General features: G+C 34.3%; 54 protein-coding genes (2 of these 54 cut by a window edge). 28 read left to right on the forward strand and 26 right to left on the reverse strand.

Annotation, left to right across the window (positions count from 1 at the left end; all coding sequences use genetic code 11):
• The 8 genes from recG to porX form a co-directional block, all read right to left on the reverse strand.
• Positions 1–1,445 carry the 5' portion of an ATP-dependent DNA helicase RecG gene (recG, locus tag GJV77_RS04145; RefSeq protein WP_155035090.1) on the reverse strand. The gene continues 658 nt to the left of window position 1, outside the view, so 1,445 of the gene's 2,103 nt are visible here — the first part of the coding sequence; the start codon lies at positions 1,443–1,445; its stop codon lies beyond the left edge, outside the window.
• Between the two features lie 240 nt (positions 1,446–1,685).
• Complete coding sequence (locus GJV77_RS04150; RefSeq protein ID WP_155035091.1) at positions 1,686–2,408, reverse strand: VIT1/CCC1 transporter family protein; 723 nt, start codon at positions 2,406–2,408, stop codon at positions 1,686–1,688.
• A gap of 203 nt (positions 2,409–2,611) precedes the next feature.
• Positions 2,612–3,571, reverse strand: coding sequence for an IS3 family transposase (locus GJV77_RS04155; protein ID WP_317162545.1), 960 nt, complete (start codon positions 3,569–3,571; stop codon positions 2,612–2,614).
• Positions 3,484–3,783, reverse strand: coding sequence for a transposase (locus GJV77_RS14890; RefSeq protein ID WP_240142815.1), 300 nt, complete (start codon positions 3,781–3,783; stop codon positions 3,484–3,486). Before GJV77_RS14890 ends, GJV77_RS04155 begins: the two co-directional genes overlap by 88 nt.
• Positions 3,784–4,162: 379 nt before the next feature.
• Positions 4,163–4,543, reverse strand: coding sequence for a DUF4258 domain-containing protein (locus tag GJV77_RS04160; protein WP_155035092.1), 381 nt, complete (start codon positions 4,541–4,543; stop codon positions 4,163–4,165).
• 62 nt (positions 4,544–4,605) lie between these two features.
• The gene (locus GJV77_RS04165; protein ID WP_155035093.1) at positions 4,606–5,802 is read right to left on the reverse strand and encodes an alanine dehydrogenase; all 1,197 of its coding nucleotides are present in this window, start codon (positions 5,800–5,802) and stop codon (positions 4,606–4,608) included.
• 17 nt (positions 5,803–5,819) lie between these two features.
• Entirely contained in the window at positions 5,820–6,236 is a 417-nt protein-coding gene (gene tsaE / locus GJV77_RS04170; protein ID WP_155035094.1) for a tRNA (adenosine(37)-N6)-threonylcarbamoyltransferase complex ATPase subunit type 1 TsaE, read from the reverse strand.
• A gap of 2 nt (positions 6,237–6,238) precedes the next feature.
• On the reverse strand, positions 6,239–7,792 hold the full coding sequence (porX, locus tag GJV77_RS04175) for a T9SS response regulator signal transducer PorX (protein WP_155035095.1): 1,554 nt from the start codon (positions 7,790–7,792) through the stop codon (positions 6,239–6,241).
• A 137-nt stretch (positions 7,793–7,929) separates the two neighbouring features.
• Here porX and GJV77_RS04180 point away from each other — a divergent pair, with 137 nt between their 5' ends.
• The 4 genes from GJV77_RS04180 (at position 7,930) to GJV77_RS04195 (ending at position 11,910) form a co-directional block, all read left to right on the forward strand.
• On the forward strand, positions 7,930–8,925 hold the full coding sequence (locus GJV77_RS04180; RefSeq protein ID WP_155035096.1) for a glycosyltransferase: 996 nt from the start codon (positions 7,930–7,932) through the stop codon (positions 8,923–8,925).
• Positions 8,926–8,936: 11 nt separating this feature from the next.
• Positions 8,937–9,530, forward strand: coding sequence for a dephospho-CoA kinase (coaE, locus tag GJV77_RS04185; protein ID WP_155035097.1), 594 nt, complete (start codon positions 8,937–8,939; stop codon positions 9,528–9,530).
• Positions 9,531–9,592: 62 nt separating this feature from the next.
• Positions 9,593–11,176 carry a sensor histidine kinase gene (locus GJV77_RS04190; RefSeq protein WP_155035098.1) on the forward strand — a complete coding sequence of 528 codons (1,584 nt, stop codon included), beginning with the start codon at positions 9,593–9,595 and terminating at the stop codon, positions 11,174–11,176.
• An 11-nt stretch (positions 11,177–11,187) separates the two neighbouring features.
• Positions 11,188–11,910, forward strand: coding sequence for a response regulator transcription factor (locus tag GJV77_RS04195; protein ID WP_155035099.1), 723 nt, complete (start codon positions 11,188–11,190; stop codon positions 11,908–11,910).
• An 83-nt stretch (positions 11,911–11,993) separates the two neighbouring features.
• Here the strand turns inward: GJV77_RS04195 and GJV77_RS04200 are convergent, their stop codons facing one another.
• From GJV77_RS04200 to GJV77_RS04255, 12 genes are all read right to left on the reverse strand, one after another.
• The gene (locus GJV77_RS04200) at positions 11,994–12,935 is read right to left on the reverse strand and encodes a LysR family transcriptional regulator (protein WP_155035100.1); all 942 of its coding nucleotides are present in this window, start codon (positions 12,933–12,935) and stop codon (positions 11,994–11,996) included.
• A gap of 50 nt (positions 12,936–12,985) precedes the next feature.
• A complete protein-coding gene (locus GJV77_RS04205) occupies positions 12,986–13,597 on the reverse strand; it encodes a hypothetical protein (RefSeq protein WP_155035101.1) in 612 nt (203 codons plus the stop codon).
• Positions 13,598–13,613: 16 nt separating this feature from the next.
• Positions 13,614–14,108, reverse strand: coding sequence for an RNA polymerase sigma factor (locus GJV77_RS04210; protein WP_155035102.1), 495 nt, complete (start codon positions 14,106–14,108; stop codon positions 13,614–13,616).
• Positions 14,109–14,313: 205 nt separating this feature from the next.
• Positions 14,314–15,438, reverse strand: a complete 1,125-nt coding sequence (locus tag GJV77_RS04215) for a redoxin domain-containing protein (protein WP_155035103.1) — start codon at positions 15,436–15,438, stop codon at positions 14,314–14,316.
• A gap of 111 nt (positions 15,439–15,549) precedes the next feature.
• Entirely contained in the window at positions 15,550–16,665 is a 1,116-nt protein-coding gene (locus GJV77_RS04220) for a TlpA disulfide reductase family protein (RefSeq protein WP_155035104.1), read from the reverse strand.
• Positions 16,666–16,779: 114 nt separating this feature from the next.
• Positions 16,780–17,160, reverse strand: coding sequence for a DUF423 domain-containing protein (locus GJV77_RS04225; protein ID WP_155035105.1), 381 nt, complete (start codon positions 17,158–17,160; stop codon positions 16,780–16,782).
• A 7-nt stretch (positions 17,161–17,167) separates the two neighbouring features.
• Positions 17,168–18,097, reverse strand: a complete 930-nt coding sequence (locus GJV77_RS04230; protein ID WP_155035106.1) for a transglutaminase — start codon at positions 18,095–18,097, stop codon at positions 17,168–17,170.
• Between the two features lie 26 nt (positions 18,098–18,123).
• Positions 18,124–18,969: a substrate-binding domain-containing protein gene (locus GJV77_RS04235; protein WP_155035107.1), complete on the reverse strand. Its 846-nt coding sequence runs from the start codon at positions 18,967–18,969 to the stop codon at positions 18,124–18,126.
• 120 nt (positions 18,970–19,089) lie between these two features.
• The gene (locus tag GJV77_RS04240; RefSeq protein ID WP_155035108.1) at positions 19,090–20,604 is read right to left on the reverse strand and encodes a succinate CoA transferase; all 1,515 of its coding nucleotides are present in this window, start codon (positions 20,602–20,604) and stop codon (positions 19,090–19,092) included.
• A 389-nt stretch (positions 20,605–20,993) separates the two neighbouring features.
• Positions 20,994–21,866: a nucleoside phosphorylase gene (locus GJV77_RS04245; RefSeq protein ID WP_155035109.1), complete on the reverse strand. Its 873-nt coding sequence runs from the start codon at positions 21,864–21,866 to the stop codon at positions 20,994–20,996.
• 16 nt (positions 21,867–21,882) lie between these two features.
• Entirely contained in the window at positions 21,883–22,230 is a 348-nt protein-coding gene (locus GJV77_RS04250) for a translation initiation factor (RefSeq protein WP_155035110.1), read from the reverse strand.
• A gap of 677 nt (positions 22,231–22,907) precedes the next feature.
• On the reverse strand, positions 22,908–23,855 hold the full coding sequence (locus GJV77_RS04255; RefSeq protein WP_155035111.1) for an isopenicillin N synthase family dioxygenase: 948 nt from the start codon (positions 23,853–23,855) through the stop codon (positions 22,908–22,910).
• Positions 23,856–24,142: 287 nt separating this feature from the next.
• Between GJV77_RS04255 and GJV77_RS04260 the strand changes: the two genes are divergently transcribed.
• The 5 genes from GJV77_RS04260 to GJV77_RS04280 all read left to right on the forward strand — a co-directional run bounded on the left by GJV77_RS04260 (position 24,143) and on the right by GJV77_RS04280 (position 28,411).
• Positions 24,143–24,379 carry a hypothetical protein gene (locus GJV77_RS04260; RefSeq protein ID WP_155035112.1) on the forward strand — a complete coding sequence of 79 codons (237 nt, stop codon included), beginning with the start codon at positions 24,143–24,145 and terminating at the stop codon, positions 24,377–24,379.
• 22 nt (positions 24,380–24,401) lie between these two features.
• Positions 24,402–24,893: a Cys-tRNA(Pro) deacylase gene (gene ybaK / locus GJV77_RS04265; RefSeq protein ID WP_155035113.1), complete on the forward strand. Its 492-nt coding sequence runs from the start codon at positions 24,402–24,404 to the stop codon at positions 24,891–24,893.
• 421 nt (positions 24,894–25,314) lie between these two features.
• Positions 25,315–27,129 carry a hypothetical protein gene (locus GJV77_RS04270; protein ID WP_155035114.1) on the forward strand — a complete coding sequence of 605 codons (1,815 nt, stop codon included), beginning with the start codon at positions 25,315–25,317 and terminating at the stop codon, positions 27,127–27,129.
• Positions 27,130–27,154: 25 nt separating this feature from the next.
• Positions 27,155–27,751 carry a hypothetical protein gene (locus GJV77_RS04275; protein WP_155035115.1) on the forward strand — a complete coding sequence of 199 codons (597 nt, stop codon included), beginning with the start codon at positions 27,155–27,157 and terminating at the stop codon, positions 27,749–27,751.
• Positions 27,752–27,817: 66 nt separating this feature from the next.
• Complete coding sequence (locus GJV77_RS04280; protein WP_155035116.1) at positions 27,818–28,411, forward strand: hypothetical protein; 594 nt, start codon at positions 27,818–27,820, stop codon at positions 28,409–28,411.
• Between the two features lie 852 nt (positions 28,412–29,263).
• Here GJV77_RS04280 and GJV77_RS04285 read toward each other — a convergent pair.
• Together GJV77_RS04285 and holA are read right to left on the reverse strand one after the other, a co-directional pair.
• On the reverse strand, positions 29,264–29,452 hold the full coding sequence (locus tag GJV77_RS04285) for a CAL67264 family membrane protein (RefSeq protein WP_155035117.1): 189 nt from the start codon (positions 29,450–29,452) through the stop codon (positions 29,264–29,266).
• A gap of 11 nt (positions 29,453–29,463) precedes the next feature.
• A complete protein-coding gene (holA, locus tag GJV77_RS04290; RefSeq protein WP_155035118.1) occupies positions 29,464–30,468 on the reverse strand; it encodes a DNA polymerase III subunit delta in 1,005 nt (334 codons plus the stop codon).
• 54 nt (positions 30,469–30,522) lie between these two features.
• Between holA and GJV77_RS04295 the strand changes: the two genes are divergently transcribed.
• The 7 genes from GJV77_RS04295 (at position 30,523) to GJV77_RS04325 (ending at position 37,576) form a co-directional block, all read left to right on the forward strand.
• The gene (locus GJV77_RS04295) at positions 30,523–30,978 is read left to right on the forward strand and encodes a type I restriction enzyme HsdR N-terminal domain-containing protein (RefSeq protein WP_155035119.1); all 456 of its coding nucleotides are present in this window, start codon (positions 30,523–30,525) and stop codon (positions 30,976–30,978) included.
• A gap of 1 nt (position 30,979) precedes the next feature.
• A complete protein-coding gene (locus GJV77_RS04300) occupies positions 30,980–31,969 on the forward strand; it encodes a glycosyltransferase family 2 protein (protein WP_155035120.1) in 990 nt (329 codons plus the stop codon).
• An 85-nt stretch (positions 31,970–32,054) separates the two neighbouring features.
• Complete coding sequence (locus tag GJV77_RS04305) at positions 32,055–32,891, forward strand: OmpA/MotB family protein (protein WP_155035121.1); 837 nt, start codon at positions 32,055–32,057, stop codon at positions 32,889–32,891.
• Between the two features lie 124 nt (positions 32,892–33,015).
• The gene (locus GJV77_RS04310; protein WP_155035122.1) at positions 33,016–33,963 is read left to right on the forward strand and encodes a metallophosphoesterase; all 948 of its coding nucleotides are present in this window, start codon (positions 33,016–33,018) and stop codon (positions 33,961–33,963) included.
• Positions 33,964–34,045: 82 nt separating this feature from the next.
• Positions 34,046–34,822 (forward strand): YoaK family protein, encoded by a 777-nt coding sequence (locus tag GJV77_RS04315; RefSeq protein WP_155035123.1) that lies wholly within the window; start codon positions 34,046–34,048, stop codon positions 34,820–34,822.
• Between the two features lie 182 nt (positions 34,823–35,004).
• The gene (gene ettA, locus GJV77_RS04320; RefSeq protein ID WP_155035124.1) at positions 35,005–36,693 is read left to right on the forward strand and encodes an energy-dependent translational throttle protein EttA; all 1,689 of its coding nucleotides are present in this window, start codon (positions 35,005–35,007) and stop codon (positions 36,691–36,693) included.
• A gap of 136 nt (positions 36,694–36,829) precedes the next feature.
• Positions 36,830–37,576, forward strand: a complete 747-nt coding sequence (locus GJV77_RS04325) for an MBL fold metallo-hydrolase (protein WP_155035125.1) — start codon at positions 36,830–36,832, stop codon at positions 37,574–37,576.
• A 59-nt stretch (positions 37,577–37,635) separates the two neighbouring features.
• On the opposite strand, the gene gltS is transcribed toward GJV77_RS04325, so the two are convergent.
• On the reverse strand, positions 37,636–38,841 hold the full coding sequence (gene gltS, locus GJV77_RS04330; RefSeq protein WP_155035126.1) for a sodium/glutamate symporter: 1,206 nt from the start codon (positions 38,839–38,841) through the stop codon (positions 37,636–37,638).
• Positions 38,842–39,088: 247 nt separating this feature from the next.
• On the opposite strand from gltS, the gene guaA reads away from it, so the two are divergent.
• The 4 genes from guaA to GJV77_RS04350 all read left to right on the forward strand — a co-directional run bounded on the left by guaA (position 39,089) and on the right by GJV77_RS04350 (position 44,516).
• Positions 39,089–40,615, forward strand: a complete 1,527-nt coding sequence (gene guaA / locus GJV77_RS04335) for a glutamine-hydrolyzing GMP synthase (RefSeq protein ID WP_155035127.1) — start codon at positions 39,089–39,091, stop codon at positions 40,613–40,615.
• A 70-nt stretch (positions 40,616–40,685) separates the two neighbouring features.
• Complete coding sequence (locus GJV77_RS04340) at positions 40,686–42,674, forward strand: LysM peptidoglycan-binding domain-containing protein (protein ID WP_155035128.1); 1,989 nt, start codon at positions 40,686–40,688, stop codon at positions 42,672–42,674.
• 5 nt (positions 42,675–42,679) lie between these two features.
• Positions 42,680–42,916: a DUF3820 family protein gene (locus GJV77_RS04345; RefSeq protein ID WP_155035129.1), complete on the forward strand. Its 237-nt coding sequence runs from the start codon at positions 42,680–42,682 to the stop codon at positions 42,914–42,916.
• A gap of 289 nt (positions 42,917–43,205) precedes the next feature.
• Positions 43,206–44,516 carry an NAD(P)/FAD-dependent oxidoreductase gene (locus tag GJV77_RS04350; RefSeq protein ID WP_155035130.1) on the forward strand — a complete coding sequence of 437 codons (1,311 nt, stop codon included), beginning with the start codon at positions 43,206–43,208 and terminating at the stop codon, positions 44,514–44,516.
• Between the two features lie 31 nt (positions 44,517–44,547).
• Here GJV77_RS04350 and GJV77_RS04355 read toward each other — a convergent pair whose 3' ends face one another.
• Entirely contained in the window at positions 44,548–45,624 is a 1,077-nt protein-coding gene (locus GJV77_RS04355) for a DUF3810 domain-containing protein (RefSeq protein WP_155035131.1), read from the reverse strand.
• Between the two features lie 68 nt (positions 45,625–45,692).
• On the opposite strand from GJV77_RS04355, the gene GJV77_RS04360 reads away from it, so the two are divergent.
• The 7 genes from GJV77_RS04360 (at position 45,693) to GJV77_RS04390 (ending at position 53,760) form a co-directional block, all read left to right on the forward strand.
• Entirely contained in the window at positions 45,693–45,953 is a 261-nt protein-coding gene (locus GJV77_RS04360; RefSeq protein WP_155035132.1) for a (2Fe-2S) ferredoxin domain-containing protein, read from the forward strand.
• Between the two features lie 390 nt (positions 45,954–46,343).
• Entirely contained in the window at positions 46,344–47,819 is a 1,476-nt protein-coding gene (locus GJV77_RS04365) for a S41 family peptidase (RefSeq protein ID WP_155035133.1), read from the forward strand.
• 809 nt (positions 47,820–48,628) lie between these two features.
• Entirely contained in the window at positions 48,629–50,101 is a 1,473-nt protein-coding gene (locus GJV77_RS04370) for an aminoacyl-histidine dipeptidase (protein WP_155035134.1), read from the forward strand.
• A gap of 211 nt (positions 50,102–50,312) precedes the next feature.
• Complete coding sequence (locus GJV77_RS04375) at positions 50,313–50,900, forward strand: YceI family protein (RefSeq protein ID WP_155035135.1); 588 nt, start codon at positions 50,313–50,315, stop codon at positions 50,898–50,900.
• 95 nt (positions 50,901–50,995) lie between these two features.
• Complete coding sequence (gene prfA, locus GJV77_RS04380) at positions 50,996–52,069, forward strand: peptide chain release factor 1 (RefSeq protein ID WP_155035136.1); 1,074 nt, start codon at positions 50,996–50,998, stop codon at positions 52,067–52,069.
• Positions 52,070–52,141: 72 nt separating this feature from the next.
• Positions 52,142–52,963 carry an orotidine-5'-phosphate decarboxylase gene (gene pyrF, locus GJV77_RS04385; protein ID WP_155035137.1) on the forward strand — a complete coding sequence of 274 codons (822 nt, stop codon included), beginning with the start codon at positions 52,142–52,144 and terminating at the stop codon, positions 52,961–52,963.
• On the forward strand, positions 52,960–53,760 hold the full coding sequence (locus tag GJV77_RS04390; protein WP_155035138.1) for an ABC transporter substrate-binding protein: 801 nt from the start codon (positions 52,960–52,962) through the stop codon (positions 53,758–53,760). The genes pyrF and GJV77_RS04390 overlap by 4 nt, the downstream gene beginning before the upstream one ends.
• Before the next feature lie 150 nt (positions 53,761–53,910).
• On the opposite strand, the gene GJV77_RS04395 is transcribed toward GJV77_RS04390, so the two are convergent.
• Together GJV77_RS04395 and GJV77_RS04400 are read right to left on the reverse strand one after the other, a co-directional pair.
• On the reverse strand, positions 53,911–54,729 hold the full coding sequence (locus GJV77_RS04395) for a DUF4197 domain-containing protein (RefSeq protein WP_162853984.1): 819 nt from the start codon (positions 54,727–54,729) through the stop codon (positions 53,911–53,913).
• 26 nt (positions 54,730–54,755) lie between these two features.
• On the reverse strand, positions 54,756–55,286 hold the full coding sequence (locus GJV77_RS04400) for a DUF7935 family protein (RefSeq protein WP_155035139.1): 531 nt from the start codon (positions 55,284–55,286) through the stop codon (positions 54,756–54,758).
• Between the two features lie 248 nt (positions 55,287–55,534).
• Here GJV77_RS04400 and GJV77_RS04405 point away from each other — a divergent pair, with 248 nt between their 5' ends.
• Positions 55,535–57,671 carry the 5' portion of an ATP-dependent helicase gene (locus tag GJV77_RS04405; protein WP_155035140.1) on the forward strand. The gene runs 206 nt beyond the window's last position, so only the first 2,137 of its 2,343 coding nucleotides appear in the window; its start codon is at positions 55,535–55,537; its stop codon lies beyond the right edge, outside the window.

Raw genomic sequence — 57,671 nt, forward strand, 5'->3', positions numbered from 1 at the left:
TGCCTTCCTTTGGCAATTTCTGTTTTGATAAAATGCCATACAGCTAGTCGTTTGCCTTCAAAGTAATGTAGTGTTTGAATAGGTTTACGACCTGGGGGTAATTCGTCAATCACAGATACTTCTAAATCGCCATATAAGCTCATGGCTAGCGTTCTAGGTATTGGCGTAGCTGTCATGACTAATACGTGTGGTGGTAAAGTGTTTTTTGTCCACAACTTAGAACGTTGCTCTACTCCAAAGCGATGTTGCTCATCAATGATAGCAAGACCTAAGTTTTTGAATATAACCTTATCCTCAAAGAGTGCATGTGTCCCAATAAGTATTTGTAATTCTCCGTTTTCTAACTCTTCGTGAATTACTCTTCGTTCCGCGGTCTTCGTTGATCCTGTGAGTAATTTGATGTTTAATCCTAATGGTTCAGCAAACTCAGAGATACCGATGAAGTGCTGGGTAGCTAATATTTCTGTTGGGGCTACTATACAGGCTTGAAATCCGTTGTCTAAAGCAATTAGGCAGCTTAAAAAAGCAACAATGGTTTTTCCAGAACCTACATCTCCTTGTAATAGGCGATTCATTTGGGCTGGTTGGCCCATGTCATTGCGAATTTCTTTAATCACCCTTTTTTGTGCTCCTGTTAAGGGAAAAGGAAGGTGATTGCTATAGAAGGTATTAAAAAATTCTCCTACAACATTAAACTGAAAGCCTTTAATTTTACTCTTTCTTGCAATATTTTTAATTAATAGTTGCATTTGTATATAGAAAAACTCTTCAAATTTTAGTCTAAACTGTGCTTTTTCGAGTAGTTCTGTACTCTTGGGGAAATGTATATTGACTAAAGCTTCTTGCATTGAAAGAAGGTTTAGTCGAGATTTCAGATGATCTGAAAGGGTATCGTTGTATAGGGCATAAGTCTCTGTGACTAATTGAGTCATGAGTTTATTCATCGCCTTGTTTGATATCTTAGTACCTAATTTTTCTGTAGATGGGTACACGGGTTGCATGGCAACGCTTAGGCTTTTTTTGTGCTCTTCTAATAGTTCTAGTTCAGGATGTGGAATAGAATAAGTAAAGTTGAAGCTATTCACTTTGCCGTAAGCTACATAGGGTTCGTTGATTTTTAAGTTATCCTTTATCCATTTGAATCCTTGAAACCACACCAGTTCTATTTCACCAGTTCCATCTGTGAATGTCGCTACTAAGCGTTTGCCTCTTTTTTGTTCAACGATTTTTAAGTGGATAATCTTACCAACTATTTGTACCTCACTAGAGGTTCCTGATAGCTCGTTTATCCTATAATATTTTGTTCGGTCAATGTATCTATTAGGGTACAGGTGTAATAAATCTCTGTAAGTAAATATGCCCAATTCTTTCTTTAGGAGATCTCCTCGTTGAGGACCAACTCCTTTAAGGTATTCGATTGGGGTATCAAGTAGATTTCTAGACATGTTAGTTTTTTAAATACGTGGCTAAGATACAAATTTAAGCTTTGTTCCTGCTTAGTGAAGGAGGATACGGTTGCTAAAAATAAGGGCAAAATTTAAGTGTAGTTAAAGCGTTGAGTAATTTTAATGCGCTTTATGTGTTCTCCTTTTTTGACTATTAGATTATTAATGATAAGGTTAGAGATATTGATTGTTTTTTTAAGGAGAATAATAGGATAGGAGCTTCCACTGTGATATTATGCTTTAGACATTCACACCAAAGATATAACCGACTAATGCAGAAATTCCCATTGCTAATGTACCCCATATCACAATGCGAATAATTGCTTTTTGGATACTTGATCCTCCTGCTTTAGCGGAGATCGCACCTAGAATAATTAGAAATAGTATTGTAAATCCATAGAGCCAGTATTCCATTCTGTGTACGGGAACCAATAAGGCAACAAGTAAAGGAAGAATTCCTCCAATGGTAAATGAAGCTCCTGAGGCTAGTGCTGCTTGAAGCGGATTAGCTTGGCTTATTTCGTTGATTCCTAGTTCATCTCTGACATGGGCGGCTAAGGCATCTTTTTCTGTAAGCTCTAGTGCTACTTGTTTGGCTGTTTCTTTGGTTAATCCTCTTTGCTCATAGATTTGAGCAAGTATTTTAAGCTCTTCTTCTGGCATTTCTTTTAGCTCTATAGCTTCTCGTTCGATATCAGCTTTTTCGATATCGGTTTGTGAACTTACTGATACGTATTCCCCAGCTGCCATCGATAGTGCTCCAGCAACCAATCCGGCAATAGTAGCTAATAAGATGGGTTCTCGGGTAACGCTGGCCGTTGCGACACCGATAGCTAGACTTGAAACAGATATGATTCCATCATTTGCGCCTAATACTGCTGCCCTAAGCCAATTGCTTCGATTAATGTAGTGATTGTCTAAATAATTATCAATAGTGATTTTTTTGTTTTCTTCTTTACTCATGTTGTTTTTAGTGTGTTTTTTGAAGGTTTAATAGTCGTATTTTCAGTAAGGCGAACACTTGACTCTAAGGTAGTGAATAAAACTATAAGAAGGTAGAGCAGGGATGAGATCTTTGTAAATAATAATTTAAACTTATAAATTTGATTGTTTGAAAATAATAGCTAGGGATAATTTGGATATCCAAACGAAAATTGGACAATTAGTTAAGCTACTTTATTAATATTTATTATTTGATTAAATTCATTGATTGTCTGGTAGTTCAAATATGAATGTCTACGCGTTTTATTATACCATATTTCAATATATTCAAAGACTTTAATTTCCATTTGTTTTGAACTCATGCGTAAATTCCCGTAAACCATCTCTACCTTTAAGGATTTAAAGAAGCTTTCCGCTACGGCATTATCCCAACAATTTGCTTTTCTACTCATACTTCTAACAACATTAAAGGACTCCAAATAGTTAGCAAATTTGTAATTTGCATATTGTACTCCTTGGTCAGAATGGAAAATTAACCCTTGTTCAAAAGCTCTGTTATTTTTAGCCATTTTAAAGGCCGCCAAGGTGGTGTTTTCGGTTGTCATATCTTTACTTAAACTCCACCCAATAACCTTTCTATCGTATAAATCTATTACTGTAGTTAGATAAACAAACCCCTCTTTAACAGCGATATAAGTAATGTCGGACACCCAAGCTTTCCCAGGCTTGGTTTGTGTGAATTCTCTATTTAAAACATTGTCAACTACTAAATAATTGTGTTCGGAGTCTGTGATAACTCTATATCGTCGAGCTACCTTACTACGCAATCCTAATTCTCTCATGTACTTAGCTACTGTTGGCTTAGATATTTTATAACCTCGTGCATTGAGTTCTATTGTTAGACGAGGACTACCATAACGCTGTTTAAACTCTAGATAAACTTCTGTAATAACGCGTTTTAGTTCTGCTTTGGTTTGTTGTCTTTTATTAACAAAAGACCGTTTCCAATGATAATAACTACTTCTACTAACCTCTAAAACTTTACACATAATCCCAATCGGAAATTCATGTTCATGATTTAATATGAACACGTAAATCATTTGCCGGTCTTTGAGAAAATGCCGATTGCTTTTTTTAATATTTCGTACTCTAATTCGACAGTGGCTAACTTCTTTTCTAAATATTGTATTCTTTCTTGCTCTGGAGTCAGCTTTTGTTTGCCATTGCCAGGAAAACTAGCTTCGCCTAACTCTTGTGCTTCTTTACACCATTTATATAACAATGTGGCTTTTATCCCTAGTTCACGAGCTAATTCTGATTTGTTTGTTCTCTCCTTAGCCAGTTCAACGGCTTGCTGCTTAAAAGCAGCATCGTAGGCCTTTCTAATTCTTTTCATAATTCAAAGATAAGTTTTTATGCTTAACTTAATGTCCTGGCTAAGTTACCAAGTCCAACCAAATACTGTTATTTTGAAATTGTTATGAACAAAAACAAGGTACTTATTTAAAAAAAATAATGATGTTTCCTTATTTAGTGCTTATACTGTTGATTTGATAGGGAAAAGTAGTGGTTTTTGAAAAGTATAAAGAATAGAATATCGTCTTTTTGAAAAGTAATGATATATTGTTTAATTAGCGAAATACCAACTTATCTTTTCTATTGCTTCTAGTGGAAATACACCAAAAGATATATGGATTTATTATCTAAAAAAAAGAGCCTAAAAACTAATAATAAATATAGCTTTAGGCTCAGGTATCATAGTCGCGATAAAGTAGTTATTTTACTTCTTTCGTGATGCTTTTTAATTTTACTTTGTCGCTGTAGTTTACCATTTCAACATAGATAGTTTCATTAGCTTCATTGCGACCTTTAATGACATATAGTTTACCGTCTTCTTCTTTGATATTACTTTTGTCAAAATCAACTTTTCCGTAGTTCAGTGTATTTCTAACATCATCATTGGTCACCCAACCTTCTTTGAAGATTGCTTCGGCTTCTTTTGAATAAACTACAGGTTTACTTCTTAAATCTTTAAGGACTCTACAGTTTGGAAGATAACAAAATTCTGTTTTCTTTTCTCCGAAGAAATAAACTAAAAACATACAACCAATTAATATTCCAAAAAGGTAGTAAGCTAAGCGCTGTGTAAACTTCATTGTAAATAAATTTTTGCAAAAATAGTAAATCAAAGGTGTTAAACTAAAGATTTACCAAAATTTTAAAAGGTATAAAGGTTAATGTCTTTGTAATCTAGATTAAACCATTTGGCAACACTTAGGTTGGTAATCAATCCTTTGTAACTATAAACACCAGAGCGAATCAGGTGATCACAATTAATTGTGTTTTCAAATCCACCATTATCAGCGAATTCAAGTAGTAATGGTGTGATGATGTTGCTTAGTGCTATTGAAGCTGTTCTACAGTATCTAGAGGTAATATTGGGTACTCCGTAATGTATAACACCATTTTTTGTAATAGTTGGCAATTCATGAGAAGTTAGTTCTGATGTTTCAAAACATCCACCATTATCAATGGCAACATCGATAATAATGGCTCCGTTTTTCATGTTTTCAACCATGGTATTACTAACAATAATAGGTGCTCGATTTTCTCCTCTAATAGCTCCAATGGCGACATCACATCGCATAAGTGCTTTGAGTAAGAGTTTTTCTTGAATAGTTGAGGTTGCAATTCGATGAGGTAAATTGTTTTGCAGTCGTTTAAGCTTCTGAATAGAGTTGTCGAATACTTTTACATTTGCGCCTAGGTTTAGAGCAGTTCGCGCAGCATTTTCTGCTACAATTCCCGCTCCTAGAATAACTACTTCTGTAGGAAGTACACCTGGTATATTACCAAAGAGTAATCCTTTTCCATTATTCACTGTTGTCATGAGTTCAGATGCGATGTGGATAGAAGCAATCCCAGCAATTTCGCTAAGAGCGCTTGTCGATGGGAAGGTTCCGTGTTTATCGTGGATAAAATCAATACCGATAGCGGATATTTTCTTTTTTGACAACAAGCGAAAATATTTCTCTGATAGAGTTTTTAGTTGAATAGTAGACCAAACAAGAGCATAAGGAGACAAAAGTTTAATTTCGTCCAATGTTGGAGGGACTACCTTTACAATAATCTGACAGCCAAATACCTTTCTCGTGTCAGCTGTGATTTCAGCCCCTGCTTTGCTGTATTCTTTGTCACTATAACTTGCGGCTTCACCAGCTCCTTTTTCAATCAGTACTCTATGGCCAAACGAAGTAAGTGTGTGTACTGCCTCTGGTGTGATGCAGACTCTTCGTTCAAGGTTGAAATTTTCTCTAGGAACCCCTATGTATAAGGTACTTCTAGAGGCTTCGACCATTAGGCATTCTTCTTGAGGTATAAGGTCTTGTTTTGAAAAAGGAGATGAGAATTCCATAGGTTAAAAGTTGAGTGTTAGTAATTGGTTAATTGAAGTCTTCGATCACCATTGTCTAAAGTATCAAGTTTTATTAAGGTATAATGATCTGGGAAGATAGAAGGAGTCTTGTCTGGCCATTCAATAAAACACCAGTTGCCCGAGTCAAGATATTCGTCCATTCCCATATCATACGCTTCGTCTTCTTCGTTTAGCCTATACAGGTCAAAGTGGTAGATGCTATTGTCTGTTGTCGTTGAGTGATATTCATTGACAATTGAAAAAGTTGGACTACTGGTTAAATCCATCACACCTAATTGCTTTGCTAAAGATTTGATTAGGGTTGTTTTGCCAGTACCCATTTCAGCTTCGAACAAAACAACTTTGTTTGTACTATTTTTTAAAACTGCAGCGGCAGTTTCGTCTATTTGAGCTAAAGAGAAAGTAGTGTCCATTTTTATTTAGGATTTAATATAATAAAAGGAACGATTAATTCTTCTAGCGATATACCTCCATGTTGATAAGTATTACGGAAATAAGATACGTAATAGTTAAAGTTATTTTGGTAAGCTAGGAATAAATCATTTTTTGCAAAAATAAACGAACTACTAAGATTAATGCTTGGCAATTGAATTTTTTTAGGGTCTTTTACAGCATATACGTCTTTGTTGTCGTAAGATAAGCTTTTCCCAGTTTTATATCTTAAATTTAGACTGGTGTTTTTGTCGCCAATTACCTTTGAAGGGTTTTTACAATTGATCGTACCATGATCAGTAGTAATAATGATCTTGTAACCCATTAGCTGTGCCTGTTGAATGATCTCTAACAAGGGCGAGTTTTTAAACCAACTTAATGTCAGTGATCGATATGCTTTATCATTAGAAGCTAATTCTTTAATTACTTCCATTTCTGTTTTTGCATGAGAAATCATATCGACAAAATTGTAAACAATTGTGATTAGTTGGTTGTTTTTTAAGCTTTTAAAGTTTTCAGCTAGTTTTTTACCATCTCTTTGGTTTGTAATTTTGTGATATTCATTTTTAACGTTTAGGCGCAATCTTTTGAGTTGTTCCTGTAAGAACTCATTTTCAAATAGATTTTTGCCTCCTTCATCTATGTCGTTTTTCCAGTATTGAGGAAATTGTTTAGACATTTCTAGAGGAGTAAGACCAGAGAATATAGCATTTCTCGAATATTGTGTAGCTGAAGGTAGAATAGAGAAGAAGCTGTGTTCAGACTCTGTTTTATAGTGATTGGCAATAATTGGCTCAAAGGTTCTCCATTGATCGTATCTCAGGTTATCAATAACGATAAATAGCACATTAGCGTTTTCTTTTTTAAGTTCAGGAGCCACCCATTTTCTAAATATTTGATGAGAAAAGGCAGGGCTATCTTCTGGGTTGTTAATCCAATACTCGTAATTCTTCTCTACGAATTTACCGAAGAGAGAGTTGGCTTCGTTTTTTTGGCTTTCAAGAATATTGATTAACCCTTGGTCTTCTATAGTCTCTAGTTTTTGTTCCCAGTAAAGAAGTTTTCTATAAATTGATATCCAGTCTTCATAGGTTCTGGCATCCATTAAGTCCATAGATATGTTACGAAACTCTTTTTGGTAGCTCAGCGTAGACTTTTCGGAGATTAGTCTAGAGTCATCTAGATTCTTCTTTAGGCTCAATAAGATTTGGTTAGGATTAACAGGTTTAATAAGGTAGTCAGAAATCTTTGAACCAATAGCCTCTTCCATGATGTATTCCTCCTCGCTTTTGGTAATCATAATAACAGGAATACTGGTTTTGATACTTTTGATTTCACTAAGCGTTTCTAAACCAGTGATACCCGGCATGTTTTCGTCTAAAAAGACTACATCAAAGTCTTGTTCTTTAACTAAGTCAATTGCATCTTGTCCATTAGTACAAGTTGTAACAACGTAATTTTTTTTCTCAAGGAATAAGATGTGAGGCTTAAGTAAATCTACTTCATCATCTACCCATAATATATTAATTTTGTTCATCTTTAATTTGTTGTAGTTGTTTTAAATGTTTGTATTCAATAGGAATTGAATCACTAACACTGATAAATATAACAATGAATTTTCGTATTACAATACTTAACGATACTTTTGTTATCCTATTATGTAAATATTAGCAAATGTATTATTCATTTATAATTCCACTGTATAATCGACCAGATGAGATTGCAGAGCTATTAACTAGTTTAACGAAGCAAACATATAAAGAAGATTTTGAGGTGGTGGTCGTAGAAGATGGTTCTACAATAGATTCTCGTGAGATTATAGCTCAGTATGAGGACCAATTGACAATTAGTTATTACTATAAGGCTAATTCAGGGCCAGGGGATAGTCGTAATTACGGAATGGAAAGAGCTAAGGGAGATTATTTTATTATACTAGATTCAGATTGTATTATTCCAGAACAATATTTAAGTAAAGTAGATGCATATTTACAGGCTGGCTATGTGGACTGTTTTGGAGGGCCTGATGCAGCATTAGCGAATTTTACCTCAATTCAGAAGGCGATTAACTTTGCTATGACATCTTTTTTGACTACTGGAGGAATACGAGGAGGGGGAGAGCGCGTAGGAAAGTTTCAACCAAGGAGTTTTAATATGGGGATCTCAAAAAAAGCCTTTGATGAATCAGAAGGTTTTGGGAAGATACACCCGGGAGAAGATCCTGATTTAACGATTCGTTTATGGGAGTTAGGCTTTGATACGCAACTGTTTCCTGAAGCGTATGTGTATCACAAGAGAAGAATTGATTGGAATAAGTTCTATGTGCAAGTAAATAAGTTTGGAAAAGCACGTCCAATATTAAATAAACGCTATCCGAAATACAGTAAAATCACGTATTGGTTACCTAGTATGTTTGTTTTTGGCTTATTTTTGTCTTTAGTAATGACATTTTTTGGCTTTTTTATGTTAAACATTCTTTATTTTCTTTATTTTACAGCTGTTTTTGTGATGAGCTATGTTAAAGAAAAGAGTCTAAGAATAAGTTTTTTGTCAATTTTAGCAGTTTTTATACAATTTTTTGGTTATGGTGCGGGTTTTGTTAAATCAGTATATAATATATTTGTATTAAATAGAAAACCTGAAGAGGCAATGCCTGAGATGTTTTTTAAGTAATAAGAAAAAATATGAAGATAGTTGGTCTTACAGGAGGAATCGGAAGTGGAAAGACTACTGTAGCAAAGATGTTTGCCGAGCAGGGAGTGCCTATTTATATAGCTGATGAACGAGCAAGAGAGGTAATGGATAGATCAGATATCGTGAAGCGAGTAAGTGAGTTGTTTGAGGAGTCAGTTGTGGTAGAAGGTAAATTGGATAGGAAAAAGATTAGAACGTTAGTCTTTGCCGATAAGGAACGATTAGAAAGACTAAATCAAATAGTGCACCCCGAAGTAAAAGCAGATTTTGAAAGGTTCAAGCAGGAACATGCAGAAGCAGGATTTGTAATTAAGGAATCAGCAATTTTATTTGAACAAGGTTTGGATAAGGAGTGTGATTATACAATATTAGTAACCGCTCCTGAGCAAATAAGAATAGATCGTGTCAAACATAGGGATAACGTATCAGAATATAATATTCGACAGATTATAAATAATCAATGGAATGACATGAGAAAAAAACCATTAAGTGATTATATTATTGAGAATATTGATAGGGATTTGACTAAAAAACAAGTAATTGATATTGTAAATGATATTAATTTTAAAAATAGTTTAATTTAATTAGTTAATTTTATGTTAATCGATATTATTGATAAATGTTTTAATGTTAATTTTGAAAATTGATGAGTAAGTTTAGCTTTCGATTATTGGTAGCTATTATGAGTTTTTCTCTAATAGGAATAATAATTGTTCAATTATATTGGATTGTAAGTTCATATAGAAACAATGATGAGCAGTTTAAATATCATGTTCAACAGGTGATAGGAAATGTTGCGAATACAATGCAGCAGAATGAAGCGACAGAGTTCTATAAATTTTACAATCAATTAAAAGACAGTATAGGTACAGCTCCAAAACAAAGTGAGTTAAAGCAATACTTGATTGTAGAAAGAGATCCTTCGACAAATGAGGAGATATTTTATTCGAATTATTTAATTGCAGAGGATTATAATATAAAAAGTTCGCTCTTTGATAAAAAAGCTTCTGATACGGTAAAGGTTAAAAACTTTATCTCAAAGCGCAAGACGGAGATATATAGAGGTAATACCTTAGAGAAGGGGAGTTTGAACCAAAACTACCCAGATGAGGTTATAGAGCAAACAGGAGGTCTTGATCTGTTGGATAAGGCTCAGTTTGAGATTTACTTCAAAGATATTGTAGCGTTGCGCAGTATTGATGAACGAATTTCAAAAGAAGCATTGCAAGAGTTATTGCGTAAGGAGTTAAAACAATATGGTGTAAACGCTAAGTTTGAATTTGGGGTTTACAACAGAGGGTTGGCGACAAAGATAAAGTCTAATGAATTTGTTTACGAAGAAGGGTCTACTTATGGTGGTCCAATTTTGACTGACAACAATGGAAAGAGCAAGTATCAATTGTACCTAACTTTTCCGGAGAAAAGTAAGTATTTGTTTTCGTCTCTAATTGGAATTACGTTCTTGTCAATCTTGTTTACGATAGTGATAATAGCTGCTTATCTGAGTGCAATAGATCAGTTGATTCGCCAAAAACAGATTTCAGAGATTAAAACTGACTTTATCAATAATATGACTCATGAGTTTAAAACGCCAATAGCGACTATTAATTTAGCGTTAGATGCAATTAAAAACCCTAAAGTTATATCTGACGCAGAGAAGGTTGAAAGATACCTAAAAATGATCAGAGACGAGAATAAGCGTATGCATGCTCAAGTAGAGAATGTATTGCGTATCTCTAAATTAGAGAAGCGCGATTATGATATCGACAAACAGAGAATGGATGTTCATGAGATAATCGAGAATGCGGTTGATCACGTAGCTTTGATTATTCAGGACAGAGGGGGTGAAGTTAACTTACATCTTGATGCTACTCGTACAGATGTATTAGGTAATGATTTTCACTTTACAAGTGTAATGGTGAATATATTAGACAATGCGATTAAGTATTCTAAGGATAGACCTATTATTGATGTATACACAGAGAACTATAGAGACTTTATATTGATTAAAGTTCAAGATCAAGGTGTCGGTATGAGTAAGAATGCACAGAAGCGTATATTTGATCGTTTTTATCGTGAACATACGGGTGATTTGCACAATGTGAAGGGGCATGGATTAGGATTAGCCTATGTTCAACAAATTGTAGAGGTTCACAATGCACAAGTATACGTGGAGAGTGAAAAAGGTAAAGGAAGTACCTTTATCATTAAAATGCCATTAATAAATTAATTATATATAATATGGAAACAACAAACAACAAAAAGATTTTATTAGTAGAAGATGATCCTAACTTTGGAGCAATCTTGAAAGATTATTTAGCCATTAATGATTTCGAGGTGACATTAGCAAAGAATGGGATGGAAGGTTTTGAAAAGTTCAAGAGAGATACTTTTAACCTTTGTATTTTAGATGTTATGATGCCTTATAAAGATGGGTTTACTCTAGCCAAGGAGATCCGCGATAAAAATAAGGAAATTCCAATTATCTTTTTAACCGCTAAATCTATGAAGGAAGATGTGTTAAAAGGATATAAAGTTGGAGCTGACGATTATCTAAACAAGCCTTTTGACTCAGAGGTTTTATTAATGAAGATTAAAGCTATTATCCATAGAAAATCATCTGAAGTTAAAACAGATAATACTAAGTTTGAATTCCAAATAGGTAAATTCCATTTAAACTCTAAGTTGAGATTCTTAACTTTTGAAAACGATGAGCCTATCAAGTTATCTCCGAAAGAGAATGAGTTATTAAAAATGCTAGCGATTTACGAGAATGATTTAATGCCTCGTGAGGTAGCTTTAACTAAGATTTGGAGAGATGATAACTACTTTACTTCGCGTAGTATGGATGTTTATATCGCTAAGTTGAGAAAGTATCTTAAATTAGATGAAAATGTTGAGATTCTAAATATCCATGGTGAAGGGTTTAGATTGGTGATTAAAGATAAAGAAGATCAAAAATAAGATTATTGAATAAGTATCTTATCAACAATAAAAAAGGGAGTACAATATATTGTATTCCCTTTTTTATTGTTGATAGTGTGTAGTTATTTTGTTTTTTTCGGACTGATAATTTTAACGTCTTGAAAGGTTATAGCTCCTCTGATGACACTTAAAATAACTTCATATAAAGCATTGACGATTTGTACTTTTAATTCATTTTTTGTGTAGATTAAACTAACTTCTCTTGCTGGTTTAGGGTCTTTAAATTGAACTAGATTTTTTTGATCATCTGCTCCTAAGTTTAATGTATGTAGGTAGGGAAGTAGGGTGTATCCTAGACCTTCTTTAGATAAATTTATTAAGGTTTCAAAACTTCCACTCTCTAGTTTAAAACTTCTTTCCTCATTATTATTAATATTCTTACAGATATTGATTATACCATCTCTAAAACAGTGTCCTTCTTGTAGTAGGAGAAGGTTCTTTAGATCTAGTTCGTCACTAGTAATTTCTTTACTGTTTCCTTGTTTGAATTGAGGAGGGATGTATCCTACAAATGGTTCGTAGTACAATATTTTTTCTACGATGTCTGGTTCTTCTAAAGGTGTGGCTAGAATGGCAGCATCTAAATAACCATGCCTTAGTTTTTGTAGAATTTCTTCTGTAGTATACTCTTCAATAATTAACTGTACCTTAGTGTATTTACTGAGGAAAGTTTTTAGAAACATGGGGAGAAGGGTAGGTGATATTGTTGATATTATTCCTAGCTTAAATACACCACCGATATATCCTTTTTCTTGGTCTACTATATCCTTGATACGGTCCGATTCATCTACAATTTTTTGTGCTTGTTTGATGATTGTTTGTCCAATGGTGGTAAGTTGAATAGGCTTACTGCTACGATCAAATATTTGTACACCTAATTCCTCTTCAAGCTTTTGTATTTGCATGCTTAAAGTAGGTTGTGTGACAAATGTTTTTTCTGCGGCAAGAGTGAAGTTTCTATGCTCAGCTACAGCTAGAGTGTATATCAATTGAGTAATAGTCATAAATATAAATGATCCTTATTTTGATCTAAGTTAGTCAAAATATATCATAGTTATATGTCTGTGTCTATTTTTTCTAATTCTTTATAATTCTTCATTAATTTTTTAATTAATAATCCGTAAACTACTTTGTAATATAGCCATATAATTGCTACAAAAATTAATAATAATATGATGATAGCACCAATAATTACAAGGGTATGGCTGATATTTAACTCGTTGCTATCCCATGGTATTATACTTAGAGCAACGGCAATTAACACAATAGCCAAAGCTACCAGATTTGTATAGATGTAGTAATTTACTGTTTTCTTTGTTTTTAATATTTGGACGATGAGTTTTTTAGTAGAGTCTGCAACGCTTATTTTCTTATAGTTTAAATAGAACAGAATAATAAAAAATACTGAAATAGCTGCTGATAGATAGTCTATGTTTTCAACGATAAAAGATATAGGCTTCCCTTTTAGTATTAATTCCTCTTCTTTAAATGAGTAAAAGTAGCTCACAAGATTGAGTATTAAGAATTCTATAACGCTTATAATGAAAATCCATTTAACAATAGATGATGACTTCTTGTGAATCATCTTGTTTATTTCGTTCTTTGAAACTTTAGGGAAGTCTTTTTGTTCGTTCCAGTGTTTCTTAAGTAAATCTAACTCCTTCATATGCCTTTCTTAATTACTATGGATTTAAAATTTGTTTTAACTTCGTTTTGATACGATTCATTTTAACTCTTGCATTTACTTCTGAGATACCTAGAGTTTCTGCTATTTCTTGATAATTTTTATCTTCTAAATACAAAAAAACGAGTGCTTTTTCAATGTCGTTGAGCTGTTGTAGAGCTTGGTACATCAGCTTGAGTTGTTGTTCCTCTTCATTGTTGTATTCTGTGTATTCAAATCGATGAATACTAAAGTCAATTGATGTTGTAGGAATGTCTTTTGTTTTCTTTCTATATAGTGATATTGCTGTGTTTAGCCCAATTCTGTATGCCCATGTTGTAAACTTAGCGTCACCTCTGAACTTGGGGTAAGCATTCCATAGTTGAATTGATATTTCTTGGAACAAATCTTTATGCGCGGCCTCATCATTTGTATATAGCCGACATACTTTATGGATAAGGTTTTGATGCTTGTCCAATAAATTAATAAATTCTGTTTCCAAGTGTTTGTTCATATCTGATATGTCGCATTAGTTGAAGTAACGTTACATAAAGATATACTTTTTTCAAAAAAAAGATAAGCAAAGATAGACTATATCTAACAGTAGGGCTTAGGATTTAACGTACTGCTAATGCTGTATTGTTATAAGCGTAGTTTTTTAAGAAGTTATTTGATATATCCTGTAGTATATAGATGAGAAAACCTATTAAAAGACAGGTTTAGTTTTGTAGAATATCCTGTATGACGGATGTAGTGTCTGGTTCTAGATGTTTTATGTCTTGTATTATTCCTGTTTGATCTAGTATAAAGATGGTTGGAATAGTCTTGACATCATATAGCTGTTGTAGTGAGTTAATACTAGCAATATGTGTCCAGTTTAAATCTTCAGTGACTATCGTCTTCCTTAGTTCTTCATTGTCTTCATCGAGTGCTATACTGATTATTTGTACATCTTTCAGTGAATATTGTTTTCTTGTGGCTTTGATTGTTGGAAGTCTTTCTTCACAAGAAGGACACCAAGGCGCCCAGAAGTGCAGGATAGTTACTTTGCTTTTATTGAGGTTGTCATATAGTTTAAAGGTGTTGCCTGAAAGGTCTTTTATTTCGAAATTTGGTGCTTTGTCTCCGATACTGAGTTTAGTATTGCTTAATTTATCTATTAACATACCGATGGCTTGTCCAATATTCGTGTTTTTTAACTCAGGACTTAGTGAGTGGTAATTAGCATACGCTTCTTCTCTTGAGATATTGTTATTTGTGAGTCTTTGGTAAATCACAATCATGCTCACAAAACTATTAGGGGTATTTAGCGTTTGCTTTAAAATGGTCTCTGTTAGTTGCTTTAGCTTATTGTTAAAAGCAGTAGATATAGAGTCTATTAGTTGGCCATTTTTAGCTTCTATAGCTTGTTCTAGTAGTGGTTGGTTGTCAGTTTTAAACTTCTTTAGTTCTTCTTGTACTTCAGTGACTTGTTTTGTGAATGTGTTTAAAGCGTCGTTATTAATAGTTCCAGTTATGCTAGAAGTGTTGTTGTCTATTGAGGTGTTTTTTGCGTTTATAACACCGTTTTCGAGTATAAAGTAATCTTCTATTGTCTTATTGCTTAAAAGGGCGTAGGAGTTGTTTAAAATGCTTCCTTTGAAGGTATAAGTGTTATTGTGGATTGTAGTAGAGTCTTTCTTTACGAATGTGTTGTCTATTGGATCTAATAGGTATAAGTAAATTAATGTACCGTCTTCTTGTTGCTGTGTATTTCCGTGAATAGTGTACTTTTTTTGCTTTGACCCAAAGCTAAAAAGAAATGGTAGTCCTAGAAGTAGTATGAGAAGTCTGTAGTGTGACATATCTTTTGTTTTAGTGTACTAAATCACAAATAGTACTTTTGTTATTAGTAAGCAAGTTAAGTAAAATAAAAAAGACTTTACAGATGTAAAGTCTTTTTGTATATGATATGTTTATTTTAAGATCTCGGCTACTTTAGCTCTTAATTTTTTTCCTCGTAGATTCTTTGCGATAACAACTCCATTCTCGTCTAGTAAGAATGTTGCTGGTATTCCGCGTACTTCATATTCTTTTGCAATTGGGTCTTTCCACGACTCTAAGTTTGAGATGTGATTCCATGTAAGCTCGTCTTTTTCTATCGCTTCTAACCAATTTTCTCTTTCAGAATCTAACGATACACCAATGATGTTTAATCCTTTGTCGTGATATTCATTGTACAGCTTTACCACATTAGGATTTTCGATGCGACAAGGTCTACACCACGAAGCCCAGAAATCAATTAAAGTTACTTTTCCTAATACTTCTTCTAGTGAAAGCTCTTTTCCTTCAGGGGTAAGTGCTTTAAAGTTAGGTGCCTTTTGGCCAATTTTTACAGCTGGCTCTGGCATCTTTGAAATAAATTCTTGTAGCGATTGGCCTATTGTAGTTTTTTTAATATCATCAGAGAACGAATCAAAAATTGGCTGTAACTCATCTTTTCCTAAATAGCCTGCGCGCGCGTATTCATTATAAGTGATTAAAGTTGCAATTGAGGATAGCTCTGTGTCTAGATAGTTATCCATCCATTCTCCATAAGCTTCGGATAACTTTTTATCCTCTGCTTTGATACTTTCCATTGTTGCAGTATCTTTTTTTTCTTGTGCTTCTTTGTATTTCTCTTGGTTTTGAGTTCTAAAGTCAACAATAGGCTTGGTCAATTCTTCTTTCTTTGCAATAAAGCTGTAATACTGCTTATTGTATTTACCTCCGCTGACAAGGCTTTTATCTTTTGTGTATTCTACAGTGATTTTACTGTCTTCTAGGATAAAAGGGACTCTTCCTGTTTCTCCTTTAAAGTGAATAAAAGATTGTTCAGTTCTATTAGTTGGTTGCCCTTTGAATTTGAAGGTATTATCCTTAATGGTTGTAGAGTCTATAGCGATAAACTGATTGTTGTCGATATTTAACTTTTCAAGATATACCGTAGTACCGTTTTCTATGTCGGAAACTTGACCATTAATTTCATAGCCTTTTTCTTCACATGCGGTCAATAGTGTCGCTAATGCAACTACACTTAATACTTTTCTCATTGGATGTGTTTTTTAGTCGAATAATCACAAATATAGATAAAATTGTAATATTCTTGTCAATAGTGTCTAAATTCAATTAGTAATACCGTAACATTTGTTTATTAATTTAATTATTTAGAGTGTTAAACTATAGTAAAATAGGATAAACCATCCAATGACCAAACAAAGTCCTCCTATAGGTGTGATGGGGCCTAGTATTCTTATTTTCTTGCCAAAGGTTCCACTTAGGGTTAATCCATAGATGCTGAATGAAAACAAGATGGTTCCTAGGATAAGTATATTTATTGCGTTAGTTAAGATATCTTCTTTTGGCAAAAAGCTAAGTGCTATAAGAAGTATCGCGTGATACATTTGGTATTTTACGCCTGTTTCGAAGCTAGCTAATGAATCGGGATTCATTCTTTTTTTTAAGGCATGAGCTCCAAATGCTCCTAATATGACTGCTAGTCCTCCTAATAGGCTTCCAGCTAATAACGGAGTGATGTTTTGTATCATTTGTATATTAATTTAAAGTTAGTTGTCCTAATATCTCTTCTGACATGAATGGCCCACCAGGGTATCGAGCGGTATAGTCTAAATTGAGCCAAATGGCTCCTCTCTCATCGATGTGATAGTGTATTTCTTTTCCGCGACTTTCCTCTTTAAACAAGACTTCTTTAATCAAATAAATTGCTTGTTCGAGTTGGGCTTTGTTTTCGATGAGCATTTCGGGATACATATGTTCTTTGGTGTGTATCAGTCTTGGCGTACCACCAATAGCTCTTATGCTTGCTGCCATTAATACTGAGTAGTCATCACAATCTCCTGAAAAGTGAATAAGTGATTCTGAAGCGGTAGCTATATATTCTCTTCCTTTTGGGTCATTGACATAATTCCAGCGGGTTCGTATTTCTTTAAAGATTGCCAAGGACTGGATGAGCTTACGGTTTTCATAATAGCCTTTGGTTGTTGTAAAGTGTTTTGTTGTAGCGAGAAGTGCAAAGTTGCGTACCTTTGGCTTGTCATATTCTATTGCCTTGGTTATTTTTCCTTTATTGGGAAAGGGGAGTAGTTTCGAGATGATAATATCTTGTGGCGTTGGCGTGTCAGCCATGCTGTATATCATGACACGATAGTCATCGTATACTTCATAGTAACCATATCCTCCCATGAATGTTGCCCAAGATAATGTGATGACATAAAAAATAAGGACAATAGTTAGTAAAGTCTTTAGTTTGTATAAAATAAAGAAAACAAGAGTCATTATCGCAATGAATAACAGTACTCTGTCTAATTGATAAGACCAATGAGGGTCTATCAGGTTTTGATGCGCAACAATAAAGATTGGTATCGTAATTAAGGTGCTTAATACGAGTATAATGATGGTATCCCAAGGTTTTGGGATACTTACATAATTGTACCATTTTTTCTTTTTCTGTTGCTCTGTCGTCATCTGTTTTAGCTCAGGCTATTTATTCTTTAGCGTACAGTCTCTTTATAGGTTGGCATTGAATCAATCTGCTTCAGAGCTGTTAATTCGTTTACAACAGCATCAAAATGTTTTTGCTTCAATTGTCTTTGTGACCACTGTGTTTGACTCAACCATGTCTGAATATCTTCTAGCTTTTGATGATACTTAGTTGCTAGTGTGCGATCTATGCTCGGTATTATTTTGAACTCAGAGGTTGTCGTATTTATGACTTCTAATAGATTGTCAATTAAAGCCTCATTAGCTGAGCAAAACTCATTAGTACCTGCGATTACGAATGATGGCCATGGGGTAGGGAACTCTCCTATTCGTCTGAATATTTGTTGATCTACAATGGGTTGAGTCATGAATTTTTCCCACATAAAGTAGTCAGCTTCGTTATTTTGCAAGGCTTCGATAGCTCCTTCTAATGTATTAACAACTACGAAGTTTAATTCTTCTGTATTCCAATTCATTTTTTTGGCATGTACAATTGCCATAAGATGTGACCCTGAGCCGTATCGGCTAATAGCAATTCGCTTGTTAGCTAATTCTTCTAAGGATTGAATTGGACTATCTTGTGCCACGTGTATTCCCCAAACCAAAGGTGAGCTTACATATTCTTGTATTAGGGTTGAAGGATTGCCTTTTGCTATGTCTTTGATAATGCCTTCGGTAAGTATAACGGCGAGGTCTGTTTCTTTGTTGCGAAGAAGCTCACACATTTTTCCAGTTCCTTCAGGGATATCTGTCCAGCTAACGTCTATTCCTCTTTCTTGAAATTCTCCATTCTCGATACATAGTTGCCAGGGTAGGTTGAAGTGTTCTGGTACACCTATTATTTTGACTTTTTTCATCTTTTTGGTTTGTCGATTTTAGGGCTAAGATACTAAAAATGGACATTTAAAAATGGGTGTAATCAAGATAGTTTGTAAAACAAAAAAACTCTGCATGCAATGCAGAGTTTTAGTATGGTTTTAAGCTTTTTTCATTGAGCCTGTATTTTTAAATCTGATGTGAAACTTAAAAGCTTCCTCTAAGATATGAGGAGTGTGTCCTCCAGCTTCGTTTAATGCACGAGTATAGTAGTCTCTTAGCTCATCTCTATAGTCTGGGTGTGCACAGTTTTCGATGATCACCTCAGCTCTTTCTCTTGGGGATAGTCCACGCAAGTCTGCTAATCCTATATCAGTGACTAAGATATCTACATCGTGTTCTGTGTGATCGACATGGGATACCATCGGTAGTACGTGTGAAATCACATTGTTTTCTTTTGATGCTGCTTGTGTTACAAATATACTCAAATAGGCATTTCTTGCAAAATCACCAGATCCTCCGATACCATTCATCATTTTATTTCCTCCGATATGTGTTGAATTTACGTTTCCGTAGATATCAAATTCAATAGCAGTATTGATGGCTATGATACCTAATCGACGGATTACTTCAGGAGCATTACTAATGTTTTGAGGTCTTAGGACTAATTTGTCTTTGTATTGATCAAAGTTTTTAATCAGGCGTTCATAGCATTCTTCAGTTACAGTAATTGACGAACCTGATGCAAAAGTCATTTTTCCTGAATCTATTAAGTCAAAGGTGCTGTCTTGAAGGACTTCTGAGTACATGGTTAGGTTTTCAAATGGTCCATGCTTAAACCCTGTCAATACAGCATTGGCTACTTTACCAATACCTGCTTGTAGTGGAAGCAATGAGTTTGTCAACTTTCCTTTTTTCACTTCTTCTTCAAAGAAAGCAAGTAAGTGCTGTGATATCGCTGAAGTTTTGTGGTCAGGTTCTGGAAGCAGGGCAGGAGTGTCTTCAATACTTGAAAATACTACACCTACTACATTGTCTGGGTTAAGGCGAATAAAAGGCTCTCCTATTTTATCGTGAACCGTGTGGATAGGAATGATCTCGCGTCTTGGTTGTTTCTCAGGGGTGCTATTGTCGTGAATACCTTCTATGCTCAATGGGATAGCGGTATTGATTTCAATGATTATTTTTTCTGCCACACTAGCGAAGTAGGCTGAGTTACCTATAGAAGTGGTAGGGATGATGTATCCTTCTTCATTGATATAAGTAGCTTCTATAATGGCAACTTCTACTTGTGGAATATGTTTTTCTTGTAGTTGTTCGATTGTTTCACTAAGGTGTTGATCGATATATTTTACTTGGCCGCTGTTGATTGTTTTTCTTAAAACAGCATCAGCCTGAAAAGGCATACGGCGGATAAGTGCATTATTCGTAGCTAAGTCAGCATCTGTTGTTTGTCCTAGTGAGGCTCCAGTGATTAAGGTTATGGCTACATTTTCTTCAGCTGCACGTTGGGCAAATGCTGGTAAAACTGATTTGCTGTCTCCTGCTTTGGTAAAACCGCTTGCTCCTACAACTGCTTGGTCATGTATTAAACTTGCAGCTTGTTCTGCAGTGATAATTCTTTCTCTATAAGGAGCATATTTTATGCGTTCTAAGTTCGAGTCTTCTTTCGTCATTTCAAATAAAAATTTTAAGCTCTTAAATTTACTAATATTATTTCTTTATTATCAAATGAAATGCGAATATTGATAATTTATGTTTTAATCTTATTTAATTAAGTGTATTTATTTTTTTAATGTATAAAAATTAAGAAATAAAAATTGTTTTAGAATTATGGCGGTTTTTTGTTGTGTTTTGTTTAAAATATTTAGGGTAAAAAAAACAGATATCGTATAAAATCTTTTGAAAAATAATGTATCCGTTTATTTTAGTTAATATTTCTTAGTGAATAGGTAGTTGTAATTAACAAAAATTATCTAAGTATCAACAAGGTGAAAATCATAAAAAAAGGAGCCCAATTCAAGGACTCCTCTTTTAGATGCTTTAGTGCATTTTTTATGTGCGTTTATTGTGCGCTTAACTTATCTAGGGTGTAAGTAATCAATCGATCTACTGCTGCATAAGGATCTTCTGAGAAAGTTCCGTTTGCTCTATTGGCAATAATAGTATTTAAAGAAACAGCATGGTGACCTAATAATTTACAAAGCCCATAGATTGCAGAGGTTTCCATTTCAAAGTTAGTGATTCGGAAATCTTCATATTTGAAATTGTCTATTTTGTGGTTTAATTCAGGGTCTTGTATTGCAAGTCTTAGTACGCGACCTTGAGGTCCGTAAAAACCACCTGCTGTACCTGTAATTCCTTTGAATATTTGATCACTCTCAAGTTTGGCTTCAAGCTCAGGACTGTTTTGTACAAAATAAGGACGGCATTTTCTTAGATCCCAATTAGTATGTTTGATAAAAGCATCTTCCATTCCTTTGTGAGATACACCGTCTATAAGGTATGAACGCATTACGTTGTCTAGACCTAATCCGTATTGTGAAAGCACAAAGCTGTTTACAGGAATATCTGCTTGTAGTGATCCAGAAGTACCTATACGCACAATATTTACTGAGGTTAGGTCTTTCTTGATTTCTCTAGTTTTGAAGTCGATGTTGAACAAGGCATCAATTTCATTGATCGCAATATCGATATTGTCAGGTCCAATGCCTGTTGATAGTACCGTTATTCTCTTTCCTTTATAAGTACCTGTACACGATTTGAATTCTCTTTTTTGTGTTTCAAATTCGATCGTGTCGAAGTGTTTAGTGATTCGATCTACTCGATATTGATCTCCAACGAAGATAATGTCTTTCGCTATGTTTTCAGGTTTTAAATTAATGTGGTAGATACTACCATCAGGGTTTAAAATTAGCTCAGAATCTTTTATTTGCATAACACTTTATTTTAAGTTATCCGCCTACACGTTTTACTTTGTAGCCTTCTTTAGTTAAGTATTCCATAATCTTGTCTCTGAAGTTTCCTTGGATAATAATGTCTCCGTCTTTGGCACTTCCACCTACTCCGCAAAGTGTTTTAAGTTTCTTTGCTAAAGTTTTCAAATCCTCTTCATTCCCTTCAAATCCTTTTATAATTGTCGCGATTTTTCCACCGCGATTTTTTTTGTCCAAGTGAGCTTCTAGTCTTTGGTCTTTGGGGGCAAGTGTTTCTACTGCTTCTTGCGTGTCAAATTCAAAATCTTCATTTGTAGAAAATACAAATCCTCCTAAATCTTCAAAACTATTTGTTTTCTTAGCCATTGTCTATTCGTCTATTATTACTCTTTTATTGCTTATTGTATTTTTCGTTGCGATCTCTTTGTGAAATTTAAATAATACACCCTATTGCGTGCTAAAATACTTTTAACGACTTTAGTTGAGTGAGTTAAAGAGTGCTTTTTTAAACGCTTTGTAATATTTAAAAATCATATTGTGGTGGGGAGAAAAATGCTATTCCCAAATTTACGAAAAATAAAATAATTAACATTTGTTTTTTAGGGTTTTCCCAAAAAGAAAAACGAGTGGTTTTGATACTATGCGCTAAGAAAGGTCATTGTATTGTGTAAATTGACGATAGACTTGGTTCTAGGAATATAATAGGGTAGTGTGCTGCAACTGTTCTTGAGGTATACGTGCAGTTTTCTTGCCAAGAAGGTAGCTGTGGGCTAGTAAACTGCACGAATACTGCACCTATTCCTATAGAATTGGTAACCAAAAGTAGGAGGTCGGGTATTTTATAGGGGTTTAGCTGTTGTTTTCTGTAAGGGAAGTAAGTTGGTTGTCAGCGAAGTATAGTGTTGTGCTCTAACTTTGAAGTATTTTGTCTTTTAGTGCAGTGTATATATTGCGTAGAAGGGATATGGTGTGTGAAGAGTTGTAATAAAAAATCGAGGACAGCTAAAATGGCTGTCCTCGATTAAGATAAACGATTTGTATTTTTATTTGATTAATCCTAATTCGACAAGACGTTCGTGTAAGAATTCACCAGCAGTGATATCTTCGTATTGTTTTGGATTATCTTTATCTATGCAATTGTTCAGGCAGTTTAGAGGCATTGTCCCTACAGGGTGCATAAAGAATGGAATAGAGTATCTAGAGGTATTCCATAACTCTCTAGGAGGGTTTACCACTTGATGGATTGTTGATTTTAATCGGTTATTTGAATGTCTAGATAGCATATCACCAACATTTATCACTAATTCATCATCTTCAGCGATAGCGTCTATCCATTCACCCTTGTGATTTTGTACTTGAAGACCTTTTCCTTGTGCACCCATTAATAGCGTGATTAGGTTAATGTCTCCATGAGCAGCAGCGCGAACGGCTTCTTTTGGCTCAGTGGTGATTGGAGGGTAGTGAATTGGACGCAAGATGCTGTTTCCGTTTTTGACAAAATTGTCGAAGTAGTACTCGTCTAATCCTAAATAAAGGGCTAATGCTCGAAGAACATATACTCCTGTTTTTTCTAACATTTGATAGGTTTGTTTTCCTACTTGGTTAAAGTTAGCCAATTCATTTACTGTTACATTGGCAGGGTAGGTAGCTTCGAGTACAGGGTCATTTTCAACATACTGACCAAAGTGAAAAAATTCTTTCAAGTCTCCTTCAGACTTTCCTTTGGCACTTTCTTTGCCAAAAGAGACATACCCTCGCTGACCACCAATACCAGGTATCTCGTATTGTTCTTTTGTCGCTAAAGGTAGGTTGAAAAAATTGCGGACTTCTTCATACAAATTGCCGACCAATTGATCGTCTAAAAAGTGTCCTTTAAGTGCTACGAATCCAATGTCTTCGTAGGCTTTGCCGATTTCATTTACAAACTTTTGTTTACGTACCGGGTCATCCGATAGGAAATCACGTAAGTCAACACTAGGAATGTTTTGCATCTTCTAAGTTGTTTTTTGCTTACTGAGTTATTTTGGGCAAAAGTAATTTATTTTTAGACAAATTAGTGTTAATAGGTATAAAGAAACAGAAAACGATTGATTTATATTTTTAGCTAATTATTGATTTTGGGGCAGATAGCTATTGGTGTTTATGATTCTTTCTGTTAATAACGGTCATGTTTTTCTTTCGTAGTGGTAGTTAAATATGAGAATATTTTTGACTAGATAGGTGAAAGATTAGAATTTTTTTATAAATTCATACAATTAATGTGTTAAATACAAAATCTATGAAGCTACCTATTGAATTAAAAGAAAGCGAGTTTGTAGTCCTAGTGACTGTTGATATTGATCCTAAATATAAAATGAGTAATGCGGATCAGTTTTATAATACTTTGCCGAAGAGTTTTAAGCCTATTTTTAAAAAGGCTGTAGGCTCTACACTTCGGGTGTATTGTGTGTGCAATAATGAAGATGACTTTATGTTTTGTTTGAGACAGACGGGTTACAAGACTACTTTGTTGTAGCTTTGTAGTCAAACAATATAGCATGGCAAAAAAAACAACAAAAATACAAAAGACCAATGCCCTGAGAATACTAGACGGTGAAAAAGTGGCTTATAGTGTGCATCAGTACGATATAGCTGATGGGGTAATTGATGGGAGGTCGGTCTGTGACAAATTAGGGTTGTCTCCTGTGGAATCGTATAAGACTTTAGTAGGTTCAGGTAAAGATGCAGAAGTTTATGTATATGTAGTTCCGATAGAATCAGAGTTGGATCTTAAAAAGGCTGCTATGGCTTGTGGTGAGAAAAAGGTGGAGTTGATTGCGGTCAAGGATATATTAGCGATTACTGGATATATACGAGGTGGGTGTTCGCCTATAGGGATGAAGAAAAAATATAAGACCTATATAGATAGCGCTGTATTGAGATTGGAGAAGGTATATGTGAGTGGGGGTAAAAAAGGAATGACCATTGGGCTAAACCCTCAAGATTTAGTTAAAGCTTCGAGAGCTGAGCTTGTTAATTTAGTTAAATAAGATTTACTGTATTTGTGAAAATGAAAAGGATAGACCTGTGTATAAGCACGGGTTTATCCTTTTTTTGATTTGTTTAATTGTGTTATTTATGTTAAAATAAAGTACACTAATTGTGTTTTGGGGGTTGTTTTTCTATTCTTTTTATGAAAATTTAAAGAATAAAACGAAATGTAGAGAGGTGTTTTTTGTTTGTAAATGATATAAAAACTGCAATATTTATTAAGAAGAGTAAAACTCTTTAATTATCATTAAGTAATAGGTTAATTAATCTGATAATAAAATAATATTAACATAATTTATTTATAATGCTTGTTTTTTTACATTTGTATAGTTAATGAAAACAATAGACGATTTAACGACGAAAAATTATTGTTATGATTTTTTATTGTTTCTTAAAGTATAATGTAAAATCAATATAAACATGAAAAAAAGAATTTCTACTCTATTCTTACTGGCATTAACAATGTCAGCTTACGCTCAGGACAAACCTGGGGTAGGTATTGGTAATCCATTGCCATCACAGTCTGCAATGCTTGACATTACAGCACCTGACAAAGGGGTTTTGATCCCGCGTGTAGCACTTACAGATCTTACTAAGTATTCTCCAATTGTAGGAGGGGAAGAAGCAGGGTTGTTGGTGTATAACAATAATGAAGTGAAAGATGCAAATGATAAGGTAATAGTTGCGGTAGGTTTTTACTATTGGACCAAAGCTGTAGCACCTGCTACTGCTGGTAAATGGGAATTAGTTACTTCTCAATCAATTGTTGATAGATTAATTAATCGAATCGAGGTGATTGAAAAAGCAACAGGAACAGGAGCAGATGGTAAAGATGGAGGTACTGTGGTGTATGTGCCTGGAGAAAAAGGGGAAAATGGAAAAGATGGAACACTTGGTAGTATTGTAATCATTGATAAAGATGGTAATAAAAAAGACGTTCCTACAGATGAGCTATTGTTAGGATTCGAGTCAGAAACATTCTTTCATGTAGATGAAAAGGATTCTACAGTTCCTGTTGATCCAAACAATCCTTCGGCTGGATTCAAGAAGATTAAAACGCTTTACTACTACAGTGAGTTAGCAATATCAAACTGGAAGTTGGAGCAAATTAAAAAGGGAACTTATGTTAAAGGAGCAAAACCTTCTGCAACTGATATAGGTGGTATTACTACAGCGGTTGAGGGAGTAACAAAAATTGATATTAGTTCAATTGTTAGTTCAGACTTCAAAAAAATTGTAGAGGACAACTCTAAAACAATTTCTGAGAAAATTAATAAATTAGATGGAAGTATTTCTATTGTAAATGATGGAGATGCTACAAATCCTAATTATAAGTTCGTAATTCAGAAGTTGAAAGACGATGGAACTCCTGATGCTGCACAAGAAATTTTCTTCAATGCAATGGAGACTAAAACATCATTTGGTAAAACAGTAGGTAATGATACAGCTGCAGAAGTTGCAGATGCGAAAGTTGCTCCGACAGCTGATGATTTGAAGAAAAAAGGATATATCGCTTATAAGTATTTTGGAGAAGAGAAAGATGTTAATGGAGATCCAATTCCACACTATATCAATGTAACAGCTGATATGAAAACGATTCTTGAGACAAATACAGAGATTCGCAATCAAATTACACAAGTAATTAAAGAGGTTAAGCCTGTTGAACCAGATCCAAATAATCCAGATCCAGTTGACCCAACGAAACCGGTAGATCCAAAGGCTTACGGTAATGTTTATTACGGTAAGGTAAACTCTAACATGGAACCGGTATTATACTCAGTAGATGAAACAGGAAAAATTCACTACATCAATATCTCTCAAAATATCATTAACGAGATCACAAATAATCAAGACGTAATTGAGAAGATAAAAGAAGTTACTACTAAGGTTATAACAGAAGGAGAAGGAGTGAATACTGGAGAGGTAATCGATGGTTTCTACGTGAAAAAAGGTTACGCAACAGTTACTGTTAATGATGCTTATGGTTATGATAGTGCATTTCAAGGAACTATTCCAGTGTCTAAGTTTGCTCGTTTAGTGAAAGTTAGTGTGTTGAAAGGTGGAGTAAACGGACAGTTAGTTGTTGATTCTGCAACAGAAGTAGTATGTAATTCAGGAGCAGGAGACGCAGGTACATTGAAATTTAGCTTCGGTATGGGTGAATTATACACACCAGTATTAAATGGTGATTATAATGTAATATTTGAGTATATCAGTACTGATGCAAAACAATAAGTATTAATTATAAAAAATGCTTAGAATGAAAAAGTATATAATTATATGTACTGCCTTGTTTGGGATGTCCTTTTTAGGACATGCCCAAGTGGGGATTGGTACTAAAAATCCATCACCTTCTGCTTTGTTAGAAGTGACTTCGAAAGATGGTAATCAAGGGGTTATTTTGCTTAAGATTGCCTTGACGAGTCTAACTTCGTTTGCTCCATCAATGGACAAAGATAAAGAGGGGCGTGATATGAAAGTAGATCCTAGAAATTTGGGTCTTATTGTCTACAATACGACAGTAAATAAAACGGCGGGATTAAGTGCAGGTTTCTATTATTGGACGGGTGCAACGTGGACCAAAGTTACAGATACTGAACTTTTAAAGACTACTATCACTGAAGAGATTAAAAAAGTTGTTCCTACAGAAGATAAAGGTAAGAGTAGTTTTGTAATCTTTAATAAAGATGCTGCTGAAGGTAATGGGAAAGGAGTTTTCTTTACTGTTGAAAAAACAGCTAATGAAGTGCCTGTTATTAGTGCCGTTGATTTTAAGTCTTTAGTAGAGAGAGATGAAACTGCAACAAAAATCCAAAAGAGAGATGGTGCAGAAGTATTTACTGATGCAACTACATAGCCTCTTCCAAAAGAAGGTAGAATTGTCTATAAATATACATCTGAGGATAAAGATTTTTATATCGATATGACTAATGATGTATATAATTCGATTAAGAATGATACATTGATTCAGAATTATTTTGACAATAAGATTACAACGCATCTGACCCAAGGAGGTAATGTGTATTTTGGGGATCACGATGAGAATGCTTCAACTGATGAGGTATTATATTTTACTGATCCAGCTACTAAGCAAGCAACTCCAATTGATTTGAATACCTATATTCAAAAGTTCTTTACAGATAATACAGATAATTCTGTAATTAATCAAATTCGTAAGGCAATGGGATATGATATTACAATGGCTGTTTCTAGTACAGGAAATAAGTTTCATGGTAAAGATATCATGGTATTTAGTGGAGATGTTGAAGTATATGAAGGAAATGCGGAGACATCTGGTGTAGAAATGCCAGTTGATTATCGATCAAACCTGCATAAAATTTACAGTGTTACACTTTATGATGCCGAGGATAACTTAGTAGATGTTGGTATTACGGATATACGTGTAGATTCACGTAAGATTTTGTTTGCTTTAGGTAATGGTAATATTTTTGATACTTTACCAAAAGGATATTATACCGCTGTAATTGAGTTTACTGCTAAAGAGAGTAAAAAGTAATTGAGTAGTTATTTTATACGATTATAAAAGAGCTTGTGCATAGTACAGGCTCTTTTATTTTTACATACAAAGTAAAAAAAGGAACTGCATTTGCAGTTCCTTTTTCATTTTCGACCATCTTACTTTAATGTTGCATAGTTAAAGAATATAGTTTGTCGTTTATTGTAGATATTGCTCTATTACTATTGTATTTGTTTAGTTCCTTTTCAGTTATTTGACACGTTGTCTTTAAAAGTTCTAAGTCTTTGATATGGTTGCTTTTTAGGTGATTTTCTTCTTTTATGATTACTTTTTTTAGCTCGCCATAAAAATCTAGAAGTTCTAGCTTAAGACTTTTAATATTTGAAAGATTGTATGATTCTAATATATTATTGATGCCTAGTATTGTGTAATTGTTTTTACTGATATTAGGTGAGTAAATCTTGAAGGATTATACTGTATTCTTTTTTCTTGAGAACGTGATCAAAGTATCGTTCTAAGTCTGTGTTAAAGTGGTTCATTATAGTAATCTATTTGCTTTATACAAAAATAGTTAACTATTTTAATTTTGTGTGTTTAGGTTTGTTATTTTGTTAAAAAATAAGGAATAAATAATTATTTTAATATATGTTGTTTGTTTTGTTTATAGGGGAGTCTTGAGTTGCGAATAATTCGATTTATATCGTTATTTCTTGCTAGTTCCGTATTGTAATTGGGTGTCGTTTCTATACCTAGCCCTTAGTTTTAGTTGAGATTTCTATAATTACCAGTTGATATGCGTGTGTGAACTGGGTTTTGAGATTAAATTTTAATACAAAAAATAGGGGGCTAATATCAGAATTAGCCCCCTATATTGTTATGATTTTAAAACAATTAAACTCTTCCTTTAAGTGCATTAAATACCCAAGCGATGGCTAGAAAGCCAACACCTACAGTTGTGAATCCCCATCCTGCAATTTCAGAATATTTGAAAGCTCCTAAACAAACCAATAGGGCACCCATAGCAATCATGATCAGCGTCGCGTATCCTAGTATTTTGTTCTTGTCTAACTTGTAAGCCATAATATATATGTTTAATTAAATATTTTTATTAACATTTCTTTTAGTAAGTCGGCTTGAGGCATTGAATTAGCTCCAACTCCCTTACTTTTTAAATCAATATCTTTTAGGTGACCAATGATTGCACTAACGCGTTTCATAGGATATATTCGACTACCTGCCTCATAGTCTTTTAAAGCATATTGATTAATCTTCATTTGTTTGACTGCATTAGTTGCAGATTTATCTTTTAGCCCATGATAGATTAAAAGTTTAGAAAAGTAGGCGTATACTAATCCGATAGTCAAAACTATAGGATTACTTTTAGCATTCAGTGCAAAGTAGTTTGTAATAGTGTATGCTTTTAGTTTGTTTTGTTCTACAATTGCTTTTATTAATTCAAAGTTATTGAAATCTTTACTAATCCCTATATTTTTTTCTACAATTTCATCTGTGATTATACTTCCTTTAGGTAGTACTAAAATTAGCTTGCTAACTTCATTTGCAATTTTGGATAAGTCTGTACCTAGGAATTCTCCAAGCATGGTAGAAGCTTTAGGTTCTATTGAAAAACCTTTGGCAGTGACGTATTTCTTAATCCAACTTTCAATCTGATACTCTTTTAGTTTTTTACTTTCAAAGATTACGCCATTTTTTTCAAGCGCTTTATATATTTTCTTGCGCTTATCTAAAGTTTTGTATTTATAACAAAATACAAGCACTGTACTTGGCTGTACTTGGGTAGTGTAACTTTCTAATTGGTCAATCGTTCTAGCTAAGTCCTGTGCTTCTTTGACTATGACTACTTGTTTTTCAGCCATTAAAGGGAATCGTTTGGCATTGGATATAATTTCTTGCATGGTTACATCTCTTCCATACAGTACCATCTGGTTAAAGCCTTTTTCTTCTTCTGATAAGACGTTAGATTCGATATAATTGGCGATGACATCAATATAGAATGGCTCTTCTCCCATTAGAAAGTAGATTGGAGCTATCTCTTTGCTTTTTATTTTTTTTATTATCTCTTTGACTTCATCCAAAATACAGACTTGTTTTTAATTGTAGAATTACTAAAGAAAAAATATCTTTGCTTAATGCAAAAGTTAAATTTCTCTGCTTATGAATTTCGCGTCAAAAATAGTGAAAATAAGCTAGCTATTTTTGATGTTATCCGTAAAAAATTTGTCTTACTTACTCCTGAGGAATGGGTTCGTCAACATGTAGTACACTTTTTACACAAAGAAAGAAATTATCCTCTTTCTTTGATTAGCGTTGAGAAAGTGGTGAAAGTGAACGGAATGAATAAGCGATATGATGTGGTTGTTTTTAAGCCAAACGGAAGTATTGATATTTTGGTTGAATGTAAAGCGCCAGAAGTGAAGATTACTCAGGAGACTTTTGATCAAATAGCTAGGTATAATTTTCAGTTAAGAGCGAATTACTTGTTTGTAACAAATGGTTTAAGCCATTATTTTTGCGCAATGGACTATGAAAAAAGTGCATACGTGTTTTTGCGTGAATTGCCTTTGTATAATGTAAATAGAGATTAAAATGGAAAAGAAGTTTGCAGTTGTTATTTTAAACTGGAATGGCGTAGCTTTATTAAGGCAGTTTTTACCTTCTGTCATAAAATATTCTTCAGAAGCGAATATTTACATTATAGATAATGCTTCAACGGATGAGTCAATAGCAGTTATTCAAAAAGAGTTTCCTTCTGTTAAGCTCATTAAAAATATGGATAACGGAGGGTATGCGAAGGGATACAATCAGGGGTTGAAGAATATAAATGAACCTTATCTAGTGCTTTTGAATTCGGATATAGAAGTGACGGAGCATTGGTTAGCTCCTATAGGAAGAATTTTCGAAGTTGAGCCACAGACGGCAGTAGTTCAGCCTAAGATTTTGGACTATAAGAAAAAAGATTTTTTTGAGTATGCGGGTGCTGCTGGTGGTTTCTTAGATAAATATGGATTTCCATATTGTAGGGGTAGAGTTTTTGACACTATTGAAAGAGATAGTGGTCAATACAATGATGAGATTGAGATCTTTTGGGCTTCAGGTGCGTGTCTGTTTATACGTAATGAGGTCTTTAAAAAGTTTGGTGGATTTGATGAGGCGTTTTTTGCTCATCAAGAAGAAATTGATTTGTGCTGGCGTGTTCAAAATGGGGGATATGTCATCAAATATTGTGGATTTTCCACAGTTTATCATGTTGGAGGAGCGACTTTAAGCTATTCGAATCCTAAAAAAACGTATTTAAACTTTAGAAACTCGCTCTTGATGATGTATAAAAACTTGCCAAGAAAGAAATCTTTTAGCATAATCTTTCAGCGGTTATGTTTAGATGGAGTAGCAGGGATATGGTATATCTTATGTATGCAACCAAAACATTGCTGGGCTATAATACGCTCTCACTTTGGTTTTTATAGACGAATTCCTCAGTTTAGGAGTAAGCGATTATTCAACTCAAATGAACAGTACTATCGCACGAATTCGATTGTATGGAAGTATTTTGTACGCAAAGAGCGGTTCTTTCACTAAGTAAGAGTGTCAATTTTTAACGATTTATGAATATAATAATTGCATAGTATTTGATATATTTGGAACGAAATTCAATCAGTTAATTATGAAAAGAGTAATTTTAGGTTTATCTGTGGTTGCATTAGGATTAACATCTTGTGGAACACAAAAAAAGATTGCCGAATTAGAAACTAAAAACAAAGAAGTACAGGATTTACTAAATACTTGTACAATTAAATTAAACTCTACTTTAGCGGAGAAACAAGCGTTAGCTAATCAAGTGGACTATTTAAAACAGAATACTTCTGACTTGATTAGTAATGTAGGTAACTTAACTATGTTGTCTTCTAAAGGAGCAGAGAATTTAGAGAAATCATTAGAGAGCTTAAAGGAGAAAGATCTTAAGATTTCACGTTTACAAGATGCTATTACTAAAAAAGATTCTGTAACATTAGCGTTAGTAAGAAGTGTTAAAAAAGAAGTAGGTTTTGACGATCCAGATATTCAGGTAAATGTTGAAAAAGGAGTAGTGTATATTTCAATTGCTGATAAGTTATTATTTAAAACAGCTAGTTGGGATGTAAATACGAATGCAAAGAATGTATTGGCGAAAGTAGCTAAGATTGCTCAAAGCAAACCTGACTTTGAAGTAATGGTAGAAGGTCATACAGACAATGTGCCTATTAAGAATGCTACTATGCGTGATAACTGGGATTTAAGTGTTAAGCGTGCTGCTTCTATTGTGCAAGTTTTACAGCATGACTTCAATATCGCTCCTGAAAGATTAGTAGCTGCTGGACGTGGACAATATCAGCCACTTGTAGCTAATGACTCTAAAGAGGATAAAGCTAGAAATAGAAGAACAAGAATTGTATTGTTACCGAAGATTGATCAGTTCTACGATATGATCGAAAAAGAAATGAAAGAGCTAGCTAAGCAATAAAAATAGAAGCCACCTAATTGGGTGGCTTTTTTTGTATAGGTAATCTTTAAATTATTAACGATTGATGTGGATATTAGGTTGATTATGCTTAAATTTAGTTTTTAACCCTAATAGATAAAATAGTATGAATAATTCTATACCAAGAGACTTTAATAACTTTGATATTATAGGTGATATACACGGCCATAGCAATGATTTGAAAAAATTGCTTTCAGCTTTAGGGTATACGCAAAAGAATAATGTTTATCAACATCCAGAAAGGAAAGTGCTTTTTCTGGGAGATTATATTGATAGAGGGGTTAACGTTGTGGAGGTTTTGGCAATTGTAAAAGCAATGGTAGAACAGGGGCATGCAATAGCATTAATGGGAAATCATGAATACAATGCAATATGTTATAATACGATGGCAGCGGATGGCAGATATTTACGAGAGCACTCTAAAAAGAACTTTAATCAGCATGCGATAACAATGGCAGCTTTTATGCAATACCCTCAATTGTATAAGATGTATATTGAGTGGTTTAAAACCTTGCCATTATTTTATGAGAATGATCAATTTAGAGCAGTACACGCTTGCTGGGATCCTAAGAGTATTGCTTGTTTGCAAGAGCGTTTGGTTAATAATTGTTTAACTACGGATATGTTAGAAGAAGCAAGTAATGAAGAGACTGATTTGTTTGATGCAGTTGAGACTGTTTTGAAGGGGAAAGAGGTTAGATTGCCTAATGAAGGGACTTTTATAGATAAAGATGGTGTGCTTCGTACCAAGTTTCGAGTAAAATGGTGGGATCGTCCAGTTAAGGCAACATTTAGAGATTTAAGTGCTTCTTATGTTAGAGATATGGCAGATGAAAGCATGGATATCGATGATATTTCGTTTTATACGGCAGATGAAAAACCTGTTTTCTTTGGGCATTATTGGATGAAAATAAAAGAAGGTGAGGTAGCTAGTATTTTGACTAAGAATAGTTGTTGTCTGGATTATAGTGTGGCAAAAGATGGTAAGCTTGTTTGTTATCGATATACAGGTGAGCAAGACTTACACTCACAAAACATCAAGTATATCCGATAGGTATACTTGGTTTTATTGTGTAAGTGATATTTGTTTAAAATATAGTATGTTGATGTTAATTAATAAGTTAATTTGTTAGGAAATGCTAACGCATAGAGGGGTAGAACGTACGTTTTTACACAATTTACAGTTGGCTGTATTGCTGTCATTTTGTGGAGGTTTAGTCAATGTTTTAGGGGTTATTGAATTACAGATGATGACTACGAATGTGACAGGGTATTTGTCAGTTTTTGTAGAGGATTTACTAGCGTTAGATTGGCTAAAGACAAGGTATGTCTTTTTGCTTATATTTTCATTTTTCAGTGGAGCTTTCTTTTCTCATTTTGTTTTATTACTTCAGCGCAAGCTACTGCAAAAAGTGTTCTATACTTTGCCTTTGCTTGTAGAGGTGGTTTGCCTTATCCTGATAGGGACGCAAGGAGATAAGTGGATAGGGATGGGGTATAGCTATGAGGTTGCATGTTTTTTATTGTTTTTAATGGGGCTTCAAAACTCTTTAGTGACTTTTATTTCCAATGCGGTAGTACGTACGACACACGTTACAGGGATTTTTACAGATTTAGGTATTGAAACTGCTCGCTTATTGTTTTATTTTACCCATGCCGAAGAGCGTATGCGCTTGTTTTCTTTAATTGGGTTAAAACTAGCTATAGTAATTAGTTTTTGTTGTGGTGGTATAGTATCAGGCTATTTTTATGATACTTTAGGTCTTCAGACACTTTGTATAGCTTCGGTTGTTTTGCTTTTTACTAGTGGTTATGATTATTTTAAAACAATGATGGCAGATGTAATTGAAGAGAGTAAGAAGCATCTAGGGCCTTTACGTCATATACGCTCTAAAGGATTATTTAAAAAATAGGCACTTTTGTATTACTTGAGGGAGTTGTGGTATAATACCTATTGAGTGTGGTTTTGTTGAGGGATAGAACTATATTTTAGTATAAGTTTTTCAATATCCGTTTTAAAGTGTAATTTTGGCTTTCATGACTCATATTGTATTGAGTTGGGAAGAATATTTATAAACGCATTATATTTTACTTTATGTCAGACGATAAAAAAGTGATTTTTTCAATGTCTAAAGTTAGTAAGACTTATTCATCTACTAATAAGACAGTATTAAAAGATATTTACTTAAGCTTTTTTTATGGAGCTAAGATTGGTATTTTAGGACTTAATGGATCTGGTAAATCTTCATTGTTGAAGATTATTGCAGGGGTGGATAAAAACTATCATGGAGATGTTGTGTTTGCACCAGGATATACGGTTGGGTATTTAGAACAGGAGCCACAATTAGATGAGAGTAAAACAGTAATCGAGATTGTTAAAGAAGGAGCAGCTGATATTGTAGCTACTCTTGATGAGTTTAATAAGATAAACGATATGTTTGGTTTGCCAGAAGTTTATGAGGATGCTGATAAGATGCAAAAACTGATGGATAAGCAAGCTGAGTTGCAAGATAAGATTGATGCAGCTGGAGGATGGGAGCTAGAGACTAAGTTAGCAATTGCGATGGATGCTTTACGTACACCAGACGCTGATACGCCAATAAGTGTATTATCTGGAGGAGAGCGTCGTCGTGTTGCTTTGTGTCGTTTATTGTTACAGAATCCAGATGTATTATTGCTAGATGAGCCAACTAACCACTTGGATGCTGAGTCTGTCCACTGGTTAGAACAACATTTACAGCAATATGCGGGGACAGTAATTGCTGTAACCCATGACCGTTATTTCTTAGATAATGTAGCTGGTTGGATTCTTGAGTTAGATAGAGGAGAGGGGATTCCATGGAAAGGAAACTATTCTTCTTGGTTAGATCAAAAAGCTAAGCGTTTAGAGCAAGAAGAGAAAGTTGCTTCTAAACGCCGCAAAAACTTAGAGCGAGAGTTGGATTGGGTACGCCAAGGTGCTAAAGGCCGTCAAACTAAGCAAAAAGCGAGGCTGCAGAACTATGATAAGTTATTGAATGAAGATCAAAAAGAGCTTGAAGAAAAATTAGAGATTTATATTCCTAATGGTCCACGCTTAGGTACAAATGTTATTGAGGCTAAAGGAGTGGCTAAAGCTTTTGGAGATAAATTATTATATGATGATTTAAACTTTACATTGCCTCAAGCGGGAATAGTTGGTATTATTGGGCCTAATGGTGCAGGTAAATCGACAATTTTCCGTATGATTATGGGGGAACAGCAAGCTGATGCTGGGACATTTACAATTGGGGATACTGTGAAGATCGCCTATGTAGATCAATCACACGCTAATATTGACCCAGAGAAATCAATTTGGGAGAATTTCTGTGATGGTCAAGAGTTGATTATGATGGGAGGGCGCCAAGTAAACTCTCGTGCGTACTTAAGTAGATTCAATTTTGGAGGTTCAGATCAAAATAAGAAAGTATCTACGCTATCAGGAGGAGAACGAAATCGTCTCCATTTAGCTATGACGCTAAGAGAGGAAGGAAACGTATTACTATTGGATGAGCCAACCAATGACTTAGACGTTAATACTTTAAGAGCGTTAGAGGAAGGGCTGGAGAGTTTTGCTGGTTGTGCAGTTGTAATATCCCATGACCGCTGGTTCTTAGACCGTATATGTACACATATATTAGCATTTGAAGGAGATTCTCAAGTTTACTTCTTTGAAGGGTCATTTACGGAGTATGAAGAAAATCGTAAAAAACGTTTAGGAGATGTCGCTCCAACACGTTTGAAGTACAAAAAACTTGTACGCTAATCATAATAAAAAGCCTAGTTACAATGTAATTAGGCTTTTTTTATAGCTTTTGTATATTCTATATTAAGTTTTATAGCTTAGGCTAGTTATAGGAGGTACTCTTAATTATTAATTAGAATTAAAATAATGAATCTTAATGAATATTGATATTTTAAATATTAATGCACAATCCGCTGATGGAGAACAAACTATTTTTAATCCTGTAGTTGTGGGCTTTGCTGATGGCACTTCTTACTTGATAGATTGTGGATTTACTTATAATTTTCCAGAATTTAAAAAAGAACTTTCTAGTTTAGGGTTGATGGTGGCTGATTTGACAGGGATTATTATTTCTCATGATGATATAGATCACCTAGAAGGCTTGCATTGTTTTAAGGAGGAGTATGTTTCTTTAGAAGTGATTAGTAGTGATGTTGAAGCTGGCTCAGTTTCTGGTGTTGTTGCTTCTGAGCGATTGTTGCAGGTTAAAGAAAGCTTAGAACGTGTCCCAGAACAGATGAAGCAATGGGTTCGGGACTTTATTTGTCAACTATCCGATATAAAGCGTTTTGATGTTGATCGTGTTCTTGTAGATGGGCAAATGTTTAAAGAAACTTTGCAAGTGATTGCTACTCCAGGGCATACCAAAGGACATATTTCATTTTTTGATTTGGATAGTAAAACATTTATTGCAGCTGATTCAATAGTAGTTGAAGGGGGAGAGTTTAACATAGCTAATCCTCAGTTTACCTTAGATATGGAGGCAGCATTGGTGTCTGTTGAGAAAATAAAAGCGTTAAAGCCTAGTCGTGTTATTTGTTATCACGGAGGGGTGGTGGAAGATGAAATTGACGAAAAGCTTGATCGCCTCTTAGCGAAGAAAGAGGAACTTTTAGATATTTAATCGAAAAAAGCCGATGTTAGAATTTCTAGCATCGGCTTTTTGTATGTTTTTTCTCTTCCTTACATAAAGGTAAGGAAGATATTTAATATTAATGCGTTAAGGATATCTATAAAGAAAGCCCCAACCATTGGAATGATTAAAAAAGCTTTGTAAGAAGGTCCAAATCTATTTGTCACGGCTTGTATGTTTGCTACTGCTGTAGCAGTTGCTCCCATTCCAAATCCGCAGTGTCCAGCACTCAATACTACCGCATCATAATCTTTTCCCATTGCTCTGTAAGTAATATAATAAGCAAATAGTATCATCATAATTACCTGTGCTATAAGAATAATAAGTACAGGTAGTGCTAGATCTATGATAAGCCACAGTTTTAGAGACATTAGAGCACATGCTAAGAAGATTGATAAACCGACGTTACCTAGGATGTCTACGGGTTCGTTGTTTATTTCCATTTTGAATAAATGGCTTAGTGTGTTTCTGATGATTACACCTATGAATAAACACCATACAAACGTTGGTAGTTTAAAATCAAATTGTTCATTCCAATCGGATAGTGCACGACCGAGTACTAGACAAATTGCTAGTAATGTGACCGTTAGCATAACTGATCGATAAGTTACTTTTTCTTTAGGAAATGCTTTGGTAGAGATTTCATGTGTGTCATCTCTGTGTTTGATTTCTTCAGGGCTAAGTGTTTCTTGATTGTTTTTCTTTAATAAACGGTAGGCTAGAGGTCCACCAATTGTTCCTCCAAAGATAAGACCAAAAGTAGCACATGCCATACCTATTTCTTCAGCTCCTACTAGAGGTTTGCCACTTGCTAGGAAATCTTTAGCCCACCCGATAGCGGTACCATGTCCTCCTGTTAAGGTTATTGAACCAGCCATTAATCCAAATCTAGAGTCTAAACCTAGTAGGTTAGCTAAGGCCACACCTAAGCCGTTTTGCATTATAATATATAATGCTGCTACTAGCAAGAATATAATTAACGGTTTTCCACCTTTAATTAATTGAGCGAAATCTGCATTAAGTCCAATTGAGGCAAAAAAGATATACATCATAGAATTTTGTAGTTGTTTATGGTATTCGAATTCTAAACCATATACTCCGAAAATTATCCAACTAATTATTGCAACGACAAATCCTCCTACTACGGGTTCAGGAATATTATATTTTGTAAAAAAGTTGATTTTGTGTACTAAATAACGACCAAGTAGAAGTACTAGGCAGGCCAACATTAGTGTTTCATAAATGCCAAATTCCATAAAAAAGTGATTTATTTTAAAGATTGTTCCTTCTTATTAGGAAGGAACGCCGGGCAAATATAGGTAAACATGTTTCAAATCAAAGAAATATTCTTGTTTTTTTGGTTAGTTGTGAGGTTATTGTTTGTATTTTTTTGTAAAAAACAATAATTTAACATTTGTATTAATGTAATCGTATAGTGGAAAGCTCGAAAGAAAAAAGTAATTTAAAGTTTTTGAGATAAGCGCGAAATAATTATTTTTGCGCATGCAACACAATGTACTTATTTTAGATTTTGGATCGCAATACACACAGTTAATTGCGCGAAGAGTTCGAGAATTAAATATTTTCTGCGAAATCTTACCTTATAATGATATGCCTAAAGACTTAACAGATTATAAAGCTGTTATTTTATCAGGTAGTCCTTACTCAGTTCGCTCAGAAGAAGCGTTACACCCAGATTTGTCTAACATTAAAGGAAAAATGCCTCTATTAGCAGTATGCTATGGTGCACAGTATTTGGCTCATTTCTTTGGAGGAGAAGTAGCACCATCTGATACTCGTGAATATGGTAGAGCTAATTTAGACTTTATTGCTGATGATGATTTCTTTAAAGGAATTCCTCACAATAGTCAAGTGTGGATGAGTCACAGTGATACAATTAAACAATTACCGACAAACGGAGTGCTTTTAGCAAGTACTAAGGATGTGAAGAATGCTGCTTATAAAGTAGAAGGGGAGCAGACTTATGCTATTCAGTTTCATCCAGAGGTTTATCACTCAACTGATGGTTCTCAATTATTGAAAAACTTTTTAGTAGATATTGCAGGAGTAAGTCAAGATTTTACGCCAAATGCATTCGTTGAAGAGACTATCGCTGATTTGAGAAATAAAATTGGTTCAGAAAAAGTAGTATTAGCTTTATCTGGAGGTGTTGATTCTACTGTTGCTGCTGTTTTATTGAATAAAGCAATTGGTGAAAACTTACATTGTATTTTTGTAAACAACGGTCTTTTACGTAAAAATGAATTCCAAAATGTATTGGAACAATACAATGGTATGGGATTAAATGTAAAAGGAGTTGATGCTACAGATAGATTTATGGAAGCTTTAGCTGGATTGTCTGATCCAGAGCAAAAACGTAAAGCTATCGGACGTGTATTTATTGAGGTGTTTGACGATGAGTCAAAACTAATTGACGATGCTACCTTCTTAGGGCAAGGAACTATTTATCCAGATGTTATTGAATCAATTTCTGTAAAAGGACCTTCAGCTACAATTAAATCTCATCACAATGTAGGAGGTTTGCCAGATTTTATGAAATTAAAGATCGTAGAGCCTTTACGTATGTTATTTAAAGATGAGGTTCGTAGGGTAGGAGCTTCTTTGGGTATTGATCCTGAACTATTAGGAAGGCATCCATTCCCAGGGCCTGGTCTAGCAATTAGAATTCTGGGAGATATAACACAAGAGAAAGTGCGTCTATTACAAGAGGTAGATGCTATCTTCATTGAAGGATTAAAAGAAAAAGGTCTATATAACAAAGTATGGCAAGCTGGTGCGATTTTATTACCAGTGAATAGTGTCGGTGTTATGGGAGATGAGCGTACTTACGAAAAAGTAGTAGCGCTTCGTGCAGTAGCTTCTACTGACGGTATGACTGCTGATTGGGTACACTTACCATATGAGTTTTTGATGGAGATCTCAAATAAAATTATTAATAGAGTTAAAGGGGTAAATAGAGTAGTATACGATATTAGTTCTAAACCACCTGCTACTATTGAATGGGAATAATTTAGATTATTTAATAAAGTCGCTGTACATTTGTATCAGCGACTTTTCGTTTTTGAAAAATTACAGGAATATGAAAAAAAACTTTATTGCTGCATTTGTAGCGTCTATAATATCTTTGGGTGTTTATGCTCAAGAAAATTCTTTTGTACAATATCAGGTAAAAAAAGGAGATACCGTTAGCAAGATTGCTAGAGAGTACGGTGTGTCTGTGTCAAAAATTTTTGAATTTAATCCAGAGGCAAAAGAGGGTATTAAAGAAGGGAGTTTTATACATGTACCAGTTAAAAATGAAGGTGTAGACCAACAAGTTCTAGGTAAGAAGGGTAAGCTTCATCAAGTAAAACCTAAAGAGACCTTGTATGGTATAAGTAAGCAATATAATGTATCATTAGAACAATTACTTCAGTGGAATCCTTTATTAAAAACAGAAGGGTTAAAAGCAGGTAGTAAGATCATAGTTAGTAAGGTGTCATCAGGCAGAGCTAAAGATGTTACAGGAAAATATAAGTCAGAGCTTAACTATTCTGGTACATTAAGTTCTTCTAAAGCGGATACTATTAAGGATATTACAAATATCTATTACAAATATATTGATGTAGAACCTCAGTCTACATTGTATGGTTTGGCAGTGTTATATAATACTTCTATTCAGCGTTTGATAGAGTTGAATCCTGAATTAAAGCAAGGTTTGAAAAGTGGCCAGAAAATTAAAGTACCAGCTTTTGGCTATGTTGATAAAGTGGTAGAGATAACTCCAGTTATTCCAAGTGACAATATTTCAGAATACACCACTATTAAAGTTGCTCCTAAACAGACCTTATATAGTATTTCTCGTGAATATGATTTAACGATTACTGAATTGGTTGATTTGAATCCTGATTTATTAACTGATGGATTAATGATTGGTATGAAACTTAAAGTACCTAATATTTATCAGGTTGTAAATGTTGTGGAAGAATCAACAGCCGAAGGAGTTGAGATCGTTAGTGGTTATGCTGATTTATCTACTAGTTTGTATAAGGAGCAAAGAAGAGAGATAGCGTTGCTTTTGCCGTTCAATGTAAGTCGTCTAGGCAGTAATGTAGAGTCCAAATTAGCTTCGGATAGTTTCTTGAATATGACATTGGACTTTTATTTAGGGGCTAAACTCGCTATAGCAGAAGCTGAAAGTTTAGGATTGCCTCTAACTGTTAATGTGTATGATTCGAACGAAACCAAAAATAGTTCGGCTGTAACTACTTTAGTGTCGAAGGGTAGTTTTGATAATGCAGATATTATCGTAGGCCCATTCTTTCAGGCGAACGTAGCTAAATTGGTGAATAACTTGCCTAATAGAGAGGTGATGGTTCTGTCTCCTTTATCTAATGAAAAAGAGGTATCTTCAAGTCAATTAGTACAAAGTATGCCTGATGCTGATATGCAGAAAAAAGCAATGATTGATTATTTCTTACAGCAAAGTAATGTGAAGTTGACGGTAATTATTGATCAGACTCGTACGTCTTCAAGACAATTTATGAGTAAGTACTTTAGTCAAGTTAAAGTGATTAATTCGGATGCTTTAGATAATATTGATAAAACATTGGTGGCTGGTAGAAAGAATGTATTTATTTTAGACTCTAGTAGTATTGAAGCGGCTAATCTTTTGGTTAGTAAATTAAAGAGAAGAGTAAAAGATTTCGATATTCAGATAGGAGCACTTGATAAAGGGGATGTGTTTGATACAATGGAAGTTGAGTTTCAGAGTATGATAGATCTTAAATATGTTTATCCATCCGTTACTCGTGATAGTAGTATGGATGAAAATAGTGTTTTTCAAGAGGCGTATAAAACAGCTTATGGTGTATTGCCTAATAGGTTTGCCGCTAGGGGTTATGACTTGATGTTTGATGTGATTATGCGAACTTTCCAAAAAGAAGGGTTTAAATCGACTTTTAAGTATGCAACTCAGTTAAATGAGAATAAGTTTGTCTATCGAAAAGGATCTGATAATACAGAAGTAAATACGGGTGTTTATATTCTTCAATACACAGAAGATTTGACGGAGAAAGTAGTTAATTAATAGAAATGCTTGATAATCAAGAATACTTAGTAGAACTTGCTCATGCTAAAATGCCTTATGGGAAATATAAGGGATATTATTTAATTGATTTACCAGAGCATTATATTGTTTGGTATCACAGTAAAGGATTCCCTTCAGGAAAGCTGGGACAGCAATTGGGGCTAATATATGAATTGAAACTAAATGGTCTAGAGCAGTTGATTAAGAATATAAGAAACAATTATACAAAAAAACTACTTTGAAAAAAGTAGTTTTTTTGTATTCAATAGATTGTTAATTGTTTATAGTGAGGCGTTTTTTGATTATTTGCGTTAAAAAGTGTGAAGTTAAAATTTTTTAATAAATCGTATTTTAATCATTTTATAGTTGAATGTGTACTTCTTGTGCAGGCATTTGTCAATTTGATAAAAAAGAGCTTAAAATAATATATAGTCGTTATTAGTATAATTTAATGAAGGTTGGGCTGGGTGGGGTGTAAACTGAAAAAAAGAATAATAAGTTGTATTTTTGTGGCGTAAAAATAGACTGATTATGATGAATATTCCTACTTCAAGCCAACCACGTGTTGTAATTATCGGTGGTGGATTTGGAGGGCTTTCACTGGCAAAAAAACTTAAAAACAAGAATTTTCAAGTAGTTTTATTAGATAAACACAATTATCATACTTTCCAACCCTTGTTATATCAAGTGGCAACGGGGGGACTAGAATCTGGGTCTATTGCTTATCCTATTCGTAAGGTAGTGCAGCGACTTGATGAGGTTTACTTTAGATTAGCTGAAGTACAACGTATCGATACGGTTAATAAAAAGGTTATTGCTGATATTGGTACAATTTTTTATGACTATGTAGTTATTGCAACTGGTTCTAAAACTAATTTCTTTGGAAATGAAGAAATTAAGGAGAATAGTATGGCGATGAAAACAATTCCACAGTCTTTGAATATTCGAAGCTTAGTACTTGAAAATTTTGAATCTGCTTTATTAACTAACGATATTAATGAGCAAAAGGCTTTAATGAACTTTGTTATTGTTGGTGCTGGGCCTACAGGGGTTGAGCTAGCAGGTGCTTTGGCGGAAATGAAGAAACACGTATTGCCGAAAGATTATCCTGATTTAGACTTTAGAAAGATGACAATTAATGTTATCCAGGGAGCAAATCAGGTGCTAGACGCTATGTCAGACAAGTCATCTAAAGCAGCAGAAAAGTTTTTAGATAAATTGGGAGTGAATGTTTGGTTGAATGAGATTGTTGTTGGTTATGATGGAAAGACTGTTAGAACAAAGTCAGGTAGGGAATTTCAAGCGGAAACGGTTATTTGGACAGCTGGAGTTATGGGAGCTCCGGTTGAAGGATTTGATGCAACGGTTATTCAACGTGGTAATCGAATTAAGGTAAACGAATACAATCAAGTAGAAGGTTTTACGGATGTTTTTGCTATTGGGGATGTGGCGACAATGATGACTGAAAAGACGCCTATGGGACACCCAATGATGGCGCAACCAGCTATTCAGCAAGGTGATTTGTTAGCGTTAAACTTAGAGCGTTTGGTAGCGAACAAGCCGTTAAAAGCATTTGTGTATAAAGATAAAGGTTCAATGGCTACAATAGGAAGAAATAAAGCAGTGGTTGACTTACCTAAGTTTCATTTCAATGGTTTCTTTGCTTGGTTTGTCTGGATGTTTGTACACTTAATGTCACTAATTGGATTTAGAAATAAATTAGTGGTTTTTTGGAACTGGATTTATAATTATCTAATGTTTGACAGACAAGCGAGGTTAATCGTTAGGCCGTATAAAAAGAAAAACTCAGAGAGCTTTGATGCTAGTGCTGATAATCAATAATTAAAAAAGGGTGATTTTAATCACCCTTTTTTTATGAATATATACTCACTTTCTTGTTGTAGTTAATTAATAGCGCTAAAAACTTATTGTAAGACCGAATGCCTTCTTTTTGATTATTAGTCTTTAGAAATGCGCCATAAATATGTTTAAATGCTCTATCAATTATAGTTTTGTGTTTGTTCCAAAAGACAGTGTTTTCATAGATATTTATTCGTACACCAGGGTAGAGGCTAGCGACTATTTGGTCCGCTTTTGCACTATCTGTTCTATATAATTCACTAAGGCAAAATCGAAGAGCGTATATATTTGCAGCATATTGATCGATTAACTCTTTTTGATTATATGTAGCTAAGTATCCAATAAAGTTGGCGTCAGATTCACGAGCATATCCCATTTGGTGAGAGATCTCATGGGAAGCTGTGATGATCATGGTTAGATTTGGTATTTGATTATTGACCTGTGCTTCTATTGTAAAGGGGTTAATGTAGCCCCCAAACCCTGCGTAGGTCAATGGTGTACTATACAAAGAGGAATTGATGCTAGTCGGAAAATATCGGTATAAATTTAACTGTATGGCTGTAGTTTCGATTCCTTTTTGAGCCTTTTTGAATATCTGGTCTAAGGATTGTCTATTGACTACAGCTTGCGCAGTGTTATTGGTTAGTTGGTATTGTTGTATGTTGACTAATTTACTGAGTTTTGTTGTAAGCGCTATCAAGTCTGTTGTATCATACGATAGACCAATTGCTAGTTTATCCTGCAGTGAAGTTCTATAGTTGTTTAGTCCCCAAGTGAGATTGAATAAAATAAAAAAGAGTGTGTATGCTTTTATAGTAAAGCCTGTGCATGCTATTATTTTGTCTTTTAGCAATGGTGATTGACGTATGGTTTTAGTTAGCTTTAATAATAGATATATTCCTACTATTATGTAAAAAATGTCTCCTATTGAAAAGGGTATATAGGCGGTGCAAAAGTTTAGTGTCTTACTATAATAATAGTAAAACCCTTGTGAATAGTGCTTTTCTACAATTTCTGTATTGCTTTTTAGCAGTGATAACCCTCCACTGAAGAGTAGAAAAATAAGTGTCCAAAAGCCTATTTTTTTCATAATATTTCCTCTTTATTAATTTAGAATAGATAAGAATAGTTATATTTGCCCTATAATTTATGCATCATATGGGTAAAGTTAAGAAAGGTGAGAAAACAATCTTTATATGTGACGGAAAAAAATGCTGTCGCTATAATCAAGAAGTAAAATCTTGTTTGAAAGAGTTATTTGATGCGCAAGGAGATAATTGTGCTTTTTCTATGTGCGCGATGAAGTGTCAAGGAATGTGTAAGCAGGCTCCAGTGGTGTATGTTTCTTCCCATGATAAATACAAGAAAGAGGTGGGGAGGAAAAAAGCGAAGAAGATATTCGAAAAATATGTAGTTTGATTTGAAGGTGGTACCAGCTATGGTTTCACCTTTTTTGTTTACTGTCTATAGAATAAAATAAGAAGAGAATAATCTGTTATACGTGATTAATGGGGTTATTTTGACGGTTTTACTTATTTTTATAAGGTTTGTTTTGTGTGAAAGTTTGTTTGTGTTGGATGGTAGCAATTTTGCTAATATTATTTACGACAGAACATTTATAGTCTTTAGTTTATTTTTTTTCTGCTTAAGCGATGTGATTACTAAGGCGCTTATTATTTGTTTTTAATTAGGTTGGAATATATTCTATCTTTGCAGCTATGTTTTCCGTAGAAAATGTAAAATATATTGAATGAATATGCGTTATAAATTGGTGTTTTATAAGACACTATTCTAAAGTAAATTGTTTTCATGATAAAGAAGAGTATGTTATTGCTTGTTTGTTTGTTTGTACAGACATTGGTTTTAGGGCAAAAGAAATATGATGAATTAACGAAAGATGATTATTTGAAGGATTTTGATGTATTAGTTGATATAATTAAGAATCAACACCCGAATCCTTATCGTTTTATTACAGAAAAGAAGTTTGATTCTTCAGTGAAAAAATTAAGAGCAGAATTAGCTTCGGAGCCTACTTATGCTAAGTTTTTACTGTCTAATCCCTTGCCTTTTATCAAAGATGCTCACTCTGGTTTGACAACAGACCTGCTTATTTTTGAAGATTTTTCAAAGACAGCAACATTCTTTCCTCTAAGTACAATTGTGTTCGATAATATGGTTTTTGTTAATCAATACAATAATTCTATTTCAGCAGGAGCGGTTATAGAGCGAGTGAATGGAAAGACTACAGCTGAGTTGTTGGATAATATTCGAATCAGTGCAGATGGGTGTATAGACGCTATAAACGCGAAAGATTTTACGTTATATGTATCATTGATGTATTCGGGGGTAAGTGAATATACTATTGAGTATAGAGAAAGTCTGATGAGTGAGGAGCTTAAGACGATAACTTTACCTTCAGTTGATTATGCGAGGAGTTATTATAACTCACAGAAGTCTATTTTGCCTATTGATTTGATTAGTTATTCATATGGGATTTTTGGGCAACAGTTGAATAAACAGACCTATAAATTGACTATTAAATCTTTTGGTTTTTCAGAAGAGTACGCTTATCACAAGTTGAGTAACTTCTTTGAAGAACTGAATGAAAAAGGAGTCAAAAATTTAATTCTCGATATTAGGGGGAATGGAGGGGGGCTTTTGAGTAATATCCCATTGTATTATTCTTTTATTTCTAGGGAGAAGATGTTTAAGAATAATTATCGATACGCGACAAAAGTGTTAGATATTAAAGTAAGAGAAAATCTTGTTGATAATAATGGACGTCCGATATCGGAGATGGATATTAAGAATATGGATAACTTTATGTATCAGCGTTATGATGAAGTAGAAGGGCAGGATTACTATTATGGGAATAATCGTCTAGATGAATCTTATGTAGAAAATTATCCTCGTGATAGAAGAGCTTTTGAGGGTGATGTGTATTTGTTGATAGATAATAATACAGTGTCTGCTGCTACTTATTTTGCAGCTTTATTTAAAGAGAATAATAGAGGGGTAATTGTAGGGCAAGAAACACGTACTTGTAGCAACTTTACCACTGCTTCTTGGTTTATTAATTATAAGTTGCCGAATACACAGACGATTGTAGATTTGCCTAGATCTGAGGTGTTTTTTAATGATAGTATTGGTCAAAATAAAGGTTGTAGAGGAGTGATACCTGATGTAGAAACTTCCCTTGATCAGTTTTATAAGGGACTCAATGAAGTTGAAGATCCTGAGGTTTCTATCGTTTTGGATTTGATTGAACAAAAGAGTGCTATATAAGATTAGTAAGTGAATAACGAGAGTGTATTCCCTTGTCTTAGAATACAGGCTTTAGGCTAACGTATCTATGGAGGTTGCAGGTTTAGGGCTCTGTATTTGTAGATTGTTAAAATAGATAAAGAGGTTGTTTTTTTGGCTTACCCTAGCTAGAGAGAACAACCCTTTTTTTTGTAGAATAGTCAAAATAATATGTCAAGCGATTTAGGCGTGTCGTACAAAAGATGATATCAAGGCAGAAGATAAGTTTAATTGATAAATTTTAAATAGAAGAGGGTGATTTTTTGGACTGTTTGGTTTGATGTTTTGAGATGGGTGCAGTATCCTTGAGGTATTCTTCCCAAGGAATAGCTTCTGGGCAGGAATACCTGAGGTATACTGCACGTATGGCTCAAGCTTGGCAGTAGTAGGGGAGAAAATCGGGTTCAAATATGGTTAAATTTAGAGGTAATATGAATTAGGTGGTGACTTTATGTCTTTTCTGTTTTTTGTCAGGTAGAGCTTTATTTGTAATTAAGTTTGTAAGAGAGGGTATTGATGTGCCGTTATGTCTTTGTGGGTGGTTTAGGAATAAGAATATGGGGTACTACTTTTTTAATTCAGAATATGAAGTTACTTGTTTTGCTAGAAAAAGGGATACGGAGGTTTTTAGGGTAGTGTAAGGTAAGTTGACTTTATGGAGGGTGCTTTTAGTTTTTTTATCCTTAGGGAGTTAGTGTTTAAGTAATCTTAAAGTATTCTTTAGATGTGCTGTATTAATTTTAAATCATTAAATTTGAGACAACTTAATTAGAAAAGAACAACTAAATAATATGAGTCAAGAAGTAAGAAATTTAGAGCCAAAACAACTTTGGAATAAGTTTGCTGATTTAAATGCAGTTCCTCGTCCTTCTAAAAAAGAAGAAAGAGTAATTGAGTTTATGATGGATTTTGGAAAGAATTTAGGTTTACCTACCATAAAAGATGAAGTAGGAAACGTAATCATAAAAAAACCAGCTACTGCAGGTATGGAGAACAGAAAGACAATTGTGATGCAATCACACTTGGATATGGTTCACCAAAAGAATAACGATACAGTATTTGATTTTGATACACAAGGCATCGAGATGTATATCGATGAAGATTGGGTACGTGCTAGAGGGACAACATTGGGAGCGGATAATGGTCTTGGTGTTGCGACTATCATGGCAATTCTTGAAAGTACTGACATTCCACACCCAGCTATTGAAGCTTTGTTTACAATTGATGAAGAAACAGGTATGACTGGTGCTAAGGGGCTAAAAGGAGGTCTATTAGAAGGTGAGATATTGTTGAATTTGGATACAGAGGAAGATGATGAGATAGATATCGGATGTGCTGGTGGAGTAGATGTAACAGCATCTGCAGAATACGATGAAGAAGAAGCGCCAGAAGGATCAGTAGGTTACCGTATTACTGTAAAAGGATTAAAAGGTGGTCACTCAGGAATGGATATTCATAAAGGTTTAGGGAATGCTAACAAGATTATGAATAGATTGTTGTTTGATGCATTTGATAATTTTGGATTGCAGATATCTAAGATTAAAGGAGGAAGCTTGAGAAATGCAATACCTCGTGAGAGTGTAGCAGAGGTTATCATTGCTAACGCTTTTGATGAAGCATTTGTATTTGATATGACAGCTATAGTTGATGAAATCAAAGCTGAATTACATACAGTAGATCCTGATTTTGAAGTGGTATTCGAAAAATTAGAAGCTACAGATACACCTAAGAAAGTAATGCCTTCTATGGCGCAATACTTTTTTGTGCGTTCAATGTACACAGCACATAATGGTGTTTATCGCATGAGTCCTGATTTTGAAGGGCTAGTGGAAGCTTCAAATAATATTGCTAAAGTAGATGTAGCAGATGGTCAGTTGACAGTAAAATGTTTGACAAGATCCTCTGTTGAGTCTTCAAAAATGGATGTAGCGAATGGATTGCGTTCAGCATTTGAATTAATGGGATGTGAAGTTGAGTTTTCTGGTTCGTACCCAGGGTGGAGTCCTAATCCAGATTCAGAAATCTTAGATATCATGGTTGATATTTATGAAAAGCAGAATAATAGTAAGCCTGATGTAGTGGCTTGTCATGCGGGGCTAGAGTGTGGAATTTTGGGTACACATTACCCTGATATGGATATGATTTCATTTGGACCAACGATTAGAGGTGCTCACTCTCCAGTAGAGCGTGCAAGTATAAAGTCAGTTCAGAAATATTGGAACTTCGTGTTGGAGATTTTAAAACAGATTCCTGAAAAAAAATAAAGACAGTAGGTAAAAATTATTTTTTCCTATCATATTGTTTTATATAAGACTTAGTCCCAGGTAGCTGTAAGCTATTTGGGGCTATTTTTTTTAGAGAGAAGAGGGTGATGATCGTTTATTTGCGGTTTAAGGAAATTTTAAATAGGATAAGTGAATTGTTCTGTGACATTTTTTATAAATTAGTCGAAACAAAAAATAAAAACTCAATAATATGAAAAAAGCACTTTTAGCTTTAGCGTTAGTAGGAACATTTGCAGTTTCTTGTGGTGAGAAAAAGCAAAAAACAGAGCAAGCAGAGAAGACAGAGCAAGCAGTAGTTGCGGAATATACACATTCATTAGAATGGACAGCATTCAAGACTCCAGAAAAAGTAGGGGTAAAAGGACAATTTAAAGATATTAAATTAATCGATGCGAATACCGCAGCAGCGACTGTAGTTGAAGGACTTAAGGATGCTAAATTTGTAGTGGTGACTTCGTCTGTATTTACAAATGACGAGGGAAGAGATGAAAAACTTAAAGGTCAGTTTTTTGCTAAAATGTTAGGGAATATTAATGGATATTTTGGCGAGTTTAAAGATGGTAAAGTGGCAGTTAATATTACGATGAACGGTATTAATAAGGAGAAAGAATTTACTTATACTGAACAAGATGGGGTGTTGAAACTGAATGGTTCTATCGATATTTTAGAAGATTTTACTGCCAATACAGCATTTGATAGTTTGCATGAAGCTTGTAAGGACTTGCACGCAGGAAAGACCTGGTCTGATGTTGATTTAGCAATTGAAATTAAAAAATAAACCTATTAAAAGAGGTAAAATGTGAGAGGGATAGTAATATATCCCTCTTTTTTTTTAAATTTGCATTCCAAATTAATTATCTGTATTTTAAAGATATGATAGATAGATTACAAATTATAAAGCAACGTTTTGATGAGGTTTCAGATTTGATTATTCAGCCTGATGTAATCGCTGATCAGAAACGTTATGTACAATTGAATAAAGAATATAAAGATTTAAAACAGCTAGTAGAGAAACGTGCTGAGTATTTGAATCTTACTGGTAATATTGAAGAGGCAAATGAGATAATTGCTGATGGTAGTGATGCTGAAATGGTGGACATGGCTAAAATGCAATTAGATGAAGCAAAAGAAAGATTACCAGAATTAGAAGAAGAGATTAAGTTCTTGTTGATTCCAAAAGATCCAGAAGATGCTAAAAACGTTATGGTTGAAGTACGTGCTGGAACAGGAGGAGATGAGGCAAGTATCTTTGCTGGTGATTTATTCAGAATGTACACGAAGTATTGTGAGTCAAAAGGATGGAGAACATCTGTAGTAGATGTAAATGATGGAACTTCTGGAGGGTATAAGGAAGTTATTTTTGAAGTTACTGGAGAAGATGTATATGGTACATTGAAGTTCGAAGCAGGAGTGCACCGTGTGCAACGAGTTCCTCAAACAGAAACGCAAGGACGTGTGCATACATCTGCGGCTACTGTAATGGTGTTGCCAGAGGCAGAAGAATTTGATGTGCAAATTGATATGAATGACGTTCGTATTGATCTTTTCTGTTCTTCAGGTCCAGGAGGGCAGTCTGTAAACACGACTAAGTCTGCTGTACGTATGACGCATATTCCTACAGGTCTTGTGGCGCAATGTCAAGATGAAAAATCTCAACACAAAAATAAAGATAAAGCATTGTCTGTATTGAGATCTCGTTTATACGAAATGGAGCTTGCTAAAAAGCAAGAGGAAGATGCTAAGAAACGTAATTCTCAAGTAAGTAGTGGGGATAGATCTGCAAAGATCCGTACATATAATTATCCTCAAGGCCGTGTAACAGATCACCGTATCGGTCTTACGCTATATGACCTTGATGGAGTAATGAATGGTAACTTGCAAAAGATTATTGATGAATTACAATTAGTAAGTAATACTGAGAAGCTGAAAGAAAGCGAAGTATTCTAATTAAATTTAATGATATTTATAAACCACACTTACAGCTGTAATGTGTGGTTTTTTTTAAAACTAATTTTTATAATGACAACACAACAATTATTTGAGCAAATTAAAAAGAAGCAATCGTTTTTATGCATAGGACTTGATGTGGATATGAGTAAGATACCTGCTCACTTGCTAGGAGAACAGGATCCTATTTTTAGCTTTAATAAGGCAATTATCGATGCTACACATGATTTGGCTGTATCCTATAAACCGAATATTGCATTTTATGAAGCTTATGGTATAAAGGGGTGGGAGTCTTTGAAAAAAACAATTGATTATATCAATACAAACTATCCTGAATTATATACGATCGCTGATGCGAAACGTGGAGATATTGGAAATACGGCAAGTATGTATGCAAAAGCTTTCTTTGAAGATATGAGTTTTGACAGTGTGACTGTTGCTCCATATATGGGGAAAGATTCAGTAGAACCTTTTTTAGCTTTTGAGGATAAACATACAATTTTATTAGCTTTGACTTCTAATCAAGGGGCTTTTGATTTTCAGACTCAGTTAGTTGGGACTAAACCAATGTATCAAGTGGTGTTGGAAAAATCACAGACTTATGCGAATGCGGAAAACTTAATGTATGTAGTCGGTGCGACTAAAGCAGAGTATTTTAAAGAGATTAGAGCAATAGTGCCGAATAATTTCTTGTTGGTGCCTGGTGTAGGAGCTCAAGGAGGTAATTTGCAAGACGTGTGTAAGTATGGTTTAAACGATCAGGTTGGTCTATTGATCAATTCTTCGAGAGGTATAATTTACGCGTCTTCTGGTAGTGATTTTAAGGAGAAAGCAAGAGAGCAGGCGTTGCTCCTACAAAGAGAGATGAGTGAGATATTAAAAGGTAGGCTATGATAACATTAAAAGATCAAATAGGTCAAGAGCACAGTTTTGAAAAAACACCAAAGCGCATAGTGTCCTTAGTGCCTTCACAGACGGAGACTTTATTTGACATGGGGTTGGAAGAGGAGTTGGTAGGTATTACTAAGTTTTGTATTCATCCTTATCACTTAAAAGCAACTAAAATAAAGGTAGGTGGTACTAAGAAAGTGCATGTTGAAAAAATTAAAGCACTTGAACCAGATATTATTATCGCTAATAAAGAAGAAAATACACTGGAAATCGTAGAGAGTCTGAAAGGTATTTGTCCTGTCTGGGTAACTGATGTTGTAACGCTTGATGATAATATTCAAATGATAGAAGATTTTGGAGCGTTGTTTAACAAGCGTACAGAAGCAAAAAAATGGATAGATAAGTTGAATTATGCTACGAAGGATTTTATCAATTACGTGAAAGATAAAGAGTCCTACAAAGTAGCTTACTTTATTTGGAGAGAGCCTTATATGGTAGCTGGTAGAGATACGTTTATCAATGAATTGTTAAGGCTTAATAGGTTTGAAAATGTATATGAAGCGAGAGAAGAGCGTTATCCAGAGATAGAGCTGAGGAAAATAAGAATTCAGGGAGATCCTGAGGTAGTATTTTTATCTTCAGAGCCTTTTCCATTTTCAGAGGAACATGCCTTTGAGGTAGGTCGATTTACGCATCATGGTAAAACGGTCTTTGTTGATGGAGAGATGTTCTCGTGGTATGGAACACATTTGTTCAGAGCATTTGACTACTTTAAACAAATACACGAGCGATTGTCATAAAAATAAAAGCCGAGTAGAAATTCCTACTCGGCTTTTTATTTAACTAACCCTAACTTTATGAAATAAATCATATAGTGGTACAAATATCAAAAAAAAATTGGATAATGCAGGTTAATTGAATGTTATAATATTGTTATTAAGGTCTTTTGTTTAAAAAATTCCGATTTTATCAAAAATACTTTCTTTTTTAGGAGTATTGTTGGCTTTATCTTCTTTTGAATTGTCCGAAGTGTTTTTATTTGTAGTTTTTGTTGAGTTATCCTGAATTGAGAATACTTCTTTTAGTAGTTTATTAGATCGAGATCCACCAATATTTTCTCTAATGTTGTCTTCTTCAACAGCAATCATTTTGAATACACCATTCATGGTTTCCTTAGTAACATAGTCTGTAAGGTCTGTGTTGACAGGAGAGACTAGAGGTAATTCGTTGTATGTTGAAAAAATCTTTTCCCATACTTGGTCAGCTCCCACAGTAGCTAGTGAAGATTGTATGACAGGAGAGAACTTAGCATACAATGCTTTGTTGGTACTTTGTTTTAAATAATTTGTGGCTGCACCATTACCATCAAGTAAGATGTTTTTAGCATCTTTGAAAGTAATGTTTTTTACTGCATCTACGAAGATGGGAGTTGCTTCCTTCACTGCGTTTTCAGCAGCTCTGTTTAACAAAAGAAGACCTTGGTCAGCAATATTACCCATTCCTAAATTTCTCAAAGCACGGTCGACTTTTTGTATTTCTTCGGGTAATAAAATCTTTACCAATTCATTTTTGTAGAAACCATCTTGTTTAGTTAGGTTGCTGACTTGTTTTTCAATTCCCTTATCTAAAGCTTCTTTTAATCCACTGGCAACTTTGTCTTGGCTAATGCTACCGATTAGGTCGGTTACTTTTTGAGCATGGATCTGATTTGTGTTGGCTGTGCTTAGTACTAATGATAGTACAGCCATCATGATTAACTTTTTTTTCATAGTGATTAGATTTAAATATTGTTGTTTTATAAGTATTGTTTTGCTTCTGACTTGATGGCAGATAAGCAAAATGCTGTGCTTTGCGTTAGTATAGAACTCTCTTCTATCAACTGCTTTTGAAGTTGGGTAGCATTGATAACTCCCGGTCTATTAGTTGTATTTTGAACTGCAGTAAGAATGCTGTTTTTATGTTTATTAATAAGCTCCCATAGTTCTTCAGAAATATAAACTTGTTGGGATAGGTTGTACTCGTACTCTTGAGTGATATTTTGTATTAAGCCTAAGCTATAAAGTTGACTATCTTCAGTGTTAAGAGGAATTCTAAGCAGAAGTTTTTGCAGGTCAATACGTTCAATAAAGAGAGTTAAACGTTCGAGGGCTTGTAAGCGAAGTGCAGTCGTGTCAATTTTTTGTTGGCCTTTTAGGTTATCAATAATAAACTTATCGCGTTGACTTTGTCGTTTTAGTATTGCGTTAAAGTAGATATAAGAAAGTGCAGATACTACAAGAGCTGGTATAGTATAGGCTATAAGTTGTAGGATAAATTCTGTGTTCATAGTTTAGCTTTTACAGCAAAAATAAGTATTAATCTGCTTTGTCTAAGTAATTGCTTTAAAAAGTTAAGGAGGAGTTTAGTAAAGGGGTTTTGGTTGTAGGGGTGAGGGGAGTTAATATGGATTGATAATAGTTGTAAAAGGAAGTACTAGAAAAGAAATACAAGGGATTTTGCTATGATTTATACCATCAAAAAACTTGTTATAAATGGATACTAATTGTATTTTTGGCTTTTTAGGATTATATGGATATGCAGAATTATATTGATCAGTTAAATGATGCGCAAAGAGCTCCTGTATTACACAAAGAGGGGCCAATGATAGTGATTGCTGGAGCAGGCTCTGGAAAGACTAGAGTATTAACTTTGCGCATAGCCTATTTGATGCACGAAGGAGTTGATGCATTTAATATTTTAGCATTGACATTTACCAATAAGGCGGCTAGAGAAATGAAGGCCAGGATTGCTCAAATTGTCGGAAATACAGAAGCAAAGAACTTATGGATGGGGACTTTTCACTCTGTATTTGCTAGAATATTGAGAAGTGAAGCTGACAGATTAGGATATCCTAGTAATTTCTCCATCTATGACTCTCAAGATAGTCAACGATTGATAGGTCAGATTATTAAAGAGATGCAATTGGATAAGGATATTTATAAGCCTAAAGAAATTTTGAGTAGGATTTCTTCTTATAAGAATAGTTTAGTTACTGTAAAAGCTTACTTTAATAATCCAGAATTACAAGAAGCAGATGCGATGAGTAAACGTCCGCGTATTGGAGATATTTACCAGAATTACGTAGAGCGTTGTTTCAAAGCTGGAGCAATGGATTTTGACGATTTGTTATTGAAAACTAATGAGTTATTAAATACATTTCCAGATGTACTAGCAAAATATCAAAATCGCTTTAGATACATATTAGTAGATGAGTATCAAGATACCAATCACTCGCAGTACTTAATTGTAAGAGCGTTGTCAGATCGCTTTCAGAATATATGTGTAGTAGGTGACGATGCGCAGAGTATTTATGCCTTTAGGGGAGCGAATATTAATAATATATTGAACTTTCAAAAAGACTATGAGGGAGTGCAAACTTACCGTTTAGAACAGAATTATCGATCTTCTCGTAATATAGTAGAAGCCGCTAATACTGTAATTGATAAGAATAAGGTAAAGCTCGAAAAGGTTGTTTGGACAGCTAATGAGTTTGGGCCGAAGATTAAGGTGCACCGTTCGCTGACAGATGGAGAAGAGGGACGTTTTGTAGCTTCTACAATTTTTGAAGAAAAAATGCGCAATCATTCCAGTAATAGTGAATTCGCTATTTTGTATAGAACTAATGCGCAGTCTCGTGCAATGGAAGATGCTCTTCGAAAGAAAGATATTCCTTATCGTATATATGGAGGCTTGTCTTTTTATCAACGTAAGGAAATCAAAGATGTTTTGTGTTATTTGCGATTGATTATTAATCCAAAAGACGAAGAGGCTTTGGTAAGAGTAATTAATTATCCAGCGCGTGGTATTGGAGCTACAACGATGGATAAGCTAACGATTGCTGCTAATCACTATAAAAGGTCAATTTTTGAAGTGATGGAGCATATTGATAAAATTGACTTGAAGATTACCGCAGGGACTAGAGGTAAATTGACTGATTTTGTCAATATGGTTAAAGCATTTCAAGCGCTTGAGCAAACAATGGATGCTTATCAATTGACTGAGCATGTAGTGAAAAAGACTGGCTTGGTTCAAGAACTAAGGAAAGATACTACTCCTGAAGGAATCACGCGTATGGAAAATATCGAGGAGTTACTTAATGGTATTAAAGATTTTATTGAAGGTCAGAAGGAAATTGATGGGGCTAGAGGTGCTTTAAGTGAATTCTTAGAAGACGTTGCTTTAGCTACAGATTTAGATAAAGATAATGGAGATGATGATCGCGTAGCTTTAATGACTATTCACTTAGCTAAAGGTTTGGAGTTTCCAACTGTGTTCTGCGTAGGAATGGAAGAAGATTTATTTCCAAGTGCGATGAGTAAGAGTACGCGTTCAGAACTAGAAGAAGAAAGAAGGTTGTTTTATGTAGCTTTAACTCGTGCAGAGCATCAGGCATATTTGACTTATGCGCAATCAAGATATCGTTGGGGTAAATTAGTAGATAGTGATCCTTCTTGTTTTATCGATGAGATTGATGACCAATATTTGGAATACTTAACGCCTGTGGAGACTAACTATAGGTATAAGCCAATGATTAATTCAGATGTATTTGGTGATGTAGATAAGAGTAAGCTACGTCTTAAAAAACCAACTAATGGTACGCCACCATCTTATGTAACTGAAAACGAAGAGACAGCTAATAAGGAACGAAATATTCGCCGATTAAAACCAATAG

Origin of the sequence: Myroides pelagicus, assembly GCF_009711055.1 — a bacterium.
GTDB lineage: Bacteria > Bacteroidota > Bacteroidia > Flavobacteriales > Flavobacteriaceae > Flavobacterium > Flavobacterium pelagicum.

Coding starts and splice junctions, on each gene's coding strand:
- GJV77_RS04150 (WP_155035091.1), bottom strand. CDS start 2,408: ATGAGTAAAGAAGAAAACAAAAAAATCACTATTGATAATTATTTAGAC.
- GJV77_RS14890 (WP_240142815.1), bottom strand. CDS start 3,783: ATGAAAAGAATTAGAAAGGCCTACGATGCTGCTTTTAAGCAGCAAGCC.
- GJV77_RS04160 (WP_155035092.1), bottom strand. CDS start 4,543: ATGAAGTTTACACAGCGCTTAGCTTACTACCTTTTTGGAATATTAATT.
- GJV77_RS04165 (WP_155035093.1), bottom strand. CDS start 5,802: ATGGAATTCTCATCTCCTTTTTCAAAACAAGACCTTATACCTCAAGAA.
- tsaE (WP_155035094.1), bottom strand. CDS start 6,236: ATGGACACTACTTTCTCTTTAGCTCAAATAGACGAAACTGCCGCTGCA.
- porX (WP_155035095.1), bottom strand. CDS start 7,792: ATGAACAAAATTAATATATTATGGGTAGATGATGAAGTAGATTTACTT.
- GJV77_RS04180 (WP_155035096.1), top strand. CDS start 7,930: ATGTATTATTCATTTATAATTCCACTGTATAATCGACCAGATGAGATT.
- coaE (WP_155035097.1), top strand. CDS start 8,937: ATGAAGATAGTTGGTCTTACAGGAGGAATCGGAAGTGGAAAGACTACT.
- GJV77_RS04190 (WP_155035098.1), top strand. CDS start 9,593: ATGAGTAAGTTTAGCTTTCGATTATTGGTAGCTATTATGAGTTTTTCT.
- GJV77_RS04195 (WP_155035099.1), top strand. CDS start 11,188: ATGGAAACAACAAACAACAAAAAGATTTTATTAGTAGAAGATGATCCT.
- GJV77_RS04200 (WP_155035100.1), bottom strand. CDS start 12,935: ATGACTATTACTCAATTGATATACACTCTAGCTGTAGCTGAGCATAGA.
- GJV77_RS04205 (WP_155035101.1), bottom strand. CDS start 13,597: ATGAAGGAGTTAGATTTACTTAAGAAACACTGGAACGAACAAAAAGAC.
- GJV77_RS04210 (WP_155035102.1), bottom strand. CDS start 14,108: ATGAACAAACACTTGGAAACAGAATTTATTAATTTATTGGACAAGCAT.
- GJV77_RS04215 (WP_155035103.1), bottom strand. CDS start 15,438: ATGTCACACTACAGACTTCTCATACTACTTCTAGGACTACCATTTCTT.
- GJV77_RS04220 (WP_155035104.1), bottom strand. CDS start 16,665: ATGAGAAAAGTATTAAGTGTAGTTGCATTAGCGACACTATTGACCGCA.
- GJV77_RS04225 (WP_155035105.1), bottom strand. CDS start 17,160: ATGATACAAAACATCACTCCGTTATTAGCTGGAAGCCTATTAGGAGGA.
- GJV77_RS04230 (WP_155035106.1), bottom strand. CDS start 18,097: ATGACGACAGAGCAACAGAAAAAGAAAAAATGGTACAATTATGTAAGT.
- GJV77_RS04235 (WP_155035107.1), bottom strand. CDS start 18,969: ATGAAAAAAGTCAAAATAATAGGTGTACCAGAACACTTCAACCTACCC.
- GJV77_RS04240 (WP_155035108.1), bottom strand. CDS start 20,604: ATGACGAAAGAAGACTCGAACTTAGAACGCATAAAATATGCTCCTTAT.
- GJV77_RS04245 (WP_155035109.1), bottom strand. CDS start 21,866: ATGCAAATAAAAGATTCTGAGCTAATTTTAAACCCTGATGGTAGTATC.
- GJV77_RS04250 (WP_155035110.1), bottom strand. CDS start 22,230: ATGGCTAAGAAAACAAATAGTTTTGAAGATTTAGGAGGATTTGTATTT.
- GJV77_RS04255 (WP_155035111.1), bottom strand. CDS start 23,855: ATGCAAAACATTCCTAGTGTTGACTTACGTGATTTCCTATCGGATGAC.
- GJV77_RS04260 (WP_155035112.1), top strand. CDS start 24,143: ATGAAGCTACCTATTGAATTAAAAGAAAGCGAGTTTGTAGTCCTAGTG.
- ybaK (WP_155035113.1), top strand. CDS start 24,402: ATGGCAAAAAAAACAACAAAAATACAAAAGACCAATGCCCTGAGAATA.
- GJV77_RS04270 (WP_155035114.1), top strand. CDS start 25,315: ATGAAAAAAAGAATTTCTACTCTATTCTTACTGGCATTAACAATGTCA.
- GJV77_RS04275 (WP_155035115.1), top strand. CDS start 27,155: ATGAAAAAGTATATAATTATATGTACTGCCTTGTTTGGGATGTCCTTT.
- GJV77_RS04280 (WP_155035116.1), top strand. CDS start 27,818: ATGACTAATGATGTATATAATTCGATTAAGAATGATACATTGATTCAG.
- GJV77_RS04285 (WP_155035117.1), bottom strand. CDS start 29,452: ATGGCTTACAAGTTAGACAAGAACAAAATACTAGGATACGCGACGCTG.
- GJV77_RS04295 (WP_155035119.1), top strand. CDS start 30,523: ATGCAAAAGTTAAATTTCTCTGCTTATGAATTTCGCGTCAAAAATAGT.
- GJV77_RS04300 (WP_155035120.1), top strand. CDS start 30,980: ATGGAAAAGAAGTTTGCAGTTGTTATTTTAAACTGGAATGGCGTAGCT.
- GJV77_RS04305 (WP_155035121.1), top strand. CDS start 32,055: ATGAAAAGAGTAATTTTAGGTTTATCTGTGGTTGCATTAGGATTAACA.
- GJV77_RS04310 (WP_155035122.1), top strand. CDS start 33,016: ATGAATAATTCTATACCAAGAGACTTTAATAACTTTGATATTATAGGT.
- GJV77_RS04315 (WP_155035123.1), top strand. CDS start 34,046: ATGCTAACGCATAGAGGGGTAGAACGTACGTTTTTACACAATTTACAG.
- ettA (WP_155035124.1), top strand. CDS start 35,005: ATGTCAGACGATAAAAAAGTGATTTTTTCAATGTCTAAAGTTAGTAAG.
- GJV77_RS04325 (WP_155035125.1), top strand. CDS start 36,830: ATGAATATTGATATTTTAAATATTAATGCACAATCCGCTGATGGAGAA.
- gltS (WP_155035126.1), bottom strand. CDS start 38,841: ATGGAATTTGGCATTTATGAAACACTAATGTTGGCCTGCCTAGTACTT.
- guaA (WP_155035127.1), top strand. CDS start 39,089: ATGCAACACAATGTACTTATTTTAGATTTTGGATCGCAATACACACAG.
- GJV77_RS04340 (WP_155035128.1), top strand. CDS start 40,686: ATGAAAAAAAACTTTATTGCTGCATTTGTAGCGTCTATAATATCTTTG.
- GJV77_RS04345 (WP_155035129.1), top strand. CDS start 42,680: ATGCTTGATAATCAAGAATACTTAGTAGAACTTGCTCATGCTAAAATG.
- GJV77_RS04350 (WP_155035130.1), top strand. CDS start 43,206: ATGATGAATATTCCTACTTCAAGCCAACCACGTGTTGTAATTATCGGT.
- GJV77_RS04355 (WP_155035131.1), bottom strand. CDS start 45,624: ATGAAAAAAATAGGCTTTTGGACACTTATTTTTCTACTCTTCAGTGGA.
- GJV77_RS04360 (WP_155035132.1), top strand. CDS start 45,693: ATGGGTAAAGTTAAGAAAGGTGAGAAAACAATCTTTATATGTGACGGA.
- GJV77_RS04365 (WP_155035133.1), top strand. CDS start 46,344: ATGATAAAGAAGAGTATGTTATTGCTTGTTTGTTTGTTTGTACAGACA.
- GJV77_RS04370 (WP_155035134.1), top strand. CDS start 48,629: ATGAGTCAAGAAGTAAGAAATTTAGAGCCAAAACAACTTTGGAATAAG.
- GJV77_RS04375 (WP_155035135.1), top strand. CDS start 50,313: ATGAAAAAAGCACTTTTAGCTTTAGCGTTAGTAGGAACATTTGCAGTT.
- prfA (WP_155035136.1), top strand. CDS start 50,996: ATGATAGATAGATTACAAATTATAAAGCAACGTTTTGATGAGGTTTCA.
- pyrF (WP_155035137.1), top strand. CDS start 52,142: ATGACAACACAACAATTATTTGAGCAAATTAAAAAGAAGCAATCGTTT.
- GJV77_RS04390 (WP_155035138.1), top strand. CDS start 52,960: ATGATAACATTAAAAGATCAAATAGGTCAAGAGCACAGTTTTGAAAAA.
- GJV77_RS04395 (WP_162853984.1), bottom strand. CDS start 54,729: ATGAAAAAAAAGTTAATCATGATGGCTGTACTATCATTAGTACTAAGC.
- GJV77_RS04400 (WP_155035139.1), bottom strand. CDS start 55,286: ATGAACACAGAATTTATCCTACAACTTATAGCCTATACTATACCAGCT.